A 57,671-nucleotide genomic window follows, 5' to 3' on the forward strand; every position below is an offset into this window, starting at 1 on the left:
GGGATGCCTGCCCAGGTCGAGGGAGGAGCGGACGTGCTCGTACCGACTGATCCAGCTTCCGGAGGAGTCTGTGTTCATTGCTCCGATACGGGGGACCGCCATGGCGACGGACGGGTCGGCGAAGTGCCGCAGCAGTGCGGGCACGGTTTCACGCGGCAGCACGATGTCGGAGTCCACGAAGGCGACATGCGGGGTGGTCACCTGGCGCAGACCGGCGTTGCGCGCGGCGGCCGGGCCGACGTTGACCGGCAACTGCAGCAGCCGGGCACCGTGTTCGGCGGCCACGGTGGCTACCCGTTCCGGGGCCAGGGAGGCGTCGTCGACGACGATGACCGGGCTGCCGGACGGTAGGCAGGCGAGCAGTCGCGCCAGTTGCCTGCACCGGTCCCGCACCGGGATGACGTAGGTGCACGAGGACTCGCCTTCCGCCGTGACGGCGGGGTCGGACAGTGCGGTGAGGAGTGGATGGGCCATGCCGTTCGCCAGCAGTCGGTCCGCCAGAAGCGCACTCGCCGCGTCCCGCACCCGCAGGCTGCGGCCGGACAGCAGCGCTCTGGCCCGGGGAGTGAGTCGCAGCAGCCGGGTGGGCTGTCCGCCCAGCAGCGCCCGGCCGTCGTCGAGCACCCGGGTGCCGCGGTCGAGAGTGACGGTGAAGCCGTTGGGGAGGGTCATGTGGAGGCCGTTCTCAAGCGGAGGAGTTCGTGGCGGCACGGGTTTGCGTGACAGCGCGCGTTGCGGGCTGCCGTGCTGTCTCCGCCAAGTGGTGACGAGAAGGAGCGGCGGCGTCCGGCGATGCGGTGGGGCGGCGCGTCAGGGGCATGCGTCGGGGTCCGTCGGCGCTCTGTGGTTCGCAACCGTCCGCCGGGCCGCCGTCGGTGGCGCGGAGGGCTCGCCGAGCCGCCCGCGCGGATCCGGCCGCCATGCCTGAACGCGCCGGACGGCGGTGTCCACCAGACTGCGCAGCAGAACGCGGCCCTCCTGCGCGCTGGCCCCGTTGGGATCGCCGAGGACGCCGTTCGGCGCGACGGCCCGGACGCCACGCGCCGCCAACTCCGGCATGAGTTGAGCGATCGGGCGTGTGTCGCCGGCCGCGGCGGCATCGAGCCGCACGTCATCGGGGGCCAGGTGAAGCATGAGCGACGTCTCGGTGCGCCCGGCGTGGGCGTCTCCGCCGTGGACAGCGCAGCCGAGCCAGGCGGTGTCGTGCCCCTCGGCGCGCAGCTGTGCCACAGCCCCGTCGAGGGTGGCCACGTTGCCGCCGTGGCCGTTGACGAACACGCACCGTCCGGCCCAGAGCGACAGCGACCGCACCGTCTCGATCAGCACCATGCGCAGGGCGTCGTGGCCGATGGACACGGTGCCGGGAAAGTGGGCGTGCTCACCGCTCGCGCCGAAGGCGAGCGCGGGTGCGAGGAGCGCCCGCGCATCGGGACACCCCTCCGCGTGGTCCCTGTCCGCCAGCCGCTGGACGGCCTCACGCGCCACCGCGGTGGCCACGACGGTGTCGGTGTCCAGCGGGAGGTGCGGACCGTGCTGCTCGGTCGCCCCGACCGGGACGAGTACCAGCGGCCGGCCGGTGATCCCCGGCCACACGGCCCGCCCCAACTCGGTTGCGCCGCCGGCGCGCTGGGGTGTCACGTCAGCCGGTCGCACCGAGGGTGCGGGTGAATCCCTCGGGGATGACCAGGTCGTCGGGGCAGAGCTCGTGGACCGAGGACCGCCCCAGTCCCAGGACGGCGGCATCGAGCCCGCCACGCAGCAGGTCCAGCACGTTCTCCACACCGGCCTGGCCGTTGGCACCGAGGCCCCACAGATAGGCGCGGCCGATCAGGACGGCCCGAGCGCCAAGTGCCAGCGCCTTGGCCACGTCGCCGCCGCGGCGGACGCCGCCGTCGAGGAGGACTTCGATGTCACTGCCGACGGCCTCCGCGATGGAGGGCAGGACCCGGATGGTCGCGGGGGTGGTGTCAAGGTTGTTGCCGCCGTGGTTGGAGACCGAGATGGCGGAGACGCCGGCGTCCACGGCACGTTTGGCGTCATCGACGCGGGTGACGCCCTTGAGGAGGAACGGGCCACCCCACTCCTCACGCATCCACTTGACGTCGTCCCAGGTGGGCGGAGGGGTCTGCATCCACTCGTAGTAGGCGGCGAAGAACGTGGGGGCCTTGCCACCGGGCGGTTGGAGGTTGGGGGCCGTCAGGTCAGGTATCCGGCCGGATTTGGCGAAGGACCACAGCCAGCGCGGGCGCGTGATCACGTTGGGCGCGAGCTTCATCGCCGTCCTGAAGGTGATCGCCTCTGGGATCTCGGGGCTGCCCCAATCACGGCCGACGGAGAAGGACCAGTCGAGAGTGGCGATCAGTGCCTTAGCACCGGCGGCGCGGGCCCGTTCCATGCGTTGGGCCATTCCCTCGCGGGTGCCGGTCCAGTACATCTGGTAGAAGGTGTTCGGGTTGGCTGCGGTGACCTCCTCCACCGGCTTGGAGGCGAAGGAGCTCAGCCCCATGATCACGCCGCGGTTCGCCGCCGCGCGGGCCACGGCCACCTCACCGTCGGGGTGGACTGCCTGGACGCCGGTCGGGGAAATCACCACCGGCATCGACGTCTCCACGCCCAGGACACTGGTCGCCAGATCGCGCTCGGCGTGGTGGCCCACGACTCGGGGTGCGAAGCCCAGGTCGGCGAAGGCCCCCAGATTGTCGTCAATGGTCCGGCCCCGTTCCGAGCCGGCCACGAGAGCGTCGTAGACGGTGCTCGGAAGGTGCTTCTTGGCACGGCGCTGGGCCTCAGCGACCGTCTCGAACCAGGGGTTCCTGCCCATACGGCGGCTCTCCATCGGAAGGACTGTGACAAGGACGGGATGTGCTGAACAACAAGCTCTGATTCCACGGCCACCGTGGTCGCCGAGTCACATGAGCCTCAGCCCGGCGAGCGGGTCCTCGGCGCAGGCGCTGACAGGCGGTCGGTCCAGGTCCGGGCGGCGCTTCAGCACCACGTCGACCGGTCCTTGGCGTCGCGCTGGGGCGGTGCGACGGGAGTGGTCACCCGAAGGCTTGGGGAGGTGGCCGCGCCCCTCGGGACGCTGCGCCAGCAACTGCTCCCCATAGCCCTGGACGCACTCGGGGTCGGGGCCGTCCAACGGCAGACCGGTGAAGAACTTGGCGGCCATGCAACCGCCCTTGCACGTGTCGTAGAAGGAGCAGGAGGCACACGCCCCGCCGCTCTGCGGCTCACGCAGCCCCAGGAACAGCTCGGACTCGCGCCACACGCGGGCGAAGCCACCCTCCTGGCGCACGTTGCCGGCAAGGAAGTCGTCATGAATCGCGAAGGGGCAGGCATAGACGTCGCCGACCGGGTCGATCAGGCAGACCACCCGCCCGGCCCCGCACAGGTTCAGTCCTGGCAGGGCCTTGCCGTAGGCGGACAGGTGAAAGAACGAGTCACCGGTCAGAACCTGGTCACCGTGGGCCACCAGCCAGTCGTACAGCTCGCGCTGCTGGGCCGGGGTGGGGTGCAGCTCGTCCCACACATCCGCGCCGCGCCCGGAGGGGCGCAGCCGGGTGAGCCGCAGCTGCGCTCCGTAGCGATCGGCGATGACCTTGAACTCGTCCAGCTGCGGGATGTTGTGGCGGGTACAGACCACGGACAGCTTGAAGTTCTTCATCCCGGCGTCGGCGAGGTTGCCCATGGCGCGCAGCGCGGTGTCGTACGAACCCTCCCCGCGCACCGCGTCGTTGACGTCGGGAGTGGCGCCGTCAAGGGAGATCTGGACGTCCACGTAGTCGTTGGCGGCCAGGCGGCCGGCGACCTCGGGGGTGATGCGCACTCCGTTGGTGGAGAACTTGACACCGACGTGGTGGGCGGTGGCGTAGTCGAGGAGCTCGAAGAAGTCGGCGCGCACGGTGGGTTCGCCGCCACCGATGTTGACGTAGAAGACCTGCATGGCCTCCAGCTCATCGATGACGGCCTTGGCCTCGGCGGTGGTCAGCTCGCGCGGGTCGCGCCGCCCCGAGCTGGACAGGCAGTGCGCGCAGGTCAGGTTGCAGGCGTAGGTGAGCTCCCAGGTCAGGCAGATGGGGGCGTCCAAGCCGTACTCGAAGAGGTCGACCAGGCGGCCCCCGGTCGCCGGCCGCAGTGCCTGGGCCACTGTTGGTCGGGACACCTGCGCCGCTGTCGGCCGGGTCGCTTGGGGGGTCATGAGGCGCTCCTTTCGACAACCATCGATGAGCGGACGAGGTCGGCCAACGCCCTTCCGAAGCGGGGCAGTTCGCCGTCCGTGACCTCGGCTGCCGAGCAGGCGGCCCGCGCGGTGGGCACCGTGGCCAGTGCCTGGATGGTGGCGAGCAGACGAGGGTCCTTGAGGAAGGTGAGCTTGCGCGTACCGAAGTGGTAGAGCAGTGCACCGAAGGGCTCCGGCCGCACCGAGACCTGCGGGTGCAGGTCCCAGGCGCGGTCCAGGTCGAACGGGGAATCGATCGGAATCATGGGGCGTCCCGGCGGTCTAGTAGACGCCGCACATGCCGTCGATCGAGACCTCCTCGATCAGCGCGTCGGCCTCGATGAGGTGGTCGACGGGACCCTCGGGCGCGTTCTCTTCGGCGGGGACGGTGTCGAACTCGTTCATGCGGTCCTCCCGGGCTGGACTCCAGCAGACTCGTACCAGAGCGGATTGTGTGCGGAAGCGGATCGGAGGGGCAGGCACCGGCCAGATCGGCGGGCTTGAACTGGCGTTTCTCACAGTCCCGTTCACGCGGTGGGCTGAGTGGCCTGCGCCTCACCGATAGCCAGGAGACTAACGGCACACGGTGCCAAAAGGAAGGCGTCGGCATGCACCTACGACCCGCGCCGCCGGCTCGTACACCGTGTCGCTCCTCTGACGTGCATCATTTCCTCAGGGCCCAACTCAAAATCCGAGCACCGGGACCCCCTCGCTCGGAGGGCGGAGTGGGGCTTGCGCCCACGCCGAGACTCGGCTTTGATCCCTGAGCCATGACAGAGATCCGACTGCGCATATGTGCAAGGACTCCCCGGTGAGTTCGGTGCCCACGCGAACCGATGTGCTCGTGGTCGGCGCCGGCGCCGCCGGAGCGGTACTCGCTGCCCGCTTGAGCGAGGACCCCGACCGCACCATCATGCTGCTGGAGGCGGGGCCCTCCCCCGCGACCGAGGAGGAATTCGGCCCCCACCTGCTCGACGCACGGCTGATCCCCGGCGCCCGCCCTGATCATCCCGGCACCTGCACCTTCCCTGTCCACCTCACTCCCGACCGTCCATGGACGGTGCCTCGCGGCCGTGTGCTCGGCGGATCCACCACCGTCAACGGCGGGTACTTCGTGCGCGCCCGCCGCCAGGACTTCGACCGCTGGTCCGCCGCGGGCAACCCCGCCTGGGCCTACGAACGTGTCCTGCCCTTCCTGTCCGCCCTGGAGAACGACCTCGACCTCGGCGCCGGGCCCGTGCACGGCGACCGCGGCCCCGTGCAAGTGCGGCGCGCAGGGACAGACCACCCCGCAGCAGCAGCCTTCCGAGACGCAGCACGGATCCACGGGTACCCGGCGGAGCCGGACAAGAACGACCTCGACGCGGCGCCCGGCTTCGGGCCCGTACCGTCCAACTCCGTGGACGGCGTACGCCGCAACACCGCCCTCAACTACCTTCCGCCGGAGGTCCGCAGCCGCCCCAACCTCAGCGTGCGTGGCGGGAGTACGGTGGTCCGGGTGGCCGTGGAACGCGGCCGGGCCGTCGGAGCAGTTCTCGCCGACGGCGAAGTCGTCCGAGCGGGCGAGGTCGTGCTGAGTGCCGGAGCCATAGGCTCCGCCCATTTGCTGTTGCTGTCGGGCATCGGTCCACGCGCCGACCTGGAGCGGCTGGGTATCCCCGTGCTTCGTGACGCGCCCGCTGTCGGTGCGCATCTGAGTGACCATCCCCAGGTGATTCTCAACTGGAATTTGCAGCACGACCCACCCACCCCGGAGAAGACATGGCTCGGTGGGTGCCTGCATCTGGCTTCAGGTGTCGGCGAGTTCGGCGCGCCGGGCGGTCCCGGTGACCTGGAGATACTCCAATCCCTCGTCCCGATGAGCGGGTTGACCAGCGGCCGGACCGCTGTGCCGGGGGAACCACTGCCGTTCATGGTCGCTGCACAGGCTCCGGGCCGGACCGGTCGGCTACGCCTGGTCCACGCCGCCCCTTCCGAGGCGCCACGCATCGACTACGGGTTTCTCAGCACACCGGAAGACTGGCAGCGGCTACGCGAAGGTGTGCGCGCCACGGCGGCACTACTTGCCTCACCTCCCATGGCGGACCTCACCGCCGGGCACCTCGGCCCTGCCCCCGACGTTCTCGCAGCAGACGACGCGCTCGACCAGTGGATCGCCGGCAACCTGGGCACCGCGCAACATACCTGTGGCACCGTACCGATGGGCCCCGCCGACGAACCCCTTCATGCCGCTGTCGACCAGCACGGACGCCTCCACGGCGTTCCCGCGCTGCGCGTCGCCGACACCTCGATCCTTCCGGATGCGCCCCTGCGCGGTCCCGCAGCAACGGCCGTACTGGTGGGCGAGGTCATCGCGGACGCCATGCGCCACGATGTGCACTGACGGTCCCCCTCTGCCCCCGCCAACAGACGGCGAGCACACCGTGCAGCAGAGCGACCGCAGGCGAGCGCCGGATCAGCCTTGGAGAGGCGTCACCGATTCCCATCCGCCGGCCAGTTGGCGGAACGTGGCATCGATCAGCGCCGCAAGCGGTCGCCGATCGTCGGCAAGCCAGTGCTCGTAAGCGGCGATGGCAGCGGACAGCGACGCATACCCGACGAGTCGCGGCAACAGATCGGACTGCGGCAGTCCGGTGCGCGCCGCAACGAACTCGGTCACGATGGCGCGCCACGCGTTGTACCGCAGCGTGGCGTCCGCCTGGAGCGTCGGTACGGTGAGGATGAGCTGCATCCGCTGCCGGTGCCACGGCACTTCCTCGGGGTCGAACCGGTTGAACGCGACGACCGCCTCACGCAGCGCGTCAGCGAGCGGGACGTCGGGGGCAGTGTCTTCGAGCAGCTTGCGCAGGCCCGCCAGCTGGTTCTCGAAGTCGCCCCAGACCAGGTCGTTCTTCGAGCCGTAGTAACGGAAGAAGGTACGGCGCCCGATGCCGGCAGCGCCGGCGATGTCGTCCACCGTCGTGCTGTCGAAGCCCTGGGACGCGAACAGCTCGAAGCCGATCCGTTCCAGGTCGCTGCGCGAGGTGGCGCGGGGCCGCCCGATTCTGCCAGGTGTGTCCGCCGGCGTGCTGGTGACCTGCTCCACAGGCTCCCCCTCCCCAGGCGGGGCTCCGGTTTCGGCCCAGGGCATCACCTTATACGTGTGCTGCCGTTGCCAAGCGGCTGCTCCCGGTCGGTACCTGTTGGCCATCTCAAGGCGACGTGGGCGGTACATGGACGGAGGCCGATCTGTTTCATTGTGAGGCCGGTACACCACACGCGAAGCACGAGTACTCCCTGTGTGCGAACAGATCGCACCAGGCAAGATGCCGCCGGATCCGTGCTCCTGCCGCTCCCCAGTGGTCGCACCGTGCGGGGCGCGGCGGCCGGACCTCCTGCGGCCTTGCCGCTCACGCCGCCGCTGGTACCGGCAACCGGCGTGCGTCTCTGCGCGACGAAACTGACGTCGCCTACCCGCTCGCCGGGGTCGGCGCGGGCAGGACTTGTTCGGCCCAGATGGTCTTCCCGGAACGGTGACTGTAGCGGCAGCCCCAGCGGCTGGTGAGTTGGGCAACCAGAAACAGTCCCCGGCCCCCCTCGTCGGTGGTCTGCGCACGGCGCATCCGCGGCTGGGTGTTGCTGGGGTCGGAGACCTCGCACAGCAGCACGGTGGCGTCGCGCAGCAACCGCAGCCCGATGGGGCCGCCGGCGTAGCGCAACGCATTGGTGACCAGTTCACTGACCGTCAGCTCGGTGGTGAAGGCCAGCTCGTCCAGGCCCCAGGCGGTGAGCTGACCGGCAGCCGCCTCTCGGGCGGTGGCGACCGCGGCGGCTTCGGCGGCGAAGGTCCATTCGGCCACGGCATCGGGTGGCAAGGGCTTGGGGCGGGCCAGGAGCAGCACCTCGTCGTCGCGGGGTGTCAGGTCGTCGGTGTCGGCCAGCAGGGCAGAGCCGATGTCGGCCAGGGAGCGGCCGGCCAGCTCCGCAAGGCGGGCGGCCAGCTGGTCCGGGTCGCGGCGGCCGTGGTGCAGCAGCCCGTCACTGTAAAGGGCGAGGACAGAGCCGGGCTCCAGGGTGATGGTGGTGGTCTCGAAGGGCAGGCCGCCCACTCCCAGCGGCGGGCCGGGGGTCAGGGCGGCGGGTGCGGCGGTACCGTCCGAATGGACCACGATGAGCGGCGGGCTGCCGGCACTGGCCAGGGTGCAGCTGCTGCTGACCGGGTCGTAGACGGCGTACAGACACACGCCGCCCACGGTGTCCCGATGAACGGGATCGCTCTCGGCTGCCAGCTTGACGACCAGGTCGTCGAGGTGAGTGAGCAGCTCCGCGGGGTCCAGCTCCAGATCGGCCAGGGTCTGCACGGCGGTGCGCAACCGACCCATGGTGGCCGACGCCTTCAGGCCGTGGCCGATGACGTCGCCGACGACGAGTGCGGTGCGCAGTGAGGGCAGGGGCAGGACGTCGAACCAGTCGCCGCCGATCTCGGCGCCGCCGCCGGCCGGCCTGTAGAACCCGACGCTCTGCACCGCGGTGGTGTCCGTGGTGGCGCGGGGCAGCAGTTGTTGCTGAAGGGTGATGGCGGCGCGGTGTTCGCGAGTGTAGCGGCGGGCGTTGTCCACGCTCAGCGCCGCCCGAGAGGCGATCTCGGCAAGCAGGTCCATGTCCTGCCGGTCGAAGGGCTCGGGCCGCTCGGTTCGCCAGACCGTGACTCCGCCCAGTACAAATCCGCGCGCCCACAGGGGCGCACCTATCAGGGTATGCCCGTGTTCTGGGACGTACAGCTCGGCTGTCTGAGGATCCCCCAACGCACGGCTCAGCTGCTCACGGTCGGCGATGATGGTCTTGCCGCGCTGCCAACTGCGGAGGTTGGGCATATCCGGATAGCGGGGAATCGCCTCGCCGGGCTGAATGAGCGCGGTCGGCCAAGGGACCCCGGCGGCGGTCTTCACCGCGGCCCGGCGCAGGTGCAGTTCTCCTCCGCCGAGGATCTTGGAGGGCTCGTCCCCCTCGAGCACTGCCTCGGCAAGATCCACCCAAGCCACGTCCCCGAGGGCCGGGACGAGGACGTCCAGGAGTGCCTGGGCAGTGCCTTGGACATCGAGGCCGGCACCGATGCGGACCGAGGCGTGGTAGAGCAACTCCAGGTCTCTGCGCGCCCGTTGCTGTTCGGTGGCACCGGTGCAGATCGCGGCCACCCCGGCCGGACGCCCCTGGGCATCCTCGAGTCGAAGCGCGGACAGCGAGAAGGCCCGCTGCCGCCCGGGATCGCGCGGCGAGTACATCTGCTGGTCGTGTCCGACCAGCGGCACGCCCGTGTCGAGCACCCGGCGCAGTGCCGCCTCGGCGTTCTGCGGGAACGTCACCTTCGTCGGCGGGCTGCCAGGGGGCGGAGCCGGGCCGCCGAACATCTCGGGTGTGAGGTTCGTCCGTACGACATTCAGGTCCGCATCGTAGATGCCGATCCCTATCCGGTCCTGGGTGATCAGCGCACGCAGCAAGGCGGTGCTCTGATCCCAGTCGGTCACACAGCGGGCGGGGGCGGCCAGGATGAGGAACGAGGAACCCAGGGGCAGCGCCCGGAAAGCCACATCGATCGTCTGTCCGCAGCAGTGCCGCAGCGCGGCCCGCCCCGCCGCCGGCGTCCCGGCCTCCACGAAAGCGGACCAGCACGGCTTCCCGTGGGCATCGGTGAGCAGGTCCCCCACCGGCCGGCCGCACACTTCTGCCGCCGGCCGCCCCAGCAGTTCGGCGGCCGGGTGGGACCACTGCTGTACCACGCCCTCCTCGTCGAGCACGGCCGCCGCGATCTCGTCGAACGAGAACAGCTGGGGGCTCATACGATCGGCAGGCGTGAACATCTCACTCCTTGTCCTTCGCCCTCACTTTTTGTCAGACATCGCGATACACACCCAACAAGGATATGTCCCATTATGGGCATTCTGGGCCTCGCGGCATCTGAGCCAGGAGCGTCCTGCGGGACCGACACCATGCGCCTGGAAAGAATCGAGCGGGGCAGGGAGCGCAATCCGCTCCCTGATGACGACGCGCTCACTGTTGCAGGGCATTCCGTTTCCACACGCTCCGGCTTCGCACTGACTCTCGGCGAACGGTGGAGGGCAAGCTCAGCCTCTGCGAGTCTTGATCTCCTCGGTGAGCTGGGGAACGACCTGGAACAGGTCACCCATGACGCCGTAGTCGCACAGGTCGAAGATCGGCGCCTCGGAGTCGGTGTTGACGGCGACGATCGTCTTGGAGGTCTGCATGCCCGCCCGGTGCTGGATCGCGCCGGAGATGCCGTTGGCGATGTACAGCTGCGGCGAGACGGACTTCCCGGTCTGGCCGACCTGGTGCGAGTGCGGGTACCAGCCCGCATCTACCGCGGCACGCGATGCGCCCACGGCAGCGCCGAGGGAATCGGCCAGCGTCTCGATCAGGGAAAAATTCTCCGCGGCGCCCACGCCACGCCCGCCGGCGACCACAATGGCGGCCTCGGCCAGCTCCGGGCGACCAGTGGACTCGCGGGTGGTGCGTGAGACGACCTTGGTGCCGCGTGCTCGGTCCCCGAAGGCAACCTCGAGCGTCTCGACGGAGCCGGCAGCGGGAGCCTCCTCCACCGGCGCGGAGTTGGCCTTGACGGTGATGACCGAGATGCCGCGGGTGATGCGTGACCTTGTGGTGAACGCTGCCGCGAAGACCGACTGGGTGGCTACCGGGCCCTGCTCCCCCGCCTCGACGTCGACCGCGTCGGTGATGATGCCTGAGCCGAGCCGCAGCGCGAGCCGGGCTGCGATCTCCTTGCCCTCACCGGATGACGACAGGAGTACCGCGGCCGGCTGAATCGCCCTGGCCGCCGCCTCCAGGGCGTCCACTTCGGGTACGACGAGGTAGTCAGCGAACTCTGGTGCGTCTGCGGCCAGGACACGGAGTGCTCCGTGCTGGGCCAGCACTGGGGCGGCCTCCTCGACTCCGGAGCCGAGGTGGACCGCTACGGGCTCGCCGATCCGACGGGCCAGCGTGAGCAGTTCGAGTGTCTGCTTGCGAACGGATCCGTCGACGTGATCGACGAGAACAAGGACTTCAGACATGATATGGGCTCCTGCGGAGTCGGGGCGGCATGGGTGATGCGTGCGGCCATGGTCTGGGAGGGACGTCACTGTGGCCGGGCCGCGTCCTAGATGAACTTCTGCTCCGCCAGAAAGGCCGCCAGTTGCCGACCGCCCGCCCCGTCGTCCTCGACGATCGTGCCCGCGGTACGCGCAGGGCGTGCCGCGGCCTCGTCGACCGCGGTCCAGGCGCCGTCGAGACCAACTTCCTTCTCGTCGAGTTCCAGGTCCGACAGGTCCAGGGACTTCAACGGCTTCTTCTTCGCCGCCATGATCCCCTTGAACGAGGGGTAGCGGGCCTCGCCCGACTGGTCAGTGACCGAGATCAGAGCCGGCAGGGACGCTTCCAGCTCCTGGCTCGCGGCATCCCCGTCCCGTCGGCCGGTCACCTTGCCTTCTGCAACGGCGACCTGGGACAGAAGCGTGACCTGCGGGACGCCCAGGCGCTCCGCGAGCAGCGCGGGGACGACACCGGCCGAGCCGTCGGTGGACGCCATCCCGCACACGATCAAGTCGAACCCCGTGTACTCAATCGCCTTGGCGAGCACCAGCGAGGTGCCGACGACGTCGGTGCCGTGCAGCCCGTCGTCCACGACGTGCACCGCCTTGTCAGCGCCCATGGCAAGCGCCTTGCGCAGTGCCTCCTTGGCATCGTCCGGTCCCATGGTCAGCGCCGTCACCTCAGCGTCACCGACAGCCTCGGCGATCTGGAGCGCCTGTTCAACGGCGTACTCGTCGAGTTCGGACATCAGTCCGTCCACCGCGTCGCGGTCGGTGGTCAGATCCTCGGCGAAGTGCCGGTCTCCGGTCGCATCGGGCACGTACTTCACTGTGGCCACGATTCTCAATGTCACGTCGTGCTCCTCTCGCGGATGGGAGAAAACCCCTCATCTCATGGGATGTACCCGAGCTGCGGTCCCGTCCTGGGCTCAGCTGTGTGGGATTGCCTGCACGTACGAGGCCTCAGCGGAAGCGTGCGGCGCTCTCCGCGGTACCGTCGCTCGCCAGCTTGTGGGCACCGTTGCTTCGCAGATGACTCGCCGATCTGGTCCTGCACAGAACTCAAGTCGCGCATCTCCGTGGGAGGGCAGTCACCACGGAGATGCGCGACTTGAGACCTACGTCAAGCGAGCCGTTGAGCGGCGCCCTGCGCTGTCCGGAGCCCTTGGGCCCGGCAACATTACGTACGACTGCACCGGGCCCCACCTCGCCCCTGGGAAGACTGGGGCAAGCTCAGCGGGAGCTCTTGATGAGGTCGATGATCTGCGCGGTGGTACCCGTTTCACCCAGCTTCGGAAAGACGCGCGCGACCGTGTTGGTGTGCGCCGCGGGGTCGAGGTCGGTGATCGCGTCGGTTGCCAGGGTCACGTTGTATCCGAGCGCGTACGCCGTTCGAGCGGTGGACTCAACTCCGATGCTCGTTGCGATTCCGGCCAGGACGACTTGAGTCACCTTCTGCGACTGCAGATAGTCGTGCAAGTCGGTGGCTGGGAATGCGTCCCACGTCCGCTTGGTCACGCGGTGGTCGCCGGCCTCGGCCTTCAGCTGCGGAACGAGATCTGCCCAGTTCGGCGCGGGAGCCTTGTTGGACTTGGGCAGCTCATTGCGACCCGGGGCGCCACCTGCGACGTTGATCAGCACTACCGGCAGCTCGGCCGACCGGAAGACGGTGGCCAGCTCAGCGGCGCGGTCAACAATCTCCCCGGCGGGATGCACAGTCGGCAGCCCCACGGTGCCTTCCTGGAGGTCAACAACGAGAAGCGCGGTACGCGCGTCGACGGTGGTCAAAGACATGTCATAACCCTTCGTAGTTTGGTTACGGTTGCGCTGATGCCCGTTCGGTCCGAGCGAGAGCGCCGGGCCTCGTCGCCTCGCTGCCGGCCGCGGCGGCGGAGTCGACGTCGAGCCGTTGAAAAATCGCAGGAGCGGAAGTCCAGGACTTCGGGCAGTCTGTGGCCAGTTGGCCGCTCACTGTGCTGACGCGGCGGCGAGCATTCTGTCGCGCTCATGCAGCTTGACCCGTCCTCGGCCGAGTGGCTGCCCTTCCATCTCCTCTGCAGCATCAATGCGCTGCCACGCAGACCAATCCACGACAGCGACACGGCGTGCCCTCAGGAGGAGGACGGGGTCCTCGTAAGCCTGGCGAAGAGGCTTCGCAGCCCGCGCCAGGTCTTCCGCGATCGTGGCGACCGTCGCGGCGGCGTCCTGTTTGTTCGTGCCGATGACGCCGCTCGGCCCACGCTTGATCCAGCCCACGACGTACACGCCGGCGAGCTGTTCGGTACGGGCCACGACCCGTCCCTCGGTGTGTGGGATGGTGCCGGTGGCCTGGGAGAAGGGGAGGCCCGGCACGGCCGAACCCCGGTAGCCCACCGAGCGGACGAAGAACTGCGCGGGGAGCAATTCTTCGGCCTCCGCGTGATCTGGTCCTCGGTGAGCCACCTTCAGGCCGCCGGCGGAGTTCTCGCCAACGAACGCGACCGGGGTGCGGGAGAAGGCGAAGCGCACGGTCCGGCGGTGCGTCCGCGTAGCGGTGTTGGAGGCGTACCTGCGCAACGTGGCCAGCATCCGTCGGGTGAGCGGATGCTGCTCCGCGCCTGCTTGGTCGTCCGTCAGGTCGTCAGGATCGACCAGGACGTTCGTGTCGGACAACCCGCTGAGTTCGCCGAGTTCCTTGTTGCTGAACTTGGCGTGCGCCGGGCCTCGGCGGCCCAGGATGACGATCTCGCGGACCGTGCTTGCCGCCAGTACGTCGATGACGTGCTGGGGCACATCGGTGTGGCGCAGCTCGTCGGGTGTCCGGCAGAGCATCCGGGCCACGTCCAGGGCCACATTGCCCAGGCCGATGACCACGGCGGTCTCGGCTGTCAGCGCGAACCGGTCCACGGCGGTGTCGGGGTGTCCGCTGTACCAGGCGACGAAGTCCGTCGCCGAGCAGACTCCCGGCAGGTCCTCACCCGGGATGGACAGACGGCGGTCCGCACTCGCCCCGCAGGCGACCACGACAGCGTCGTAGTGCTCTCGCAGTTCGTCGAGCGTGATGTCCGTTCCCACGTGCACATTGCCGAGGAATCGAACGCGCGGATCGGTGAAGATCTCCGCGAGCGAGCCGACGATCGACTTGATTCGCTGGTGATCCGGGGCGACGCCATAGCGCACGAGCCCGAACGGCACGGGAAGCTTCTCGTAGACGTCCACGACGACGTCGAAGCCGACCTGTTCGGTCAGTTCCTGGGCCACGTATGCGCCTGAGGGTCCGGAACCGACGATGGCCACGCGAACGAGAGTTCGGCTCATCAGTCGCCGTCCTGGGCCGCGGTCCGGGCGACTATGTCCGCGTCGTGGGTCGAGGCGCCGAACTTCTTCGCGCCCTTGGGTGAGCCGATCTGGTCGAAGAACGACGCGTTCGCCGTGAGGAATTCGCGATTGTCGTCGCCCATCTCCTCCGAGTACCAAATCGCGGACACGGGGCACGCGTCCTCGCAGGCGCCGCACTCGATGCACTCGGTGGGGTGGATGTACATCATCCGTCCGCCCTCGTAGATGCAGTCGACCGGACACACCGCGACGCAGCTCTTGTCCTTCACGTCGACACAAGGTGACGTCACGACGTACGTCATCGGGTCTCCTTCCGTTGGGTTGATCAGGCCGTGCGTGTTCGCGCGGCGGGACGCCGGCCTGATCCGGCGTTTTGTTCTCATTCCTGCGTCGTCGCGTGCTGCTCAGTCAGCTGCTGCCCGACCGGCCGACCTGCAGCTGGTCAGGAGCCCCAGCCCGGCGGCCAGCCCGACCGCAACCGCGCAGCCCGCCCAGGCGAGGCCTTCAAGGTGCCAGCCGATCGCCCGGTCCACGGACAAGGCGCCCGGGCCGACAGCCGCCAGCGCCGCCGCCATGAGCCCGACGAGGCTCACGTACTCCCATCCGCCCTTGAAGACGAAGAAGCCCTTGCCGCGGTGGTCGGTGAAGCCCGCCACCAGCATCAGGCCGACAAAGCCGGCGCCGGCAGCGGGGAACAGGAAGCCGACCGCCATGAGCAGGCCGGCTCCGATCTCGAAGGTGGCCGCAAGACGGGCGTGCAACCACGCCGGGCGCAGCCCCACGGACTCGAACCATCGGGCGGTTCCCGCGAGTCCACCTGGGCCGAACACCTTGTTGGTTCCGTGGAGGAGCAACATCACGCCAAGACCGGCGCGCATCACCAGCAGGCCCAGGTCCGCAGCATGCATCGGGAGGTTCCTCTCTGCGCGTTCACTCGGCGTCCGGGCGGCACACCGTGCTCATCGGAAGGTCAACGGCAGTTCGTGCCAGCCGTTCCGCAGCAGCTGACGGATCTCACGGGGCTTGCCGGCCTTTTCGATCCCCGAGAAGCGGGAGAGCAGTGCCTTGTAGAACAGGCGGGTCTCGAGCCGGGCCAGGTGGGCGGCGATGCACAGGTGCGGGCCGTAGCCGAACGACAGATGGGCGGCTGCATTCGACCGCCGTATGTCGTAGGTCCAGGGGTTCTCGAACACCTCCGGGTCGCGGTTCCCGGCGTCGAACAGCAGGTACACCCGCTGGCCTTCCTTGATGGTGACGCCGCGCACCTCGGTGTCGTGCATCACAGTGCGCAGGAAGCCGCGGGCCGGTGTCGTCCAGCGCAGCGACTCCTCGATCGCGCCGTCCAGCAGCTGGGGGTCGGCACGCAACTGCCCGAGTTGTTCGGGATGTTCGGCGAGCGCCAGGGCCATACCGGCCAGCAGCGAGCGCGTTGTGTCACTACCGCCGGCGAGGAAAAGGCTGCAGTAGATGAGCAGAGTGCTCTCAGTGAGCGGCTGGCCGTCCAGCTTCGCAGCGAGCAGGGACGAGATCAGGTCCTCGCCGGGTTGGGCCCGCTTGACCTCGAACTGAGCCCGGAAGAATTCGTTCATCTCCTGGAACTGACGTACAGCGTTGCGTATGTTGTCCGCTCCGTGGATGAGCTTGAGGGACTCGAGTGCGTCGCTCCACCCCCGGATCTCTTCGTCGTGGCCGGCCGGCAGCCCAATGAAGTGCTCGGCGACCTTGATCGGCAGGGTCGCTGCGACGGTCTCGACGAAGTCGAACGGCTTGCCCGGGACAATGCCGCCGACGGTCGCGTCGACCTGCTTCTGCACGTGGTCCCGCATGGAGGCGAGCGCCCGGGGCGCGAAACTGCGGGAGGCAACGCTGCGCAGCTGGCCGTGGCGAGGCGGGTCGGCGTAGGCGAACTGCTCTCCGGGGCCGTACAGGGTGGCGTACGCCTCGGTCTCCTCAGGCTTCAGCCGGAGTTGATGCAGGTGCAACCCGCGGCTTGAGCTGAAGGTCTCGGGGGTCCGGGCGGCCTCCCGGATGTCTTCGTGCTTCGACAGGACGAAGAGGTCGAGCGGCTCGTAGTAGAACACCGGGTGTTCGGCATGAAGCCGCGCATAGACCTCCTGCCGGTCCTCGAAATAGAAGTCCGGGTTTTCGATCTGAACGTCGTCGCTGGTCAGTGTCGTCATCTGCTTACTCGCCGATCTCTCGAAGGCGCTGATTGTTCGGGGCGAGTCCCACAGGGACCGTGGTGCATCAGGACTTCCAGGACGCTCTGGGGCCGAGCAACTGCCCGCCGTCGACGACGAGCTGTGTGCCGGTGATGTAGCTGGAGTCGTCGGATGCCAGGAACAGTGCCGCCGCGGCGATTTCGTCCGGTCGGCCGATACGCGGGATCGTCATCCGTCCGAACCAGGAGTCCTTGTCCAATGCGGCGAAGTCGGGCCCCGTGTTCATCGGTGTCTCGACCCCACCCGGGTGCAGGGAGTTGACCCGAATGCCGTGCTCCCCCACCTCGCGGGCTGCCGCCCGCGCATACGCGGCATTGCCGGCCTTGCTGACCGCATAAGGGATGAATCCCGGTCCCACGGACATCGAGGCGATGGATGACATGATCACCACCGATCCGCCTCCGGCTTCGATCATCCCCGGCAGACACGCCTGGGTGCCGAGGATCGGGCCGAGCACGTTGATGCCGACGGCCACGCCCAGCGAATCCGCGTCGGTGGAAGCGACAGTGCCCTGCGTCATGACACCGGCGTTATGGATCAACGCCGTCGGCCAGTGCCCGAATTCCTCCCGGCACAGCGAGACAGCGCTGTCCCAGTCGTTCCTCTCACGGACGTCCACGTGGAGGTACCGGGCCGACTCCCCTAGTTCGGCGGCCAGTTCGGCCCCCTCGGTGTCCAGGATGTCCGCGATCAGGACGCGCGCGCCGGCGTCGACGAAGCAGCGCGCCATGGCCGCACCGATGCCACGAGCACCGCCCGTGATGATGGCAGCTCGACCGAGAAGTCGGCCCGAGTCGCTCCCTCTACTCATGAAGTCCACTCGCCTCAGTGTGGGAAACCTACCGATCACCACTCCATCGGAAGAACCTTGCTCATCCGCGGAGTGTTCATTTTTGCATACATTAAAGCTATGGTGGCTTCAGATCAACGTCAAGTGGTCCTGCCGCACTCCAGGGGCAGAACTCCACATTGGCCGGCTCTGAACGTCTCACTCGGTGCTATGTATGCAGAAGTACGTTCACAAGAGAGGTGTCTCGTGCGGGACAACCGAACCAAGATGCGGATGTCATCGGGCCGACCGGCCCTGGGTGTGTCGCTCACCATCCCCGACGCCTTCGTCGCGGAAGCCATCGGCGCGGGCGACTTCGACTTCGTCCTGATCGACATGGAGCACGCCCCCATCTCGATCGACGCGCTCCAGACCATGCTCGTCGCACTTCGGGCTTCTGCGTCGACGGTGCTCGTCCGCCCCAGCGCCAACGACACTGCGCTGATAGGCCAGATACTCGATCTGGGCGCCGAGGGGGTGGTCGTACCAGGCGTACATGACGCCGAACAGTGCACCGCGGCCGTCAGCGCTACGCACTACCCCCCGACCGGGACGCGCGGCTTCGGACCGCGCCGAGCGGCCCGCCTCGACGGCGGTCGCTCGGAGTACATAGCGCGAGCCGACAAGGAGATTGCCGCGTTCGTCATGATCGAGCACGCGAAGGCTGTCTCCCACATCGACGCCATCCTGGATACGCCCGGGCTCGACGGGATCATGGTTGGACCCGCCGATCTCGCCGTGTCGATGGGACACCTGCACGATCTCAACCACCCGGCGGTCAAGGCCGCCATCGACAAAGTGGCGGCGGCGTGTGAACGGCACTCGGTCCCGTTCGGCATCTTCGCCCCGGCCGAGGCATCGGCCCGCATGTGGACGCGGCGGGGCGCCCGGTTTGTCGCGGTCGGCGCCGACACCCAGTTCATCGACCAGGGCGTCGCGCGCACCAAGTCACTGATCGGGGAACTGAGTCCGACCGACTGAGTCCGACCGATGCAGCCGGACGCAGCTTCCAGGCGGCCGGCAGGACCGCGCAGATCTGCCCCCGGGGGGGGCGAGAGCGGCCCGCAGCCCACACTTGTCATGTGGGCCGCGGGCCGCTCTCGCGGTATGACAGGCCCTCAGGAAACCGCGGCCGGAGCAGGCAAGGGCAGGCCGAACACAACTGCGCGTGCGTTCGCGGTGCCCGCGAGTGCTGATGTCTCCCCGAACTCGGAGAAGATGACGGTCTGCGGCTCGTAGACGGCCCCGTCGAGGGTCAGCTGACCGTCAATGATCCACAGCAGCTGCGTCCGCTCAGCAGTCAGATCCAGGACCCCGTCGGCCACATCCCACCGGTAGTTGGCGACGTACACGTCGTCCTCGGTGAAGCGGCCGAGCGTCTTGGCCGAGACGCCGTGGCCCTGCGATCGCCAGACGAATCCCTCCGGCTCCATGATCACCGGTTGCGGGTAGCGAGGTGTGGGATAGACGAGCTTCCGCTGGTTGAAGGTCTCCCAGACCGCGTTGCGACCGTCGGCGCGATGTTCCGTGCCTTCCGCGTCGACGGTGATGTAGTAGCCGTCCCGGAACTCGCCGCGCTTCTGCATCTCGGTGTAGGTCTCGTCGTGCTGAGCCCGGGTAACCCAGTTCTCGCCCCACTGGATCAGCAGAAGCTCAGCTTCCTCGATCGTCTCCGGCCCGTACGCGGCGCCGGCCGGGAAGAACACCGACTGCCCCTCGGATGACACCTGGTAGTGGCCGAAGTCGGGCGTACCGCTGACGGTGTACCGGATCTGGTCGAAGTTGTGCTTGTGCCGCGGGGCACTGAACGTGCCGTGCCCGCCCTCGTAGCGCACGAGGTCCGCGGTGTACCCGAACCCCGGCGACACCTCTCCCTCATGCACGAGCTTGCGGTGTACGCGGCCTGGCCGGTTGGACTTGCTGACGAGGCTCCACGGAATCTTCGCCGTCTCGATCACATGCATATCGACTCCCATCGGTGCCGACGCGCCGTCGGTTGCGCGCCAGTTGCTTACATACGAGGAGCGTGCGCGGACTGCCGAAAGCCGTGCGCGGCGGTGGCGAACGCAGGTGGAGGGCACATCGGCCGAGAGGGTCGCTGACGAGGTGTCAGCGCCCCTCGGTCAGGACGGTGCCGTCATGCGGCATCCGTCGGTTCGCGGTCCAGGATGATCGCCTTGGGCTCCAGATAGGGCATGAGGCCTTCACGGCCGCCCTCGCGGCCGATGCCTGACTGCTTGAAGCCGCCGAAGGAGAAGGCATGGGAGTTGCGGTGCGCGTTGTGGCCCACGGTGCCCGAACGGATGCGCCGGGCGACCTGCCAGGCGCGGTTGTCGTCATTGGTGAACACCGCGCTGTTCAGACCGTACGGGCTGTCGTTGGCGACACGGATCTGGTCCGCCTCGTTCTCCGCCGGGATGACGCTCAGGACGGGGCCGAACGCCTCGGTGCAAGCAAGGGAGGAGTGGTTGTCCACATTGCCGAAGAGGGTCGGCTCGATGAACCAGCCCTTGTCGAGCCCGGCCGGCCGGTGACCGCCCGCCGCCAGCTGGGCGCCCTCCTCGACCCCCTGCCCGATGAGCCGCTCGATGGTGTCCCGCTGCCTCTGTGCGGCCACGGGTCCCATGTCGCTGGCGGAGTCGAACTGATCACCGACCTTGACCTTGGCGAACTCGGCGCTGAGCGCCTCGACAAGGTCGTCGTGCCGGTGCCTGCTGACGATGACCCGGGTCAGGGCGGAGCACACCTGGCCGGTCAGCTCCATGGTCGAGTCCGCGAGGGAGGCGGCTGCCTTTTCCACGTCATAGTCGTCCAGGACCAGTGCAGCCGACTTACCGCCGAGCTCCAGGTTGACCCGGGCGACGCGGTCGGCGCACAGCGCGGCGATCCGCTTGCCGGCCGCGGTCGAGCCGGTGAAGCTCACCTTGTCGACACCCGGGTTGGTCACCAGCGCCTCGGATGCGGGCCGATGTGCCGTCACCACGTTGACGACCCCGGCAGGCAGTCCGACCTCCTCGGCGATCTCGGCCAGGAGGTAGCCGGCCGAGGGCGACTCGGGCGAGGACTTCAGTACGACCGAGCAGCCCGCGATGAGCGCCGGAGCGAGCTTGAACGACAGCGCGACGATCGCGGCGTTCCACGGCACGATCGCCCCGACGACGCCAACCGGCTCACGCGCGAGCCAGCCGTAGCCACCCCCCGCCGGGGTGTGCCGCTCGACCCATTCGAAGTCGTCGGCCAGGCTCGCGTAGAAGTCGTAGATGCCCGAAATTCGGGCCGAACGGACCTCGGCGTCGCCGTGGAGAATGCCCATCTCCGACGCCCAGGTGTACGCGACCTCGTCCTGTCGCTTGCGCAGCCCTTCGGCGATGGCGCGGATGTACTCGGCTCGCTCGGCCGGGGTCATGAAGGGCCAGGGGCCCTCATCGAACGCGTGCCGGGCCGCGGCCACGGCACGGCTGACGTCGTCGGGCTTGGCCTCTGCGACCTGAAGGTAGACCTCCTCGGTGGCCGGCTGAATGACGTCGATGAGATCGCTGGTCGACGGCTTCACCCACTGGCCGCCGATGTAGAAGCGGTCAGGGTGCTTGATGGGAGCGGCTGCAAACTTCGGTGCGGTCACTGCGGTCTTCTCCAGAGTGTTGAAGCTGGAAAGAAATGGGGTCCCCGTCCCGGGTCATGGCAGGGGTCAGGGGACATCGGGCCCTGCCCCGGCGTCGAGCACCAGGTCGATCAGCAGGGGACGGTCGTGGGTGCGGATGGCGTGCACCACGGCCTCGCGGTCGTCCTCGGTTGTCAAGGTGACGCCGGAACCACCGAGCGGCTTCGCCGCGGCGGCGGGATCAGGCGATGTCTGCGCGATGTGTGTTCATTTTCGCATACAAAAGTATCGCTCGGTTGCCCCGGGCGCTGTCAACAGGTTGGGGCCACGAGCAGCTCGAGCACCACTACTGTTGTAGGTAGGGAATGACGTCTACCCACGGAGTTCGACCGCCAGGAGGGCGATACAGCCGCTCTGGTCCAGCACAACAGGGCGCACCCGGGCAGTACAGGGGTCTGTCCGGGCCGATGCCTAATACCCCCTACCTAAGGCGGGGGTATACTCGCGGGCGCAGGCGGAGCAAAAGGTCCACACCACAGCGAGCCGCGCCCCAGCCCCCGTGTGAAGGGATCCCATTTCATGGCCCGGAAGGTCGCGAACTACGGCAACGCTCCCCGGCTCGATGCCCGCGTGATCAGCGCTTTGACGGAGCTCGGGTTCTCGCAGTACGAGGCGCGCACCTACGCAGGCCTGATCGGGCGCGAGCCGCTGACCGGTTATGGCGTCTCCAAGGAGACGAACGTCCCGCAGCCCAAGGTCTACGAGACGCTGACCCGACTCGTGGAACGCGGCGCGGTGGTACAAGTCAGCGATTCCCCCGCGAAGTTCATCGCCGTACCGCCGTCGCGCGTACTCAACGAGTTGGAGTCCACGTTCCGCCAGCGGCTGGCCACGGTGGAACTGGAGATCTCCCGACTGCGGCCGGCCAAGGCCGACGTACAGGCACTGCGGCCGTTCCAGGAGGCGACGTCCTGGGTGGACATCGCGAGCACGGCCCGGCAGCTCATCGCCGGGGCCACCGAGCGGGTGTACGTCTCCGGCCACAGCTCCCACCTGGAGGCGCTCACCGATGCCATTGCCGACGCCGACCGGCGCGGCGTCCGCGCCACGGTGCTGTGCTTCGGCGAGCCGCCCTTGACCCTGAAGAACGGCACGGTGATCAGGCACAGCAGCACCGACGGCACGGTGTACCGACATCACCAGGCGCGGCACCTCGCACTCACCTGCGACGTGGGCGCCTCGCTGTGGGCCCTGGCCCCCGAAGGCGACGCCTGGGAGGCCATCCTGTCTCCCGACGACACGTTGCTCGCCGCGCTGGTGAAGGGCTTCATCCGGCACGACGTCTTCATGCAGCGCACATACCGCGACTTCGGCGAGGAGATGCGCGCCCGCTACGGCAGTGGACTCGAGGGGCTGTTCGACTCGGTGGCGAACGCGTCCGGCAGCGGGGGCACTGGGGAATCGCTGCCCGGCTCAGAGCCGGACGAGGACGGCTTGCGTTCACTGGCCTGAGTCGACGGCCGCACCCGTCGACTCCCTCTCCTGTCACTCAGCGGGCGAGGAGCACCGCATCGAGGGTCACGCACTCGGTCCCGGACTCACTGACGACCATCCTCAGCGGGTTGACCTCGACCTCGGCGATGCGCTCGGTCTCCGCAAGGAACATCGTCGCGAACGCCTGTACCACCCGGGTGAGTTCGGCCAGGTCGGCCGGCCGGCCACCGCGGACACCCTTCATGCGCTGCCACAGTCGCAGCGGCCGCAGCGCACGTACGAACTGCTCGTCCGTGAAGGGCATCGCGAGGTGCAGAACGTCCTTCTCTATCTCGGTCTCGACACCGCCGGTGCCGACGGTCAGCACGGAGCCGAACACCTCGTCGTGGTGCGCGCCGACCAGCACATCGAGCCCGTCGCCCACCATCTCTTGCACGTAGACCCCGGTGGCCACGAATCCGTGGGCGGCGAGCCGGTCGGAGTCGGTCATCGTCGCGTAGGCACGCGCCGCCTCGTCCGGTGAGCCGATGCCCAGGGCGACACCGCCGACCTCGGTCTTGTGCACCAAGCCCTCGGCGGCCAGCTTCATCGCCACGGGCCGCCCGATGCCGCGCTGCGCGTCGGCCGCCGCCTGCCCGGACGTCACGAACGTCTCGGCCGGGAAGCGCAGGCCATAGCGGCGCAGCAGTTCGCCGGCCTCGTCGTAGCTCAGCGCGGCCGGGGTGGCGCCCGGCGAGTGGTCCGCGACGCCGACCGGTTCGGCGCCGGAATCCGATTCCGGTCCCCGGCCCACGGCCGCCCACTCCACGACACGGGTCAGCGCCGTCACGGCGCGCTTGAGACCGTCGAAGGGCGCGAAGCCGGCGCCGGATAGCACCGCATGGCCCCCGCCGTGCTTGGGTGACATCCACACCGGGATGAGCAGGGTGTCGTGCGTGGCCGCGATCTCCAGCGCGTCCGTGGTCACCGACACGGTGCTGTCGCCGTAGTCCGCAGGCATCGCGAAGAGGATCGAGCCGACGTTCGGGTCGTCACAGATCAACTGGAAGACCGCCCGGTTCAGTTCGGAGTCGGTGAACACCTTCGTGGTGAGATCGACCGGGTTGTCGACGAAGCCGAAACTGGGCGCCCGCTCCGCCAGGGCCCGGGCGGTATCGGGGGCGAACTCGGCCAGTCGGAGCCCCGCGGCGCCGATCATGTCAGCGCCCAGTGACGCCGTGCCGCCGGAGAAGGAGTAGACGCACACCTGACCGGCTCGGCGGATGTCCGTGTCGAGGGCCTTCACCAACAGCAGTAGTGTCTCGGCCAGTTCGTCGACGTCGTCGACGCGGATGACACCGTACTGCCGGAACACCGCGTCGGCGACGTCGTCGTTCCCGGCTATCGACGCGGTGTGCGACGCCGCGGTCTGCTGCCCGTACTCGGAACGACCGATCTTGAGCACGACCAGCGGCTTGCCCGCCTCCTGGGCGCGTCGCGCCGCCGCAATGAACTTCGCGCCGTCGCTGAATCCCTCCACCACGGCCCCGATCACCCGGAGCCGGTCGTCGTCGACCATGTGATGGATGAAGTCGCTGACATCGAGGTCCGCCTCGTTGCCGGGCGAGGCCCACAGCCCGATGCCGAGGCCACGGTCGCGCCACTGCATGATCGCGCGGCCCAGCCCGCCGCCTTGCGTGACCAGCCCCACCGGGCCGAGGCTGACGTCGTCCCCCGCGACCGGTGACATGGTCAGCAGTACCTTGTCCGCGTTGTTCGTCAGTCCCGGCGAGTTGGGTCCGTACACCCTCATTCCGGCCGCGTGTGCGACCTCGACCACCTGCCGCTGCAGGTCGTCCCCCGAGTCGTCGGTCTCGGAGAATCCCGAGCTGAACACCATGACGTGCTTGACCCCCGCCGAGGCGCAGTCCTTGACGACGTCGAGCACCATGCCGGCCGCGACCAGGACGATCGCAACATCGACCGGCTCTCCGGGGATGGCGCTCACGGTCGGGTAGGCCGGGTCCCCGAGGACGGTCTCGTACGCCGGGTTCACCGGAAAGGTGCCGCCGGGGATGTCGGAGTTGTTACGGACGTTGTTGTAGGTCGAGTGCCCGAAGGAGCCCGGCCGATCGGACGCGCCGATGACGGCCACGCGGTTCGGGCGGACCAGCCGGGAGATGTCCGCGAAGGACGACATCGAGATCACCTGTTCCGTGGGTTGCTGAGCGAGCTTGTGCTGTGCACCGGTTCACGAGCTGGGCTACTCACCGGGCGGACCTGGCTTGGTGCCGACAATGCAGATGAAGCAGACGCAGTCGCCGGGCGCCCCGCCGAGATTCTGGGTAAGGCCCAGGCCACGATCGGCGGTGGCCACCTGCCGGTCACCGGCTTCACCGCGTAGTTGCAGCCAGCACTCGTAGACCATGCGCAAGCCGCTGGCGCCCACCGGGTGCCCGAAGCTCTTCAGGCCGCCGTCGGGGTTCACCGGCAGGTCACCTGTGCGGTCGAAGCGGCCGTCCAGGACGTCCTGCCACGCCTTGCCCCGCTCGGCGAAACCGAGATCCTCCATCAGCACGATCTCGGTGACGGTGAAGCAGTCGTGCACCTCGGCCAGTGCCAGCTCCCGTCGCGGATCGGTGATCCCGGCCTGCTCGTAGGCACCCCGTGCGCACTCCACGACTTCCGGGAAGTGCGTGAAGTCGTAGTCCTCGTCGGCAGCACCGGACCCGCTGCCGGTGACCAACGACAGTGCCTTGATGTAGAGCGGCTTGTCGGTGTAGAGATGCGCGTCCTCGGCCCGTACGACGATCGCGGCGGCGGCGCCGTCGGCGACGCCCGAGCAGTCCAGCACGCCCAGGGTTCCGGCGACCAGCGGTGAGCCGGCGATCGTCTCCTTCGAGATTGCCTTGCGGAACTGGGCCCGTGGATTCAGAGCCCCGTTGGCGTGGTTCTTCCACGCGACATGGGTCATGGCCGCCCGGAAGTCCTCCGGTGCGACGCCATGGCGCTCCTGGTATGCGGGAGCCAGCAGGCTGAAGTTCGCCGGAGCCGAGGTGTTCACCCGGGTCCCGTCGTCCTGGATCTTCGGCGAGATGAGCCCGGCGTAGCCGGTGTCCTTGAGCTTCTCGACCCCCACCGCCATCGCCACGTCGACCGCGCCCGAGGCGACGGCGTACACGGCCGCGCGCAGGGCTTCCGAACCGGTGGCGCACATGTTCTCCACCCGTGTCACCGGCTTGCCCTCCAGGCGCAGCGGGCGGGTGAGCGCCATGCCGCTGATCCCGGAGACGTAGGTGCCCAGCCAGTATGCGTCGATGTCGTCGAGCGCCATGTCCGCCGCGCCAAGGGCGTCGGTGACGGCATCGACGGCGAGCTGGTTGGCGCTGCGGTCGAAGTGCTCGGTGAACCGGGTACAGCTCATCGAGACGATGGCCACCCGGTCACTGAGGCTGTGCTGTGCCACTGTCGCCTCCTAACTCTCGTTCTGCGCGGCCGCGTTGCGCGGGCGCATCTTCCAGACGTAGTTGTGGATCCCGTCGACGGTCGCTCCCCGGCGGAAGGTGGGGACGACCTCGTCTCCGACGTCGAGCGGGCCCCGCACGTCGGTCAGCTCGCACTGCAGTCGTCCGCCGTCCTCGAAGGCGACGATCGCGCTGACGAGCGGAGGGCTGGGCGAGAACGCGAGCCGGTCGACGGTGAAGGTGACGATGCGGGCGGCCCTGTCTCCGGCCGGGACGGGGTCGAACCCGTCGACGGTTCGGCACCGGTAGCAGACTTCGGGCAGCGGGTACTGCACGGCGCCACACGTGCGGCATCGGCCACCGATCATGGAGAGCTTGTACCGCCGGTTGCGCCAGGCGAACGGCGCGGAGGGCCGGTCCGGGTCGGGCCGGCGCGGCCGCTCCCCCACGATCCGCCGCCGCCAGAGCAGATACTGCGGGTAGTTGATCACCGCTCCGACGCCGAGAGCGTCGCGCAGTGGCCGCGGGCGAGCGTCGACGATGGTGTCGGCGGCTCGCAGAATGATCGCGTCGGCGCCGTCGGCAAGCGACACCAGCAGCAACTTCTCGCCGGGTTCGGCCACGTCGAGCAGGTCGGCGAGCACCAGGCCGATCTGCGCCGTGCCCGCGTTTCCGATGAGGTCGGCGAGATCGACACCGTGCTGCTGCGCGCCTGTCCTGCGCCGGACGGCGTTGCCGACGGTGCGCACGGCCCGCGCATTGATGCCGGCGACGGCGAAGCGGGCGACGCCGGCCAGATCGACTCCCTGCTCGGTCAGCGCGGCCAGTACCTGTTCCGCCAGCTCCGCGTACCGCTGCTCGCCGAACCGCTCCTCCCACGTCCCGGCGTCCGTGGTACCGGGCGCGCGCCAGCGGTCGATGAACTCGGCTGTGACCGCGGCGGTGTTCGTGATCCGGGCGACTGTCGCGTCGTCGCCGAACAGGAATGCCGCGGCCGCGTCCCCGCCGGTGCGTTCGTCGGCGCCGCCGACGGCTCCGCCCCTCCGATCGGCCAAGACAGCGAGGCCGCCGTCACGTGCCGCCGCGAGCAGCGCCGCTGCACCGGAGCGCAGACTGGCACCGAGGTCCACGGCCGCGGTGTCCGAGCTCAGGTCCAGCGCGGCGTGCACGGTCGTCGCGTTCGTCTTGTCGACGTACACCGGATCAGAGGTAGCGAACCAGAGACTGCGCGCGTCCGTCTCTCGGCCGTGCACCACGGGGAGCGCGGCCGCCACACCGAGGGTCGTGGAGTCCTCGTCGTAGCTGGCGACGGCGCGCTCACCGTGGGCGTCCGCGCCCAGCGCGGCCGCAATGTCCGACCTTCGCAGTCTGTACTGCGGAACATAGCTGTGGTATCCGACGATGCCGGTCACGCGTCGCCCCTCCTTGGTCGTCTGTACACGTGAGGTGTGCTGTACACGTGAGGTTCGTCTAGCGCAGGGCCGAGACGCCGAGAAGCGCCTTGCCGATCTGCAGGACCTGGATCTGCGACGTCCCTTCGGGGATGGTCGCTTCGCGGGCGTCCCGGAACAGCCGCTCGGCCACGTTGCCTTCCATGAGTCCCGCGGCACCGAAGACCTGCACCGCCCTGGTGGCGGCTTCGTTGGCAGCCTCCGAGCAGAAGTACTTCGCCATGGAGCACTCGACGCGGGCGTCGATGCCCGCGTCCAGCAGGCGTGCGGCCGACTGGTAGACGTGGCGAGCGGCGTTGGCCCGCGTGGCGATGTCGACGACGAGCTGCTGCACGAGCTGGAAGCCGGCAAGCTGACGGCCGAACTGGTGGCGCGTTCTCGCGTGGTCGGTCGTCGCCTCGAGTGCCGCCTGGGCGATGCCGGTGCAGCCGGCGCTGACGTTCAGGCGACCGCCGTTGACCGCGCGCATGGCCAGCGACAGGCCTCGCCCGACCTCGCCGAGCACGTTCTCCGCGGGGACCACCACGCCGTCGAATTCGATGTCGCAGCAGGTCACGGCACGTACCGGCAGGTGTGGCCGGTCGGTCGTGCGATATCCGTCCCCACGTTCGACGAGGAACGCGGTGACGCCGTGGGAGCCGAGATCCGGGTCGACGGTCGCCAGCACGACGCCGAAGTCGCCGTGGCTCGCGTTGGTGATGTAGGCCTTGCGGCCGGTCAGCCGGTACGCCCCGCCGGGCAGGCGCTCGGCGCGTGTCGACAACGCTGTGGCGTCCGAGCCGGCGCCCGGCTCGGTCATGGCGAACCAGCCCAGCCGCTCGCCCGCGAGCAGCGGCCGCAGGAACCGGTCCTTCTGCTCTTCCGTGCCCGCTGCCGAGAGGAGTTCGGCCACGAGGGTAAGGATGTTGGTCGTGGTGCGGATGCTGCCCCAACAGCGGCCGGCCTCCTCCATGAGGAGTGCGCTCTGCAGATGCGACAGGCCGAGTCCGCCGTCACTCGCCGGGATCGCGCCGCGCACGAACCCGATGTCGAGCAGATCGGGCACGATCTCCATCGGGAAGGTGCGGTCGCGTTCGGCATCCGGGATGAGCGGCGCGACGCCGTCCAGGTAGGTGCGGGCGCGTTGCACGAGTTCGACGGTCACCTCATCGAGCAGGGCCCAGTGGCTGGGCCCTGCCGAGGGGGCCGCGATGGGCGCTGTCAGCTGAATCGCCCCCCGGAAACGTGCAGGACCTCGCCGGTGAGGAACCCCGCCTCCTTGGAGGCCAGGTAGAGGATGGCTGCCGCGATATCGCTGGGCTCACCCAGGCGCTTGATGCTGTTGGCCTTGACGGCACGCTCGGCGATCGCTTCGAAGGTCTCCAGGTTGCGCAGCGACTCCGTCTCGATCAGACCGGGGGCGATCACGTTGGCCGTGACTCCCTTACGTCCCAGCTCCTTGGCGACCGACTTGGTCAGGCCGACCACCCCGGCCTTGGCTGCCGAATAGTTCGCCTGGCCGGGGTTGCCCTGCCAGGCACGGGAGGCAAGCGTGACAATGCGGCCGTACCCCTGATGGGTCATCAGCCGTGCCGCCTCCCGAACGCAGAAGAAGGTCCCGGTGAGGCAGACGGCGATGACGTCGGACCATTCCTCGTCACTCAGGTCGGTCAGACGGCGATCGCGCGGAAAGCCATGGCTGGTGACCAGGATGTCCAGGCGGCCGTGGCGGCGTTCGATGTCGGCGAAGGCCGCTCCGACGGCCCCGGAGTCCGTGACGTCGAGCGTCACGGACTCGACGGGCTTGGCGTCCGCGACGGCGTCGGCGCAGTCGGCCGCCGCTCGTGCGAGCGCTTCGGAGTTGACGTCGGCGATGACGACCTGTGCGCCGGCTGCCGCGAGCCACGTCGCGGCTTCCCGGCCGAGGCCGCCGGCGCCGCCGGTAATCAGCGCGACCTGACCGCGCAGGTCGCTGAGGCCATGAGACATCGCGTTTCCTCTCACGTGGATGGGATCGATCCGTCGACTCGATGTGGACGGGATCCGTCAGTGGGTGCTCGACCGGAGATTGCGGCTAGAGGGTGCGCGCGATGATCTCTTTCATGATCTCGTTCGCTCCGCCGTACACCTTCTGGACCCGGGCGTCGGCGTACATCCGCGCGATCGGGTACTCCTCCATGTAGCCGTAGCCGCCGAACATCTGCACACACTCGTCGAGGACCTTGCACTGGACGTCGGACAGCCACCACTTGGCCATCGCCGCGGTCTCGTTGTCGAGTCGGTCCTCGCCGATCGCGACGATGCAGTGGTCGACGAACAGCCGGGCGGCCTTGGCTAGCGTGGCGCACTCGGCGAGCACGAAGCGGGTGTTCTGCTGCTCGTACAGCGGCTTGCCGAACACCTTGCGTTCCTTGGTGTATTCGAGTGTGAGCTGCACAGCCTTCTCCGTCTGTACGACGGCGTTCACCCCGAGGATCAGCCGCTCCTGCGGCATCTGGGTCATCAGGGCCGGGAAGCCCGCGCCCTCGGCGCCGATACGGTTGGTGACGGGCACACGGCAGTTGTCGAAGAACAGCTCGGAAGTATCGGCGGCATGCTGGCCGATCTTTCGCAGCGGCGCGCCCCGGGAGAAGCCCTCCGCCTGATCGGCCTCGACAGCGATGAGCGTGATCGCCTTGGGATCCTCGCTGTCCTCCAGCTTGACGGCGACGATGACGAGGTCGGCGGTCTGGCCGTTGGTGATGAAGGTCTTCGTCGCGTTGATGACGTAGTCGTCGCCCTCGCGACGGGCCTTGCCCGTCATGGCGCGCACATCGCTGCCGGCGCCCGGCTCGGTCATGGCGATCGCGCCGATCGTCCTGCCCTCGACCATCGCCGGCAGCCATCGCCGCCGCTGCTCCTCCGTGCCGTACTTGAGGATGTAGTCGGTGACCACACCACTGTGCACGTTGTTGCCCCAGCCCTTCTCGACCGCCCGGGACTGCTCCTCGGTGATCACGACCTGGTGCAGGACGTTGCCTCCGGGGCCGCCGTACTCCTCCGGGACGGTGGGACACAGCAGGCCCAGCTTGCCGGCCTGCTGCCAGAATTCGCGGTCGACATAACGCTGTTCGGACCACGCGGCCATCCTCGGGGCAGCCTCGCGCTCGAAGAAGCGGCGCGCGAGGTCACGCAGGGCCTTCAGGTCGTCAGTCATCCAAGGGGACACGTACTCGCTCATCGCTCAACCTCGGTCGTCGTGGGGTCAGTTCCGAATTCCGCGGATCCGCGCAGCGTGGGAGTGCCGTCGGCGAGGCGGGCTTCCACATCGAGGACGACGGTGCGCCCACCGGCGTGGTCGTCGACCTCTCGCACCGTGCCCCGGCACGTGACGGCCGCGTGGACCGGCGTCTTGGCCACGAACCGCACGGTCCACGAGCGCAGCTGCGCCTGCGGTAGATGCGCTGTGAGCAGAGTCCCGAGGTAGGCCATCGACAGCATCCCGTGGGCGAACACATCCGGCTCACCCGCGGCGCGGGCGGCGTCGATGTCGATGTGGATGGGGTTGTGGTCGCCCGAGGCACCCGCGAACAGCGCGAGCGTGGCACGGGTGATCGGGGGCAGGACCAGTGGAGCCAGCTCGTCGCCCACTGCCAGTGTCCGCAGGTCACTCATGCTGCACCGTCCCACTTGACGGCGAGGACGTTGGTCAGCTCGGCGACCGGTTCGCCGAGCCGGGTCACCGTCGCCGTGCGCTGGAGAAGCCCTAGCTTGCCCTCGCGCTTCTCGGTGTAGTCGGTGATCTTGAGATCGAAGTCGAGTCGGTCGCCCGCGAAGCACTGGCGGTGGTAGGTGAACGTCTCGCCGGCATGGAGGGCGCTGCGCAGGTTCGCACCCAGGAGGTCAAGTGCGCGGTACGCATCCGGCCGGCGCATCTCAAGGCTGAACAGGTACGTGGGCGGGACGAGCAGGTCCGGATAGCCGGCCGCATGTGCGGCCGCTGGTTCGTGACACACGGGCCGCAGGTCGCCGATGGTCCGGGCGAAGAAACGAAGCGGGTCACGCTCGACAACGACCGAGAAGCCCGGCAGTTGGTAGCCCACGATTTCCTTCCGCGGCACTGATCCCTCCTTCACAGAATTCATCCACTAATGCATACACTATGGGCAGCCAGACGAACAAGGCTTGGGGGCTGGACGCACGGCAACGAGGAACAGAGGAGGGCCGGACGCTGAAGCAACGGGCATCGCGACCACGGACGACTATTGCTACCTACCATCGTAGTAAGTAACATCCGTGTGCGATCACGGTAAGCCGTCCCGGCCTTGCAGCCGCCCTCCGGCGAACACAACCACCAGGGTGTCCCAGCGCCGGGTCCACGGGCGGGCGCTGAGGCCGGGACGGCCCGAACCAAATCGAGAAACCTACGGAGGCAACCAGTGGGAGAAGCGGTACTCGCCGGTGTCCGGATCGTCGACCTGTCGGAGCAGGTGCCGGGCCCCTACGCCACCCGCTTGCTCGCCGGCCTGGGGGCCGACGTCATCAAGGTGGAGCGGCCCGACTCCGGAGATCGACTGCGACACCGCCCGGTCATGTTCGACGCGGAGAACCGTGGCAAGCGCGATCTTTCGATCGACCTCAAGGCGCCCGAGGGCCGAGCTGCTCTGCTGCGCCTGATTGCCTCGGCCGACGTCCTCGTCGAAGGCTTCCGACCCGGTGTCATGGAGCGGCTCGGCCTCGGCTTCGAAGCACTGACCGAGACGAACCCGAAACTGATCTACCTCTCGATATCGGGATACGGCGCGGACGGGCCGTACCGTGACCTGCCCGGCCACGACTTCCAGTACCTCGCCTTCGCCGGCGCCATCCCTTGCCCCCAGACGTACTTCGCGGCCGACTACGTCCCCACCACACTGCCGGTGGCGGACATGGGCACCTCCGTGTACTCAGTGCTCGCGGTCGTACTCGCGCTGCTCGAGAAGCAGCGCGACCCCGACACGTTCACCGCACGCCACCTGGACATCGGCATGTCCGACTGCACACTGGCGCTGATGGAGCCGCGCATCGCCGAAGCTCTCAGTGAGCCGTCGTCCGCGGCGGCACTGGTGCGCCCCGGCTACGGCGTCTATGCCACAGCGGACGGCCGCTACGTCAGCATCGGTGCGCTGGAAGACCACTTCTGGAAGCGTCTCGTCGATGCCCTCGGTCTCGACGAACTCGCGCACGAACGGTTCGCCGCCTACCAGGACCGGCGCCGGTTGATCGACCAGATCGAGAAGCCGCTTCGCGAGCGGGTAGCCGGATTTACGCGGGACGCCCTCATCGAGCTGCTCGTACGCCACGACGTGCCGGTTGCGCCGGTCAATGACCTGCACGAGGCGGCCGAGGATCCCCATTTCCGCGCCCGCGGCATGGTCTACCAGGTTCCGGGGGACGAGCGGCCGCGGGTCGCCGAATGGCCGGTAGCCCTGGACCACTTCGCCGACCGCGGCCGCCTCACCCCCACACCGCAACTCGGCCAGCACAGCCGCGACGTACTGACCGAGTACGGCTTCGGCAACAACGAGATCAACGACCTCATCGCCTCCGGTGTCGTCCGCCAGGCCGACACCACACCCGACCACTGACCATCGCCGTAACCGCACCGGACTACGACGCGTCACCGAGCCCCGAGGAGCCACCATGGATTGGTCTTCGTACCGCCACCTCACCTTCGACTACCCCGCCGACGGCGTACTGCTGATCAAGATCAACCGGCCGGAACGGCTGAACGCGATGAACCCGGTTCTGCACACCGAACTCAGCACCGTATGGCTCGACGTCGACAAGGACGAGAGCTGCCGGGCGGTGGTCATCACCGGGGAGGGCAAGGCGTTCTCGGCCGGTGGTGACTTCGACATGGTCGAAGCGACGCTGGGCAGCTACAAGGTCGTCACCCAGCTGTTCAAGGAAGCGGCCGACATAGTCCACAACATCACCGACATCAGCAAGCCGGTGATCTCCGCGATCAACGGCACCGCCGTCGGTGCGGGTCTTGCCGTCGCGCTCACCGCGGACATCAGCGTCATGTCCGAGACCGCCCGTTTCACCGACGGCCACCACAAGCTCGGCGTGGCCGCCGGCGACCACGCGGCCTTCATCTGGCCGCTGCTGTGCGGAATGGCGAAGGCCCGTTACTACCTGCTGACCAACGACTTCATCGACGGCCGCGAGGCAGAGCGCATCGGCCTGGTCAGCAAGTGCGTCCCGACCGACGAGGTGCTCCCGGAGGCCCTGCGGATCGCCTCTCAGCTCGCTGCCGGACCCCGGCGGGCCACGGCCGCCACCAAGCGCACCCTCAACCACTGGGTCCGGCAGGCGACGCCGATCTTCGAGAACGCGCTGGCAATGGAGATGCTGCAGTTCTTCGGCGATGACGCACGCGAGGGCTACCAGGCGATGCGGGAGAAGCGCGCGCCGAAGTTCCCCTCCAGCCTCGGGACGGAGTCCTGACGATGAGTCACAGCGTCGTCCCTCTCGACGACGGGCGTCTTTACTTCGAGGACGTGCCGCTGGACCGCCCGTTCGTCACGTCCGGCCGGACCATCACCGAGGCCGACATCGTCGGCTTCGCCGGGTTGTCCGGCGACTGGAACTCCTTGCACGTCGACGCCCATGCGGCCGCGGCGACTCGGTTCGGCGAGCGCATCGCACACGGCCTGCTCGTGCTGTCGATCGCGTCGGGCATGACGACAAGGCTGCCCATCCTGCACGGCCTCCAGCCCTCGCTGCTCGGTATGACAGGCATGTCGTGCAGCTGGCCGGCACCAGCCCGCATCGGTGACACCGTCCGCATCGAGCTGACCTTCACCCAGGCCGAGTTGACCCGCAGCGGCACCCGTGGCCTGGTCACCGAACGGCGGCGGGCACTCAACCAGAACGACGAAGTGGTGCTCGACAGCGAGTGGTCGCTGCTCGTCGCAGCGCGGCCGAAGGACGCCTCGTGAACGACGTCCGTCTGGAGACCGCCGACGGGGTGGCGGTGCTGACCCTCGACCGCGCCCCGGTCAACGCCTTGTCCTCCGCTTTCTACGACGAGATCAGCACGGCGTTGGATCGGGTGGCGCTCGACGACTCGGCGCACGTGCTGGTCCTGCAATCGTCAAGCAGCAGGGCCTTCTGCGCCGGAGCGGACATCACCGAGCTGGCCGGGCTCACGGGCCCGGAGGCTGAGCAAGCGGACGTACAGCGCCAGGAACTGGCCCACCGGGTCTTCGGTCGCCTACTCGAGCTGCCCCAGCCGAGCATTGCCGTGGTCGACGGCCCGGCGATCGGCGCGGGAGCGGTCATCGCGTCGTGCTGCGACATGCGGATGGGGTCGCCCCGGGCCAGTTTTGTCCTGCCCGAGGTGAACCTCGGTCGGTGCGGCGGCGGACGACACCTGATGCGCCACCTGCCCCAAGGCGTCGTACGCCAGATGTACTTCACCGGTGCCCCGCTGGCCGGCGAGGAAGCCCGGCGCTTCGGCTTCCTCGACTCCTTGTACGACAGCGCGGCGCTGGCCGAGGCTGCTCTCGAGCGGGCGCGCGGCATCGCGGCCAAGAGTCCGATCGCTCTGAGGCTGGGCAAGGCCGCTCTCAACGAGAGCGAGCCGCTGTCGGTCCAGGACGGCTATGCCGTCGAGCAGCAGTACACGCTTCGACTCGCCCGCACCGACGACGCCCGCGAGGCGTTGGCCGCCCGCCGGGAGAAGCGGGCACCGGTGTTCACCGGCCAGTGAGACCGATGTTCGCTGGACCTGTACTTGCACCATCGGCCTTTGCACCGTGCTCGAGGCTGGCTCTGGCGCGACCGTGTACGGTCCGCCAGGCGGCCACGAGGTTGGTCCCCAGCCGTTCCTGAACTGTGTGCAGGAGTGAGGCCATCACACGCGTGGTCCAGCGCCCGGGCCCACGCGTGCGCGCACCTGTGGGGCATGAAGAACGAGACATGGGTGCATCAGGTGACCGCCCCCGATTCGCGCAGTGTGCGGATCTTCTCGGCGTCATAGCCGAGTTCGGTGAGCACTTCGTCGTTGTGCTCGCCGACGGCGGGTGGATAACCCCATGGACGAGCCGGCGTGCGGGAGAGGTGGATGGGGTTGTTCACGGTGACGATGTCGCCATGGACCGGATGCTCAAGCACCAACTTCATGCTGTTGTTCACCACCTGGGGATCCTCGAACACCTCCTCCAGCCGGTTCACCGGGCTGCACGGTACGTCGCTCGCCTCGAGCGCCTCCACCCACCTGCTGGTCGGCCGCTCGGCGAAGAGCCGCTCCAGCTCGGGCACCAGGTCATGCCGGTTGCGCACCCTGTCGGCGTTGGTCGCATACCGCGGGTCGGCCAGCAGGTCCTCGCGCTCGGTCGCATGGCAGAGGTTGACCCAGAACTTCTCGGTGAGGCAAGCGACCACCATCCACCCGTCGGCCGTCGCGAACACCTGATAGGGCACGATGTTCGTCTGAGCCCCGCCCATCGGCCGGTAGGGCACACCGGTGCGGTGGTAGGCCACCGAGAGGTTGGCGAGCAGCGACACCTGCCCGTCGAGCAGGTTGACGCTGACCTGCTGGCCGGTGCCGTCCCTGTCGCGTACCCGCAGGGCCAGCAGGATCGCGTTGATGGCCAGGTAGGAGCACAGGAAGTCGCCGATGGCGGGCCCTACCTTCACCGGGGTGCGCCCCGGTTCGCCACTGGTTCCCATGACTCCGCCGCGGGCCTGGGCTATGAGGTCCATGCCAGGCCGTTCGACCAACGGGCCGTCCTCGCCGTAGCCGGTGATCGAGCAGTACACCAGCCGCGGAAAGCGTTCGGCGAGTGAGCGGTAGTCGATGCCTAGCTTGGCCGCCGCGGCGGGGCGCATCGACACTGTGAGTACGTCCGCTGTCTGGAGCATCCGTTCCAGGACCGCGAATCCGGAAGGGGTCTTGAGATCGATGCCGACGGCGCGCTTGCTGCGGTTGACGCTGTAGGAGTACGCGCTCTCCCCCACTCCGAACGTGTTGTCGATGCGGCGCAGCGGATCGCCGGTCGGTGGCTCGACCTTGATGACGTCCGCGCCGAAGTCACCGAGTAGCGACGTCGCGTAGGGTCCGGAAGCGATCTGTGTCAGGTCGACGATCCTGATGCCGTCCAACGGTCGCGCCATGGGTGACTCTCCTGCCTGGGGATGGTGTGGGACCCGCTGTTGCGGGAGCAGGCCGACCCGACGCCCGCCGTCGGGTCGGCCTGTCGCGAGCCGTGCTGACGTCTGGTCAGGTGTGCAGGTGGTAGCCGCCCGACACACACAGGACCTCGCCGGTGATGAAGCTCGCCCGGTCGCCGGCCAGGAAAGCGACGGCGTTGGCAATGTCCTGGGGCTGCCCGACCCGCCCCAGCGGAGTCCGCTGCGCCATCTCCTCGACGTACTTCTCTCCGTAGATCTTTCCGAGGAACGGGTTCCAGGCCAGTCCCGGGGCGACCGCGTTTACCCGGATCTTGTGCGGAGCGGCCTCCATCGCCGCGGCGCGGGTGAAGCCCATGATGCCCGCCTTCGCCGCGGCGTAGTGCGACTCCCCTTCCGCGGTGCGCATCCAGCCGGCGATCGAGGACATGTTGACCACTGCGCCGCCGGTTCCCTGCTCGCGCATGATGCTCAGAGCGCGGCGGGTGACGAGGAACGGCCCGGTGAGGGTCACGTCCATCACCGTCTGCCAGGTCTCGGTCGGCATTTCGTGGAGCGGCGCCAGCATGTTGATGCCGCTGTTGTTGACGACGATGTCGAGCCTGCCGTGCTGCTCGACGACGCCGTTGATGACCTCGTCGATACGGGCTTCGTCCCGTACGTCGAGCGGAACGCCGGTAACGTCGGCGCCGGTGTCCTTGGCGATCTCGGTGGCGACCGATTCGGTGCGGGCGGCGTGCTGGTCGCTGATCACGACCGTTGCACCCTGGCTCGCGAACGTCCGGGCCACGGCCTGGCCGATGCCGGCGCCGGCGGCAGCCGTGACGAAGACGATCTTGTCGGAGAATTCCATGGGGTTCGTGCTCCTGTTCGTCGGGGTGTGCGGGGTGTGCGGGACGGTGGAGGGTCAGATCCCGGTAATCAGCTCCCAGGCCGCGAAATCGCCGGAGACCACCTGGGCGCCGAGGTGGCCGGCCCAGTGGACCGATGTGCCATCGGCGGCAGCCCATTCCCACAGCCGGCGGGTGTAGCGCTGCAGCGGGTACTCCATGGTCACGCCGATCGCACCGTGCACTTGATGCGCGGTCCGGCCGGCCACCATGGCTGCGTTGCCGCTGAGGATGCGCGCGGCCGCGACGAGGGCTGACCCGAGTGCCGGGTCACCGTCCTTGCCCAGTGCGGCATGCGCGGCGTCCACCAGGACGGCAGCGCGCTGGGCCTCCGAAGCCAGCCGCGTGAGGTGTGCCTGCACCGCCTGGAACCGGTTGATCGGCTGGCCGAACTGACTGCGCTGGGCGGCGTACTCGATCGCGATCTCGGCGGTGCGCTGCAGAGCGCGGGACAGCGCAACCGCCCGTGCCAGCGCACCCCGCCGAGCCAGGGTTTCCTGCCCTGTCGCGAAGTCCAGCTCCGTCGGCTCCAGCCTGCGCACCGCAATGCCATCGAGCCGCACGGCCCGGGCCACAGGCTCGCCCGCCGTGTTCGCTCCGGCGTCCAGTGGGCCGACGTCGGCGAGCGCCACGGTGGCGACGTGAAGGTGCCCGTCCCGTTCGACCGGCACCACCACGGTCGTGGCCTGTTCCGGCCAGCGAATCTCGTCGAGCGTCCCCGTGAGCGTGGCTCCGGCGTCGTCGAGCTGGACGGATCCGCTGCCGGCGACCGCCAGTTCACCACTCCCCCAGGGGAAGTCGATGCCGGCCTGGGCCAGCAGCCACCCGGCTTGGATCGGCCCCTCGATCAGCGGTGTGCTCACCCCGGCGTACGCGACTGCGCGCACGATCTCCAGCGCGTCAGCGAGCGTCCCGCCGCTTCCTCCGAACTCTTCAGGCACGGAGACGCCCAGGTAGCCGGCCTGCAGCAGCTCGCCGAACACCCGGACGGACACAGCGTCGGCTCGGTTGCGTGGCACCGAACGCAGGGCTGGGTCGGGATCGGCCGCGATCCGACTCGCTTGCTCGAACACCGTCTCCGCCAGGGGCGTTCCCAGTGCGCGTGTCCGGCCCGAGCGGGCCCAGGAGCCGAGCTGCCGGCTCACCAGCAGCCGCAGCACCTCGTTGGTGCCGCCGGCGGTGGTGAACACCGGCGAGCGCAGCCGGTTGATCTCGAGGAACTCGTGGAATCGCTCGGCGGCGGCTCCAGGGTCGATCGGCTCGTAGCGATAGCTCCACAGCTCGTCGACGAGGAGTTGCTCAAGCTCGGTCCCGAGATCCTTGGCCATCGCCGCCTCGGCAACGGGAGAGCCGCCGTTGTCAACCATCCGCGCGATCGACAGCGACATCAGGCGCAGGCCCATCTGCTGGGCGATGACTGAGCCGATCAGCTCGTGGCTGCGCTCGGGTGCGCTCACATGGCGCCGCGACTGCACGAAGGCCTCGAACAGCGGGAAGGTCGACAGGTACCGCTCCGGGCCGGCACGCTCCAGCGCCAGTTCGGCGGTCAACTGCTCCCAGCCAGAACCCTCGTTGCCGATCAACCAGTCGTCGGGGGCGAAGACGTTGTCGATGACGACCTCGTTGAAGTGCCGTTCCCCGTCCATGCCTTCGATCGGCTGGACGGTCAGTCCCTCGGCGTCCATCGGCACCACGATGAGGCTGAGCCCTCGGTGCTTGGTCTCCGAGTCACTCGTCCGGCACAGGATTTCGATGTAGTCGGCCTTGTCGGCGTCGGTGGTCCAGATCTTGCGGCCGGTGATCCTCCATCCGCCGTCAACCTTCCGGGCACGGGTGCGAACCGACGCGAGGTCGGAACCTGATTCCGGCTCGCTGAACCCTCCGGCGATGAGGCAGCGTCCTGCGGCGATGCGGGGTAGCAGCTCACGGCGCAGGGTCTCGGGCCCATTGATCATGAGGCTGGGGGCGGTCTGCCGGTCGGCGGTCCAGTGGGCACCGAGCGGCGCACCGGCTGCGAGCAGCTCGGAGATCACCAGACAGCGCTCGACGCCGGTGCGGGCCGACCCGCCGTAGTCAGCCGGGATTGTCATCCCCACCCAGCCGCGGTCGGCCAGCTCCTGGCTGTACGTGCGCGAGAGACCGCCCCGTGTGGGGCTTTCTGCTGAGGGCGGGAAAGGCGTGGCCCGGGCGAATGCGCGCACCTCGGTTACGAGGGCGTTCTCGGGGTCGGTAAGCGCGATCGGCTCAAAACCGAGGGACTTGCCGTGCTTACTCATGGTGTCGTGGCTCCCTGCAGGCGGTGAGGTCGTAGCGGGTGGGGGCAAGCGGTGCCCGTCCCGTCGGGTCAGTAGCCCCCGGAGAGCAGTCCGCCGGGATCGATCGATCCGCGCAGCAGCGCAATCTCCTCGGCGGCCGGAGTGAACGTCTCCGGCGGTGCGTCGGGCAACAGCCATCCGGTGCGCCGCCTGACGTCGTCCCAGTCAAGGCGGTGAAGTGCCTGATGCGGCGTCAATGTCCCGTCATCCCCCGGCCTGAACAGCAGATCGGGGGTGAACAGTGCCGTGGGCCCTTCGTTCGGCAGGCCGAGCTCCGCCCGGCTGCGGCCTCGGTGGCGGTGCCCGACGACCGAGGCGAAGTCGACCTGCTCGACGAGCGTCCGGCGCTCGTGACGCTCGGTATAGAGGATGGTGCTGCGGGCGGTGTGGCCCAGGGCGGTGTTCGCGAGACCCGGTCCACGCAGGCGACCTGACGGGGTCTGGATCCAGTGCAGGTTCACGCTGCCGTACTGGTCGATCTGCATCCCGCCGTAGAACATGACGTCGATGCCCAGTTCCGTGATGGCGAAGACGTCTGTCATGTCGCCCACCGCAACCGGCTTGCAGTCCCACCCCGCAGTGAACTCGGGAACGAGCCGGCGCGGGTTGATGTACACACCGGCCCCCAGGACGGTGAGGTTCGGTGCGTGGGTGGCCTGGGCGAGCAGGCAGGCAGCAAGCGGTACAGAGGACGCAGCACCGGTGAGGACGGTCGTGGAGTCCTTGAGTTCGCGGGAGATCGCGATACTGATCCGCTCCCGCGGTGACAGTTCCGTGGTCGCGGTCATCTCAGCAACCCGCCATTTCGAGTTCCCGAAGCCGTGCCGCGGGCAGACCGGCCACGTAAGCATCGTGATCGACGTGGCAGCGCTGTGCCAGATAGTCAGCGAAACCACCGGCCTTGACCTGCGCCTGATAGTCCGCCAGGTGCTCGAGGTCGGCCGCGTAGGATCCGACACTTCCCAACGGGTGTGCTCCGAAGGGGGTTTCCACAACGTCGTCGACGAGGTATCCGGGGATGGACACGCCGAGCCGTGCCGCCTCCGCGGTACTGACCACGCGGTCGACCTGCGCGATGACGTGTCGGGCCGAACGGGCCATCAGCACGTCGGCCCAGCGGCTGCCGAAGTGAACCAGGTTGCCCTTCTCGTCTCCGAGGGGGGCGTGGAGAAGCGCTACGTCTATCCGCAGTGGTGCGACACCCACGAGGCCGCCGGCTGTCACCCTCAGGGGGTTGTCGTCGACCAGGTCATTGGTTCCGAGGTTGTCGAGGACCTGGAACCAGGCGTTGTTGCTGGCCGCGAGGTAACCGCCGAGGAGCATCGCTTCGTCGCAGTCCTCAAAGACGACTGAGCCGTCCTCGGCGGCGCCGCGGACATGCGGAGCCAAGCCCAGCCCGGCCATCGAAATGTGCGGGATGCGAACGCGTGAGACAAGACCGGCGCCGATCAGGACATCGGCGTCCCAGGAGGCAGCCGGGGCGGAACACAGGAAGAGGTCCCTGGCGCCGGAACGTATCAACGCCCGCACCAGGGTGCTCGGACGGTTCTCCAGGAGCATCCCGCCGAGCGCGACGCTGCCTACGCCACGCAGGCGGTCCTCCACATCGAGCAAGCTGATGATCGGCATGGGTTGAGGTGAGGTCCTTCGATCAGAGCCCGGGTCATCGCTGACCTGCGGCTTTCGGCCAGGCCGGACGACCGGACCCTGCGGCGCCATGCGACGAGCACTCCTTCGCGCTCGCCTACATGCGGCTACAGGCTCAAGGCGTCGGCAATTATGTATGCATTATAGGCGACACTTTGATGCCCGGGAAGAGCTTCGCCATAGCGCGCAGGAGCACCGTGCATCTGAGCGGAGCGAGCCGCACTGCGTGGTGACGTCAGCCTGCTGCCGCATGGCACCGGATCCGGTGGAGAGCAGCAGCCCGAACAGCAAAGTGCCCGCCGTCCGAGCGGCTCGTCGAGCGAGCCGCGCGGACGGCGGGCACTTGTCACGGACTCGCCGCAGCAGTCAGGGGACTATCGACCTCGCGAGACCTGCAGGCGCGAAACGCCTCGCACTCCCCCATGTGACACGGGAGCGATCACGGCAGGGACGAGCCCAACCGGAAACGTCGGAGCACGACAGGTTTCAGCGGGCGATCACGAGCGGCCGAACGGGGGCAGAACACTCTCATGGCCGCTGACACGGTGCTCGTTGAACAACCCGACGAGGGCCTCGCGATCGTGCTTACGCAGCGCCTTGATGATTTGCTGGTGCTCCTGGCTGATCCGGGTGGTCACGTGCGGCAGGCGCCACCACCATGCGAGGTATCCCTCGGACAGCTGCCACAACCGCCGGACCTCGCGCTTGAACTGGTTCATCGGCGACAGCTCGAAGATCGTGAAGTGGAAGTCGCGGTTCGCCCGGAGAACTGCTGCGATCTCGCCACGCCCGACAGCCGAGATCATCTCATCGTTGTATCGAACGAGAGCATCCAGCGTCGCCTTGTCAGGCTTGACGATGGAGCGCAACAGTTCACTCTCGAGCAGCTCGCGCATCCGGTAGATCTCGGCGAGGTCCGACGGTTCGAGACGGGCCACGACGTAGCCGCGGTTGGTCTCGTAGGTGACGACGCCCTCGGATTCGAGCGTGCGGAGCGCCTCGCGGAGTGGACTGCGGGACACCCCGATCTGCTCGGCGAGATCGACCTGTCGGATCTTCTGCCCCGGCAACAGGACACCCTCAATGATCAAGCCCCGAATTTGAGCGGCCGCCTGCAGAGTCAGCTGCATCGGCTCCGAAACGGAGCGGACTGGTTCAGCAGCAACCGCCTTCCCCCGCCCAGAACTCGGCTTCCCGACCGGAGCGTCACCGCCAGCCTTCACTGCACTGCCCATCTGTTCGTGTCACCGTCATTAGTGCGGGCAAAGATACACGCAGAAGTCGCCGCACGCCGAAAGTTGCAGGCTAGCGGGTTGACTTGGCGAGGCACACCATGACTACGCTCCTCGCACCTACTCACGTAGTGACTGCGAGGCGGAACTGCTGTGGCTGACGAATGGACGGACCCTTCCCCCACCCTGGCAAGCGAGCCGCCCTTGGCCGGCCTGCGCGTCATCGACATGACAATCTGGATGGCCGGACCGGTGACCGGCATGCTCCTCGCCGACCTGGGCGCCGACGTCGTCAAGATCGAGAGCGCCAATGGAGACCCCACCCGGTCCCATGTCGCCCCCACGGCCGGCGGTGTAACCGCTGGCACCAGCATCTCGTACTCGACATTCAACAGGAACAAGCGTTCAATCGCCCTGGATCTCAGTTCCTCTGCCGACCGGCAGACCTTTGACCGGCTGATCGAACGGGCCGACGTCTTCATCACCAATCTGAGCCCCACCACCGTCGACAAGCTGGGCATCGACGCGGAATCCCTGCACGCCGCGAACCCGCGGCTGGTGTACGCCCGCGGTTCCGGGCTCGGCCCCACGGGACCACGGGCCAACGACCTCACACAGGACATGACCGGCATGGCATACGCCGGAATGCTGTTCGCTCTGTCTCCCGACGCGGAACAGCCCTACGCTCCGCCCGGAGCCCTGAACGACGTCATCACCGGCACCTACTTGTTCAGCGGTGTCATGGCCGCGCTGCTGCGCCGCGCCCGGACCGACCGCGGCGAGACCGTGACCGGCTCCCTTCTGCAGAGCGCGCTGTGGACTCAGATGGGGCTGATCGGGTCGGTGGCCAACACCCAGGGCGCCTCGACCACGGGCCGGCCCCGCACCGATCCGCGCAACGCCCTCCTGAACCAGTACCGGGCCGGGGACGGCAACTGGATCGCTGTCGCCTCGGTCAACGCCAGGGCATGGGACGCGTTCGTGGCCGGTGCCCAGATCGAGTATCTGGTCGCCGACCCCCGTTTCGCCACGTTCGCCGACATGCTCGCCCACACCCACGCCATGCGCGTGGAGCTGGACCGGCATTTCGCCACTCAACCGGCGGACTACTGGCTCGAGCGCCTGCGCCGACACGGGGTGTGGTGCGGCCCCGTGAACCGCCTCCAGGACGTTCTGACCGACGATCAGATCGCGGCGAACCACTACCTCACCACGCTCACCGACGGCCTGCGGACGGTGTCGATGCCGTTCACGCTCGACAGCTTCGAACCTGCCGTGGCAGCCGGACCCGAGCTCGATGCCGACCGCGACGACATCCTGAGAGACTGGACGTGAACTCATCCCCACGTTGCTGACTTTGAGCAACTTGGTCGGGCGCGGACTCCTCTCTTCGGCTCCGTACATCCGTCGGTCGGCGCCGGTGATATAGGGCCGGTCGCCGATCAAGTGCCGACATGCGCCCTTGATAGCGTCCGCAGCGATCCGCCAGCGGGCTACCAGGGCAATGTCGTAAGGGAGTTGGCCGACGCGGCCGGGTTGGGCAACGGCAACCTCGGCGGGCGGCACGTCAGGCGCGTACAGGCCCACGCGGCGGGGCCTGAGCATCGCCGGCCGGTGCTTCCTCAGCGGGGCGGGAGTGATGGCCTGGCGCCCACTTCAAAAGCACCGCACCCAACTTGGTTTCACCGCGGCCGGCACGGGCGCGCGTCCCTGGCCAAGACGCGCGCTGTTCGCCGTGCTCTCCAGGCATGAGCCCTCGCGCCGGGGCTCACGCCTGGGCAGGCGTGTTCAGCAGGTTCTCGGCCTCGGCGGCCTTGGCACCCGCTGCGATCAGCCGCCGGCATTGGAGAAGCGCCTTCGGCCAGTTGAGTACCACCGCGGCACACAGTCGGCCCTCGGCGTCCGCATGGAGCAACGCCGCCCGTGGCCGTTCCGACTCCAGGTCGCCGAGCAGCGTTTCCGTGCCGCCGGCCTGGGGCCGGCCGACGATCTGCAGCTTCCAGTCGTACTGATCCGACCAGACGTAGTCGCTGGGCCGGTACGGCAGGCGAGCGTCCGGGTGCGCGATGTTGTGCGCGGCGCAGCGAGCCTGGTCGGCGGCATTGGTCCAGTGCTCGAATCGTACGAGGGTGCCCAGGTGCGGGTGGGGCCAGCGGGCCACGTCCCCGACCGCGTACACGCCGGGTGCGCCGACCGCCGCCAGGTACTCGTCGCACACCACGCCGTCGTCGACGGTCAGGCCACTGCCCGTCAGCCACTCGACATTGGGTTGCGCGCCGATACCGACAACGACGGTGGCCGCCCGCAGCCGGGTGCCGTCGTCCAGGGTGACGGTGAGATCGCCCTGGGCGCCGGTCACCGAGCGCACACCGACTCCGAAGCGGGTGCGTACACCGTGACGCGGGTGCACCTGCGAGAGCAGTTCACCGAGCACAGGGCCGGCGATGCGGGCCATGGGGACGGGAACGGGGTCGACGACGGTGACCTCACACCCGGCGGAGCGTGCGGCCGCGGCGGCCTCCGCCCCGATGAATCCGCCGCCGACCACGACGACGGGTGAGCCCGGCACGAGGTTTCGCCTCAACTCCGTGCTGTCACCCAGGGTGCGCAGCAGATGCACGCCCGACTCCGGCCGCCACGGTGAGGGGCGTGCGGCGACGCCGGTGGCCAGCACGAGCGTGTCGTAGCCGGCCTCGGTGCCGTCGGAGAGGCGCACTCGCCGGGCGGCGGTGTCCAGGCCCGTGGCCGCGACACCGAGGCGCAGGGTGATAGCCGCGGCGGCCGCTTCCTCCTTCGTGAGCAGCGCGATCCGGTCACGGTCCCAGGTGCCGGCGAGCAGCTGCTTGGACAGCGGCGGGCGGTCGTAGGGCCAGTCCTTCTCCTCGCCGATGACGGTGATCTCGGCATCCCCCTCGGCCCGCAGGGCCTGTGCGGTGCGGATACCAGCCACCGACGAGCCCACGACAACCACTCTGTGCGGCACAACAACCTCCCTGATCGACCGGCGGCCAGGCTGTTGACGCGACCTGGCCCGCCACCTAACGTAAGTCAACGAAAACATTTTTGTATACACAAAGGATGGGGTGCTGTGTCCTTCTCCGTTCGGATCAACAGCGATGTCTGCGAGGGCCACGGGCTGTGCATCCTCGACAACCCGGCCGTCTTCGAGGCCGACTCCGACGGCTACGGGACCGTCGTCGCGCAGGAGGTCCCTGACGCGTCGCGTGCCCAGGTCGAAGCATGTGTGCGGGGCTGCCCGGCCGGTGCGATCAGCATCGACGGCTGACCGACAGGCCGGGCGGCCCCGTGGTTCAGCTCTCCTGCACTGTGATCGACAGCGAGGGGCAGGACGACTCGGCCTCCCGTGCAGCGTCGGCCTGTGCCCCGACCGGCCGACGCTGCACCACATGAGCGATGCCGCTGGCGTCCAGGTCGAACACCTGCGGCGCGATCCGCCTGCAGTAGCCCGACCCGACGCATTGGTCTCCGGAAAGGCTGACCTGCACGGCGTCGGCCGCATCACCTTGAACGTTCTGGTCGGTGTGCACCTCAGGCCCTCTCCCCCACCGGCTCGATGCCCTCCGCTTCACGGTCCGCAGCTGCGACGTCCTCGGCCGCGCCGCCGAGGTAGTGCTCGAAGATGTCGCCCCTCGCATCCGTCGCGGCGCCGCTCCACACGAGCCGGCCGCGGCGCATGATGTGGCAGTCGTCGGCGAGTTGCAGCGCACGGTGGACGAACTGCTCGATGACGATGATGGAGACGTCCATGTCGATGGCCCGTCGCAAGCCCTCGAACACTTCGTCCACGACGAGCGGGGCGAGTCCGAGGGAGATCTCGTCGGCGACCACCAGGCGCGGGAGGTCGGCGAGAATGCGGGCCAGTGACAACATCTGCTGCTGGCCGCCGGACAGGGTGCCCGCGAGTTGGGTGCGCCGGTCGGCGAGCACCGGGAACATTTCCATCGCGCGGTCGATCGCCTCGGCCCGCTGCGGCTTCGGCGCTGTCTGGACCGCGATACGCAGGTTCTCCGCCACGGTCAGCGCGGGGAACACGCCCCGGCCCTCGGGCAGGTGGGCGAGTCCGAGCCGCCTGATGTGGTGGGCGGGCATCCTCGTGATGTCGACACCCTCGAAGAGAACCCGGCCCGAGCGCACGGGCACCAGCCCGGACAGCGCGCGGGCGATCGTGCTCTTGCCGGCCCCGTTGGCACCGAGCAAGGCCGTCACCGAACCCTTCGGCACCGACAGGGACACGTCGCGGATCGCCGTCGCGTTGCCGTAGTCGACGGTCAGGTCCTCGACGCTCAGGGTGATCTCCCGGCCTGCTGCAGGCCCCTCCCCCGTGGGCGCGGAGGCCGACGCCGCCACCCTCGTCGCCGCCCGAGGGCCGGGGACGGGATCGGCTTCGACCTCGCCCAGGTAGGCCGAGCGCACGGTGTCGTTCGCGCGGATCTCGGCGGGCGTGCCCTGGGCGATCAGCTTGCCGAAGTCGAGCACGTAGACGCGGCTGCACAGGCCGAAGACGAGCTCGACGTCGTGCTCGACCAGCAGCATCGAGATGCCGCGCGCGGCGACGATCCGGGTCAGGGCGTCGGCGAGCGTCTCCGACTCACCCGCGTTGAGCCCCGAGAAGGGCTCGTCGAGCAGCACGATCCGGGGTCCGGTGGCGATGGCCCGGCCGATCTCGACCAGTCGGCACATCCCCAGGGGCAGTCCGGCCGCGGGCAGGTCGGCGACGTCGTGGAGGCCGAGCAGTTCCAGGACCTCGTCGACGGCTGCCCGCTCGTCGGGGTCGTCGCGCAGGCAGCGGCCGGTGAAGGGGTCGCTCCAGGACCGGGAGGGCCGTTCGTCCAGGCGGTGGGCGAGCAGGAGATGGTCACGTACGGTCAGGTCGCCGAAGAGCTCCGGGTGCTGGAAGGTGCGGCCCAGGCCGCGGCGGACGCGACCCTGCGGCGTCATGCCGGAGACCGGCTCACCGCCGAGCAGGACGGTGCCTTCCTGGGCGTGCACGTTGCCCGACAGGACGCCGAGCAGGGTCGACTTTCCTGCGCCGTTGGGACCCAGCAGGCCCACGATCGTGCCGGCCGGAACATCGATTTCGGCATCCTGCAGGGCCTTGAGACCGCCGAACCGGACCGACACCCCCCGTGCGGCGAGTACGCTGCCCGGCTGGTCCCGCAGGTCCGCGGGCGCGGTGGTCAGGGGGTGCTCCCGCAGGGGGGCGCGCTCGCCGGGACGATCCGGAAGGTTCGCCACCACCTGCGCGTCGGCGGCCGTCTTCGCCGGGCGCAGTCGCCTCAGCAGCGCACGGCCCGCCGCCTGCAACTGCCGGCCGTTGAGCGTGATGACGCCTTCGGGGTTGCGCGCCAGCAGTACGGCGCCGAGGCCGAACAGCAGGTTGGGTACGGGCCCCCAGCGGTCCGGGACGTAGGAGCTGAAGATGTCCGGCAGAAAGACGAAGAACAGGCCCGACGCGAGGGCCGCGTTGTTGGACCGCGTGCCGTTGGTGACCAACACGGCGAACCACACCAGACCGATGATGGTGTCGTAGGAGCTCGGGAGCGCCGCCCCGTTGTAGATCGCGAGGAAGCCCCCTCCGAAGCCCGCCAGCATGGCCGACAGCGTGAAGATGCTGATCTTCATGCGCAGCACGCTCACTCCCGTGGCGCGGGCGCCGGTCTCCGACGAGCGCAGCGCGCCGAGCGCCAGGCCGGTCGTCGAGCGGCGGATCGCCGTGACGACCAGAGCGGCCACGACGAACACGGCGAGCATGAAGTAGGAGAAGGCCCGGTCGTCGGCGACGAACCCGGGCCGGTCGACGGTGACGCCGATGCCGGACTGCGCAAACCGCTCGGCATCGAAGACGACGGACGACAGCAGCAGGCCCAGGGTGAGCGTCACTAGCGCGACGTACAGGTTGCCCATCCGGACCGTCAGCGCGCCCACAACTACTCCCGCCACCCCGGCGAGCACACCGCCGGCGAGCACACCGAGCAGGACGGGAAGATGGAGGACCGTCGCCACCTGACCCGTGGCCAGTGCGCCGATTCCGGCGAAACTGATCTGGCACAGCGAGATCAGGCCGGCCTCGCCGGTGAGCAGTGTGTAGGAGAGGAAGACGATCCCCATGGCCAGCGCCTCCGCCACCAGGCCCGCTCGATAGCCGGTGAGGAGCAGGGGCAGCAGGGCGGCGACGACGAGGAAAAGGTTCCTCGGAACCAGTCCGGCCAGGCCGGTCGCCACGCGGACGCCGACCGGACGGCCGGCCCGGTGCCGACCGGTGTGCTGAAGCCCGACGGCCGCCTTCGGCTCCACATGGATGGCACGGTCCAGGGTGCTCCCCGCCCGTTCCCCGCCGACCGCCCCTCTCCACGAGTAGATCAGCAGGAAGACGAACACCATGGCGAAGGGGACGCTGGAGATGATGTCGGCGGTCCACTTGCCGGACACCGGCAGCAGCCACTGGAGCAAGGAGCCGACGACACCCATGAGCAGGCCGACGCCGACGGCGATCGGCAGGCTGCGCAACCGGGCAGCGACGACCGCCGCGAAAGCCGAGGCGGTGAGCAGCGTGTAGTTGTCGACGGAGTTCACGTTGAGGATCGGCGCCGCAAGGACGCCGGCGAGCCCGGCCAAGAACGTGCCGGCCGACCACACACCGACGGCGACCCTCGACGTGCTGACGCCGGACAACGAGGTCAGCGCCTCCGAGTCGACGGTGGAGCGCACCATGAGCCCTGTACTCGTCCGGCGCAGGATGTAGGTTCCGGCCGCCAGCACGACGACGACACATGCGTAGGCGATGATCTGGTCGAGTGTGATCGCCACACCGGCAAGGTGGTACACGGGCACCGGTTGTGGGGCCAGACCGGGTGACGTGAGGATGGCCTTGTCACCGAAGATCAGCTCCGACGCGGCAGGTATGGCCACCGATACACCGATGGTCGAGACGACCTTCGTCAGGGGGCCGGCCTGGCTCAGGAAGCGGAACAACAGGTAGTGGAGCGCCGCGCCGAGCGCGGGCCCGGCCACCGCGACGGCCACGAGCGCGGCAGTTGCGACCGGCCAGCCCAGTTGGACATGGAGGTAGTAGTAGAGGCGGGCGATGAAGAAGGCGATGGCGCCGAACGAGAAGTTCAGCACGCCCGCGGAGACGTATGTGACGACGATGCTGGCCGCCGAGATGGCGTAGATCCCCCCGAGGACCAGGCCAGCGAGTATGTAACCCAACATTGCATGCTCCTGTGCCGAACGCGGCGCCGACGGCAGCCTGCGGCGTCGTTAGTGGTGAAACGAGAGCGGCAGGGTGGCCCAGCCGTTCAGTTGCACGTGCTTGTAGCGGGTGGCCGTACCGCTCCGGCGGATTTCGCTGAACCGGGCGAGCAGGTGACCGAAGAGCGCCTGGGCCTCCATCCGGGCCAGGGCGGCGCCGAGGCAGAAGTGGGAACCCAGGCCGAACGAGGCATGGTTGACGGTCTGCCGGCGCGTGACGTCGAACCGGTTCGGGTCGGGGAAGGAGGCCGGGTCCCGGTTGGCGGCGGGGTAGAGCATGTAGACGCGGTCGCCCGTCCGCAGCCGGGTCCCGGCGAGGTCCGTGTCCGTCGTCACCGTGCGGACGAATCCGCGTGCGGGCGGCGCCAGTCGCAGACACTCCTCCATGGCGCCCTCCAGCCGGGCCGGGTCCTCCTTGACGGCCTTCGTCTCCTCCGGGCGGTCGGCGAGATACGCGACCAGGGAGGCGAGGAACAGGCGGGTGGTGCCGCCGTTCGACATGAGCGTCGAGACATGTGCCAGCACCACGGCGTCCGACACGTCGGCGCCGTCCAGCCGGGAGCTCAGGAACTTCGAGATCATGTCGTCGCCGGGGTGCCGGCGTTTTTCCGCGATCTGGTCGCGCAGGAACGCCTTGAGTTCGTCGAAGCGCCGGCCCGGCTCCTCCAGATCGGCCACGTCCTCGACGTAGGTGAGCTCCTCCAGGGCCGCCACCCAGGTCTTCATCCGCTCGATGTCGGTGTCGGTCGCGCCGAGAATCGCGGCGGCGACGTACAGGGGAAGCCGGCCCGCGATCCGGTCGACGAAGTCGAACGTCTCGCCGGGCACGATGGTGTCCAGCAGCTGCCGGCAGAACCGGTCGAGGGCTTCCTGGAACCCTTTGAGGTATCGGGGCGTGAGTGTCGGCGACATCAACGCCCGCAGCTGCCGCTGCCGCGGCGGGTCTTTGGTGATCACCAACTCGCCGTCGGGCTCGTTGAAGCGCTCGAACGCGGCGGTGGCGCCGTTCCGCGTCATCCGCAGCTGGTTCAGGGTCAGGCCGCCGGTGTTGGAGAACAACTCCGGATGCGTGGAGACGTACCGCACGTCGTCCATCCGCGTCAGCAGGTGGACATCCAGTGGTTCGTAGCGGAACGCGGGCGCCTCCACGCGCATCCGGTCGTACACGTCGAACTGGTTGTCGTCGTAGAAGGCAGGGTCCTCGACCCGGACGATCTCCTTCAAGGCGGTGCTCATACCAGGGAACCTCCCGCGTCGAGCATGAACGTGCTGCCGGTGATGAAGCGCCCGGCGTCGGCGGCGAGATGCAGGACGGCCGCCGAGACGTCCTCCGGGTCCAGGGCGAAGATCCCCATCGCGTTGTGCGTGCGGGCGGACTCTTCGAAGTCCTCGCGCTTCGGGTCCGCCAGATCCGGGCGGAAGAGCCGGTACATCGGCTCGTTGAGGATCATCGGGGTCTTCACGCCGGCCGGGTGCACGGTGTTGACCCGGATGCGGTGCGGCGCAAGCTCCTTGGCCAGTACCTTCATCAGGCCGATCAGGCCGTACTTGGACGCCGTGTAGTGGGCGATGTTGCCCGAGATGATCTCGGTGGCCGCCGAGCTGGTGATGATGACCGACCCGCCCCGGCCCCCGGCGATGATGTGCGGGACGGTCGCCGTGCAGGTCTTCCACACGCCGGTCAGGTTGACGTCGATGGTGTCCTGCCAGACCTGCTCGTCCATCGTCAGTGTCGGCGACGGGGTGCTGATGCCGGCGTTGGCGCAGACGATGTCGAGTCGGCCGAGCCGGTCCACCGCGTCACCGATGGCCTTGGTGAGCCCGGCCTGGTCGCGCACGTCGGCGACCACGGCGACCGCCGTGCCGCCGACAGCCTCGACTGCCTCGACCGTCCGCCGTAGATCGGCCTCTGTCGGCATCGGGTACGGCACAGTGGCGATCTTGGTGCACGCATCGACCGCGATGACCCGCGCGCCCTCGCGCGCGAGAGCGACGGCGTGGCTTCTGCCCTGGCCACGTGCGGCTCCGGTGACACAGACGACCTTGTCTTCCAATACACCCACGGTCCTGCCTTTCCGAGTTGTTCCGGGACGAGTCCCCTCACCGGGGCTTGGCCCGGCGAGGGCGAGCGGCCACTTCTCACTCGTTCGTGGTGTCGGCGATCGCCCTGCTCCGGGTCACCCGTTCTTGGTGCCGGCAATGGCCTTGATCCCGATCGCGTCCTTTCCTGTGAGGGACACGAATTTCTTGCCGACGACCTTGACCATGTAGGTGCAGTTGCCGGGGAACTGCTGTTGCGTGTCCCCGAAAGTGGCGTAGTTGACCGGGCACGTCAGGCCGCCATGGTCGTCGCTCGTCACCTTGCGAAGTGCCTTGACGAACCCCTCGCCCGAGACGTCCTTGGCCGCGGCCGCGGCCTTGAGGCCGGTGATCGCAGTGTCAGCGGTGAACCAACCCCACTCGTGGCTGGCCGACGGGTATGGCTTGGTCCACTTGGCATAGGTCTTGAGCGCGTTCATCATCCGCTCGACGCCCGGAGTCTTCAGCGAAGACGGCGTGTATCCGGCCGCAATGTCGATGCCCTGTGCGGCGGCGACGCTCGCGGCGCTGTCCATCAACTCCTGGCCGTATCCGCCCTGCACGAAGGACGCCTTCAGCGTGACACCCGCGTTCTTCAGCGCGGCGAACAGCGCCAGGCTGTCTCCGACCTGCATCTGCGTGCCGACGACGTCGCAGCCCGCGTTCTTGATCGACAGCGCGATCGCGCTGAAGTTGGCCTGTCCCGGCTTCAAGGTGAAGTCGGTGTACGGCACCGGCATGCCTGCGGCCTTCACCGACCCGGCCATGGCCTTGCCGTTGGACACCGTTGACGGGGAGTCATAGCCGATCCCGCAGTACCGCGTGCCGCCCTGCTTCTTGAAGAAGGCCGGGATTCCTGTGTAGTTGGGGAAATTGTTGTCCGAGCTTCCGAACGTGGCGAAGATGTTCGTGTTCTTCGGATCGGCGCACTCCGGCCCGTCGATACAGTCACCGACCACCGGAATGCGCTTCTGCACGGCGTAGCGGTAAGAGCCGAAGAAGAAGGCGCCGGCCGCCAGAACTATGTCGGCGTGGTCCTTCTCCGACAGACGCTGCAACGCCGCCAGTGAGGTCTGCGGGCTTGATCCCTCATCCTCGCTCACGAGCTTGAGGGTGACACCCGGGATCTCGTGCTCGGCGTTGGCGAGATCTATGCGTGCCTTGGCCGCGTCCACGGTCTCCTGACCGAACGAGGAGGCGGCCGGACCGTTCAGCGGCGTCATGATGCCGATCGTCACGGTGTTGGAGTCCGATCCGCCGCCGGCGACGGAGGACCCGCAGGCGGTGGCGGTGAGCGAGCCCGCGAGCAGCAAGCCGACGACGGGGAGTGTGCGGTTGAACCTCATGCCTTGATCGCCCTTCTCTGAGGGAGCGCGCTGCGGGCGCGGATTGGGCTCGCCCAGCGCAGGAGAGCTCCCCCGTGGGGTGGGGTGGTCTACGCGGGGATCCCCGGGGCGAGGTAGCAGAGTGCCCGCGTTCCACAGGTGTCCACCTCGCGACTGCGCGGCCAGGGGGGTCGGCTCCGATTGCCCTGGGCGCCGTAGGAGTAACTACTTCAGTAGGTACGGCCACGGACGCTAGCACCGGGCCTTACCAGCGTCAACGAATCGGAAACATGCTTGCGGCGAAAGCAGGTCGGGAAGCCAGTGCCGACCTGATCAGCGCGACGCCGGGGAGCGGACCGCGCCCGAGCCAGGCAGCGGATCCGCCGGGCGGGGCGCCGAGTGGCATGGGAGCGGCGGCGGTGGGTACACCAGCCACCTGAGCTCGCCAGGCAACCCGGGGGCGACTCACGGGAAGCCATCAGCCCTGCGCGTATGTACGTCCGCCTCTGCATCCGGCAATGGGCGCGAGATCAGTGCTCGTGCGGCGGGGACGGCGCGTGGGGAATGTGCGGGCCGCGAAGACGGAACTCCGCGAGGACGCGCGACACTCCGCCCCCGTCTCACAGAAGAGGACGGGCCCGGCCGCAGGCGCCCCGGCCCTGCACATGGATCGCGCGAAGCGGGAGCGGCTACCGTCCGGGCACGGGGCGGCGCGGCACCCGGACGGCTCCCTTCCAAAGCGTGATGACGACGGGTCCCCGAAGGCGTGACTACAAGGTGGCGTTCCGGCTCAGTCGACGGTGTCGAACTCGATCGGCAGGTACTCGTGCGTGAGCACGACGCCGGTGGCGGACCTGACCTGCTCGCCGGCGGGCACCCGTATGTTGGTGATCCGCTTGAACAGTTCCTGGAAACCGACCTCGATCTGCAGCCGGGCGAAGTGCAGTCCGATACAGCGGTGCGGCCCGAGACCGAACGCCGCATGGGGGTTGCGCTTTCGGTCGAAGCGCAGTTCCGCCGCGTTCTCGAAGCGGGTCTCGTCGCGATTGGCCGAGGCGTAGTGGGTGGCGACCCGGTCGCCGGGGCGCAGGGGGCAGCCGGCGATCTCGGTGTCCCGGGTGACGGTCCTGGCCATGAAGGCGATGGGTGATGCGTGCCGGAGGAACTCGTCCAGGTCGCCCTTGATCCAGCCCGGGTCACGGAGGCGGCTTTCGAGGCTCGGATCGTCGGCGAGGTGCTTGACGATGCCGCCAAGAGCCGCCTTGGTGGTGTCGAGACCACCGGTGAACAGAATGGTGGTGGCGCCGACCTGCTCCTGGATGGTGAGCGGCCGCCCTTGCACGGTGGCCCGGATGATCGCCGACAGGATGTCGTCCCGCCGGCTGCCTGACTCGGCGCGTTCGCGCAGCAGCTCCTCGGCGAGGTCGGCGAGCTCGAAGAACGCCTCGTGCCGGCCGGCACTGCTGATCTCCGTGGCCAGCTCGATCGCCCGCGCGAGGCGCTCCTTGTTGTGGTCGTCGAGGATGACCCGTGCCAGATTGCCGGACGTGAACGGCACGGCGAAGTCGGTCATGAACTCGAAGCGTCCGCGGGGAACGAGATCGTCGAGCAGCTCACGCGCGTGCCGACGGATGTCGTCCTCGTAGCGCGCGAGGAATGATCGCGACAGGTACGGGTTCAGCGCCCGGCGGTACTCGAGGTGGTTCGGCGGGTCCTCGGTGAGCGGGGGCTGCGCAATGGGCACCCCGCGCAGTCCCGCCTGCTCCGAGCTGAAGGTGGCGGCATCCTCGAGCACCGCGCGCACGTCGTCGTAGCGGGTGACGATGTAGTAGCCGTCATCGGCGTCGGTCTTGACGACAGGGCAGGACGATCGCGCGTAGGACATGACCTCCCACAGTCGTTCACCGTGCGCCGGATCGAACAGATCGAAGTGTGGGGCGAGTTCGCCGACTGGCGTTGTCTTCTCATTGTCCAGGCTGGTCATACCGACCTCCGTTGTAACTGCCCGGCCGCCGTTGGACCGTGTGGCCGCTGACGGCGTGCTGGAAAGGGACCCCCGTCACGTGGACCGGGCGAGACATACGCATTCGCCCGGATGCTACAAATCGATTACTACCTACACAAGTAGTGAGGCGCAGCCAGTCGCTCCCGCGCGTCACACTTCCCCGAGCACACGTCAGCCGACGGGGTGCTCGGAGTAGCTGATCGCCATCTCGGGGCAGTTGTCGATCGCCCGGGTGAGGTCGGCCGCGTGTTCCGGCGCGGGCCTCGGGACCAGGACGACGCCGAGGCCCTCGTCGCTGACGTCGAACAGGTCTGGACTGATCAACGCGCACCGGCCGTGCCCCTGGCAGCGTTGCGAATCGATGGACAAGGCCATGGCAGCCTCCTGAAGGAAGTAGGCGGCGCCGAGCAAGCGCCCGGTTGGCTGGACACACCGGGGACACACCCTCGGGCGTCGCCGAATACGTTGGGATTTGGGCCCGGTCATGCTCCACGCGGTCCGGGCGGAAGGGATGTGCTCTCGGACCGGCGACGCGTGACCGGACCCCCGGTCCGGGGCCACGCTACGCACATCCCGGCCTCAAGCACCACGTCCGCGACGTAAAGATCATTTTTTCCTGCACCCTTCTTGACGCATCCGCGCACCTCGTCCTAGCTTTCGTAGGAGTGCAAAAATGCACACACTTTATGATGCGCGTGTCGACGTTCATCGCGACCGGCACCCGCGGGCATGTGAGGAGCTAACCCGTGACAATGCGCGTCGAGGTCGCGGCTGTGCCGCTGCCCGGTTTCATCGCCACCTCGGAAGCCAAACCGATGCTGATCGACGGCACATGGACCGGAGCGGCGTCGGGCCAGACTTTCGAGACCACCAATCCGGCGAACGGTACGGTGCTCGCCTCCGTCGCCTCGGGCGGTCCCGACGACGTCGACCGGGCCGTCGCCGCCGCCGGCCGGGCCTTCGAGGACGGGGCCTGGACCGGTATGAACCCCCACGAGCGGACCATGGTGCTGCTGCGCATCGCCGACGCGATCGACGCCCATGCCGAGGAACTGGCCACCCTTGAGTCGCTCGACGGCGGGATCCCGATCACGTTGACCCGCGGCATGGTGGCCGACGCGGCGAAGACCTTCCGGTACTACGCCGGATGGCCGACGAAGATGACGGGCACGGTCAACCCGGTCGACGCCTCGGTGCACTGCTACAGCGTGCGGGAACCCGTCGGCGTCTGCGCGGGCATCATCCCGTGGAACGGTCCGATCACCATGGCGGCCTGGAAGATCGCACCCGCGCTCGCGTGCGGCAACACGGTCATCCTGAAGCCGGCCGAACAGACACCGCTGAGCGCGCTGCGGCTCGCGGAAATCATCACGGAGACGGGTCTGCCACGCGGAGTCCTCAACGTCGTCACCGGCTTCGGTCACACCGCCGGCGCCGCAATCGCCGCCCATCCGGGCGTCGACAAGGTGTCGTTCACCGGCTCGACGGCCACCGGAAAGGCAATCCTTCAGGCCTCACAGGGCAACCTCAAGCGGGTCACGCTGGAGCTGGGCGGCAAGTCGCCGCACATCATCATGCCCGACGCGGACATCGCGGCGGCAGCACGTGCCGCGGCCGCCGGGTTCGCCATGCTCACGGGGCAGGTCTGCGTCGCGGGCACGCGCATCCTCGTCCATGAGGCCGTGCACGACGAATTCGCCGATGAACTGGCCAAGGCCCTCGCGCAGTTCAGGGTCGGCGATCCGTTCGCGGAGGACACGGTGCTCGGCCCCGTCGTCTCCGCCGAGCAGTTCGACCGGGTCAACTCCTACGTCGCCATCGGCCGCGCGGAGGGCGCCGAGGTCGCGATCGGCGGCGGCGAGTACGACAGCCCCGGCTATTTCGTGCAGCCGACGGTCTTCACCGGCGTCGACAACAGCATGCGCCTGGCCCGAGAGGAGATCTTCGGCCCGGTCGCCGCACTCATCCCCTTCCGGGACGTGGACGAGGCCGTCCGCATCGCGAACGACACCGACTACGGGCTGGCCGCCGCAATCGCCACGTCCAACGTGTCCACCGCACACAGCCTGGCCCGCCGACTGCGGGCAGGCGTGGTCTGGGTGAACACGT

General features: G+C 68.5%; 50 protein-coding genes (2 of these 50 running past the window's edge). 10 read left to right on the plus strand and 40 right to left on the minus strand.

The features are described from left to right. The 6 genes from mftF to mftA form a co-directional block, all read right to left on the minus strand. Positions 1-672: the 5' portion of a mycofactocin biosynthesis glycosyltransferase MftF gene (gene mftF / locus ACWFR4_RS15020; RefSeq protein WP_453468008.1), read on the minus strand. 750 nt of this gene lie to the left of the window's left edge; the window shows 672 of its 1,422 coding nt (coding positions 1-672); it begins with the start codon at positions 670-672; its stop codon lies off the left edge, out of view. Positions 673-810: 138 nt separating this feature from the next. Then, on the minus strand, positions 811-1,638 hold the full coding sequence (gene mftE, locus ACWFR4_RS15025) for a mycofactocin biosynthesis peptidyl-dipeptidase MftE (protein ID WP_453468006.1): 828 nt from the start codon (positions 1,636-1,638) through the stop codon (positions 811-813). Between the two features lies 1 nt (position 1,639). Further along, positions 1,640-2,821: a pre-mycofactocin synthase MftD gene (gene mftD / locus ACWFR4_RS15030; RefSeq protein WP_453468004.1), complete on the minus strand. Its 1,182-nt coding sequence runs from the start codon at positions 2,819-2,821 to the stop codon at positions 1,640-1,642. A gap of 87 nt (positions 2,822-2,908) precedes the next feature. Next, positions 2,909-4,198 (minus strand): mycofactocin radical SAM maturase, encoded by a 1,290-nt coding sequence (mftC, locus tag ACWFR4_RS15035; RefSeq protein ID WP_453468002.1) that lies wholly within the window; start codon positions 4,196-4,198, stop codon positions 2,909-2,911. Beyond that, positions 4,195-4,485, minus strand: a complete 291-nt coding sequence (mftB, locus tag ACWFR4_RS15040; protein ID WP_382708265.1) for a mycofactocin biosynthesis chaperone MftB — start codon at positions 4,483-4,485, stop codon at positions 4,195-4,197. Before mftB ends, mftC begins: the two co-directional genes overlap by 4 nt. 16 nt (positions 4,486-4,501) lie before the next feature. Then, complete coding sequence (gene mftA / locus ACWFR4_RS15045) at positions 4,502-4,624, minus strand: mycofactocin precursor MftA (protein WP_382708268.1); 123 nt, start codon at positions 4,622-4,624, stop codon at positions 4,502-4,504. A 415-nt stretch (positions 4,625-5,039) separates the two neighbouring features. Here mftA and mftG point away from each other — a divergent pair, with 415 nt between their 5' ends. Further along, positions 5,040-6,602 (plus strand): mycofactocin dehydrogenase MftG, encoded by a 1,563-nt coding sequence (mftG, locus tag ACWFR4_RS15050; protein ID WP_453652768.1) that lies wholly within the window; start codon positions 5,040-5,042, stop codon positions 6,600-6,602. A gap of 72 nt (positions 6,603-6,674) precedes the next feature. Here the strand turns inward: mftG and mftR are convergent, their stop codons facing one another. The 10 genes from mftR to ACWFR4_RS15100 form a co-directional block, all read right to left on the minus strand. After that, complete coding sequence (gene mftR, locus ACWFR4_RS15055) at positions 6,675-7,304, minus strand: mycofactocin system transcriptional regulator (RefSeq protein ID WP_453467999.1); 630 nt, start codon at positions 7,302-7,304, stop codon at positions 6,675-6,677. A gap of 364 nt (positions 7,305-7,668) precedes the next feature. Further along, positions 7,669-10,056 (minus strand): SpoIIE family protein phosphatase, encoded by a 2,388-nt coding sequence (locus ACWFR4_RS15060; RefSeq protein WP_453652770.1) that lies wholly within the window; start codon positions 10,054-10,056, stop codon positions 7,669-7,671. 264 nt (positions 10,057-10,320) lie between these two features. Then, positions 10,321-11,283, minus strand: a complete 963-nt coding sequence (locus ACWFR4_RS15065; protein WP_453652772.1) for an electron transfer flavoprotein subunit alpha/FixB family protein — start codon at positions 11,281-11,283, stop codon at positions 10,321-10,323. Positions 11,284-11,369: 86 nt separating this feature from the next. Then, positions 11,370-12,155 carry an electron transfer flavoprotein subunit beta/FixA family protein gene (locus tag ACWFR4_RS15070; RefSeq protein WP_382708279.1) on the minus strand — a complete coding sequence of 262 codons (786 nt, stop codon included), beginning with the start codon at positions 12,153-12,155 and terminating at the stop codon, positions 11,370-11,372. Positions 12,156-12,534: 379 nt separating this feature from the next. Continuing rightward, positions 12,535-13,095, minus strand: a complete 561-nt coding sequence (locus tag ACWFR4_RS15075; protein ID WP_382708281.1) for a cysteine hydrolase family protein — start codon at positions 13,093-13,095, stop codon at positions 12,535-12,537. Between the two features lie 174 nt (positions 13,096-13,269). After that, the gene (locus tag ACWFR4_RS15080) at positions 13,270-14,598 is read right to left on the minus strand and encodes an FAD-dependent oxidoreductase (protein ID WP_453468776.1); all 1,329 of its coding nucleotides are present in this window, start codon (positions 14,596-14,598) and stop codon (positions 13,270-13,272) included. After that, the gene (fdxA, locus tag ACWFR4_RS15085; protein ID WP_382708284.1) at positions 14,598-14,921 is read right to left on the minus strand and encodes a ferredoxin; all 324 of its coding nucleotides are present in this window, start codon (positions 14,919-14,921) and stop codon (positions 14,598-14,600) included. The genes ACWFR4_RS15080 and fdxA overlap by 1 nt, the downstream gene beginning before the upstream one ends. A 102-nt stretch (positions 14,922-15,023) precedes the next feature. Continuing rightward, positions 15,024-15,527, minus strand: coding sequence for a DoxX family protein (locus ACWFR4_RS15090; RefSeq protein ID WP_453652775.1), 504 nt, complete (start codon positions 15,525-15,527; stop codon positions 15,024-15,026). 51 nt (positions 15,528-15,578) lie between these two features. Beyond that, positions 15,579-16,799 (minus strand): cytochrome P450, encoded by a 1,221-nt coding sequence (locus ACWFR4_RS15095; protein ID WP_453652777.1) that lies wholly within the window; start codon positions 16,797-16,799, stop codon positions 15,579-15,581. A 67-nt stretch (positions 16,800-16,866) separates the two neighbouring features. Beyond that, positions 16,867-17,652 carry an SDR family NAD(P)-dependent oxidoreductase gene (locus ACWFR4_RS15100; RefSeq protein ID WP_382708293.1) on the minus strand — a complete coding sequence of 262 codons (786 nt, stop codon included), beginning with the start codon at positions 17,650-17,652 and terminating at the stop codon, positions 16,867-16,869. A 225-nt stretch (positions 17,653-17,877) separates the two neighbouring features. Here ACWFR4_RS15100 and ACWFR4_RS15105 point away from each other — a divergent pair, with 225 nt between their 5' ends. Further along, the gene (locus ACWFR4_RS15105) at positions 17,878-18,651 is read left to right on the plus strand and encodes an HpcH/HpaI aldolase family protein (RefSeq protein WP_382708296.1); all 774 of its coding nucleotides are present in this window, start codon (positions 17,878-17,880) and stop codon (positions 18,649-18,651) included. A gap of 137 nt (positions 18,652-18,788) precedes the next feature. Here ACWFR4_RS15105 and ACWFR4_RS15110 read toward each other — a convergent pair whose 3' ends face one another. Both ACWFR4_RS15110 and ACWFR4_RS15115 read right to left on the minus strand, forming a co-directional pair. Next, positions 18,789-19,634, minus strand: coding sequence for a cupin domain-containing protein (locus ACWFR4_RS15110; RefSeq protein ID WP_382708299.1), 846 nt, complete (start codon positions 19,632-19,634; stop codon positions 18,789-18,791). Between the two features lie 173 nt (positions 19,635-19,807). Continuing rightward, a complete protein-coding gene (locus tag ACWFR4_RS15115; RefSeq protein WP_453652779.1) occupies positions 19,808-21,292 on the minus strand; it encodes an aldehyde dehydrogenase in 1,485 nt (494 codons plus the stop codon). A 558-nt stretch (positions 21,293-21,850) separates the two neighbouring features. Between ACWFR4_RS15115 and ACWFR4_RS15120 the strand changes: the two genes are divergently transcribed. Further along, on the plus strand, positions 21,851-22,783 hold the full coding sequence (locus ACWFR4_RS15120) for a TrmB family transcriptional regulator (protein ID WP_453466269.1): 933 nt from the start codon (positions 21,851-21,853) through the stop codon (positions 22,781-22,783). Positions 22,784-22,820: 37 nt separating this feature from the next. On the opposite strand, the gene ACWFR4_RS15125 is transcribed toward ACWFR4_RS15120, so the two are convergent. The 8 genes from ACWFR4_RS15125 to ACWFR4_RS15160 all read right to left on the minus strand — a co-directional run bounded on the left by ACWFR4_RS15125 (position 22,821) and on the right by ACWFR4_RS15160 (position 31,738). After that, positions 22,821-24,944 (minus strand): acetate--CoA ligase family protein, encoded by a 2,124-nt coding sequence (locus tag ACWFR4_RS15125; RefSeq protein WP_453466267.1) that lies wholly within the window; start codon positions 24,942-24,944, stop codon positions 22,821-22,823. Positions 24,945-25,007: 63 nt separating this feature from the next. Continuing rightward, positions 25,008-26,210 carry an acetyl-CoA acetyltransferase gene (locus ACWFR4_RS15130; RefSeq protein WP_453652781.1) on the minus strand — a complete coding sequence of 401 codons (1,203 nt, stop codon included), beginning with the start codon at positions 26,208-26,210 and terminating at the stop codon, positions 25,008-25,010. Positions 26,211-26,219: 9 nt separating this feature from the next. Then, on the minus strand, positions 26,220-27,620 hold the full coding sequence (locus tag ACWFR4_RS15135) for an OB-fold domain-containing protein (RefSeq protein ID WP_453652783.1): 1,401 nt from the start codon (positions 27,618-27,620) through the stop codon (positions 26,220-26,222). A gap of 58 nt (positions 27,621-27,678) precedes the next feature. Beyond that, positions 27,679-28,803 carry an acyl-CoA dehydrogenase family protein gene (locus ACWFR4_RS15140; protein WP_453466262.1) on the minus strand — a complete coding sequence of 375 codons (1,125 nt, stop codon included), beginning with the start codon at positions 28,801-28,803 and terminating at the stop codon, positions 27,679-27,681. 56 nt (positions 28,804-28,859) lie between these two features. Then, positions 28,860-29,627 carry an SDR family oxidoreductase gene (locus tag ACWFR4_RS15145; RefSeq protein ID WP_453466260.1) on the minus strand — a complete coding sequence of 256 codons (768 nt, stop codon included), beginning with the start codon at positions 29,625-29,627 and terminating at the stop codon, positions 28,860-28,862. An 85-nt stretch (positions 29,628-29,712) separates the two neighbouring features. After that, positions 29,713-30,858, minus strand: coding sequence for an acyl-CoA dehydrogenase family protein (locus ACWFR4_RS15150; RefSeq protein ID WP_453652785.1), 1,146 nt, complete (start codon positions 30,856-30,858; stop codon positions 29,713-29,715). Continuing rightward, the gene (locus tag ACWFR4_RS15155) at positions 30,855-31,292 is read right to left on the minus strand and encodes a MaoC/PaaZ C-terminal domain-containing protein (RefSeq protein ID WP_382708321.1); all 438 of its coding nucleotides are present in this window, start codon (positions 31,290-31,292) and stop codon (positions 30,855-30,857) included. Before ACWFR4_RS15155 ends, ACWFR4_RS15150 begins: the two co-directional genes overlap by 4 nt. Then, the gene (locus ACWFR4_RS15160; RefSeq protein WP_453652787.1) at positions 31,289-31,738 is read right to left on the minus strand and encodes a MaoC family dehydratase N-terminal domain-containing protein; all 450 of its coding nucleotides are present in this window, start codon (positions 31,736-31,738) and stop codon (positions 31,289-31,291) included. Before ACWFR4_RS15160 ends, ACWFR4_RS15155 begins: the two co-directional genes overlap by 4 nt. Positions 31,739-32,056: 318 nt before the next feature. On the opposite strand from ACWFR4_RS15160, the gene ACWFR4_RS15165 reads away from it, so the two are divergent. Genes ACWFR4_RS15165 through ACWFR4_RS15180 form a run of 4 tightly spaced genes read left to right on the plus strand, consistent with a single transcriptional unit; the run spans position 32,057 to position 35,376 of the window. Then, complete coding sequence (locus tag ACWFR4_RS15165) at positions 32,057-33,244, plus strand: CaiB/BaiF CoA transferase family protein (protein WP_453466254.1); 1,188 nt, start codon at positions 32,057-32,059, stop codon at positions 33,242-33,244. Positions 33,245-33,299: 55 nt separating this feature from the next. Next, the gene (locus ACWFR4_RS15170) at positions 33,300-34,109 is read left to right on the plus strand and encodes an enoyl-CoA hydratase/isomerase family protein (RefSeq protein ID WP_453466252.1); all 810 of its coding nucleotides are present in this window, start codon (positions 33,300-33,302) and stop codon (positions 34,107-34,109) included. Between the two features lie 2 nt (positions 34,110-34,111). Further along, positions 34,112-34,603 carry a MaoC/PaaZ C-terminal domain-containing protein gene (locus ACWFR4_RS15175; protein WP_453466250.1) on the plus strand — a complete coding sequence of 164 codons (492 nt, stop codon included), beginning with the start codon at positions 34,112-34,114 and terminating at the stop codon, positions 34,601-34,603. Continuing rightward, on the plus strand, positions 34,600-35,376 hold the full coding sequence (locus tag ACWFR4_RS15180; RefSeq protein WP_382708331.1) for an enoyl-CoA hydratase-related protein: 777 nt from the start codon (positions 34,600-34,602) through the stop codon (positions 35,374-35,376). The genes ACWFR4_RS15175 and ACWFR4_RS15180 overlap by 4 nt, the downstream gene beginning before the upstream one ends. Positions 35,377-35,594: 218 nt before the next feature. On the opposite strand, the gene ACWFR4_RS15185 is transcribed toward ACWFR4_RS15180, so the two are convergent. The 6 genes from ACWFR4_RS15185 to ACWFR4_RS15210 all read right to left on the minus strand — a co-directional run bounded on the left by ACWFR4_RS15185 (position 35,595) and on the right by ACWFR4_RS15210 (position 42,779). Next, the gene (locus ACWFR4_RS15185; protein WP_453652788.1) at positions 35,595-36,782 is read right to left on the minus strand and encodes a CaiB/BaiF CoA transferase family protein; all 1,188 of its coding nucleotides are present in this window, start codon (positions 36,780-36,782) and stop codon (positions 35,595-35,597) included. A 106-nt stretch (positions 36,783-36,888) separates the two neighbouring features. Beyond that, positions 36,889-37,650 (minus strand): SDR family NAD(P)-dependent oxidoreductase, encoded by a 762-nt coding sequence (locus tag ACWFR4_RS15190; protein ID WP_382708335.1) that lies wholly within the window; start codon positions 37,648-37,650, stop codon positions 36,889-36,891. Between the two features lie 54 nt (positions 37,651-37,704). Continuing rightward, positions 37,705-40,140 carry an acyl-CoA dehydrogenase family protein gene (locus ACWFR4_RS15195; protein WP_453652790.1) on the minus strand — a complete coding sequence of 812 codons (2,436 nt, stop codon included), beginning with the start codon at positions 40,138-40,140 and terminating at the stop codon, positions 37,705-37,707. Then, positions 40,032-40,790, minus strand: coding sequence for a CoA-transferase subunit beta (locus ACWFR4_RS15200; protein WP_453652792.1), 759 nt, complete (start codon positions 40,788-40,790; stop codon positions 40,032-40,034). Before ACWFR4_RS15200 ends, ACWFR4_RS15195 begins: the two co-directional genes overlap by 109 nt. Position 40,791: 1 nt before the next feature. Beyond that, entirely contained in the window at positions 40,792-41,631 is an 840-nt protein-coding gene (locus ACWFR4_RS15205; protein ID WP_453468944.1) for a CoA transferase subunit A, read from the minus strand. 515 nt (positions 41,632-42,146) lie between these two features. Then, entirely contained in the window at positions 42,147-42,779 is a 633-nt protein-coding gene (locus ACWFR4_RS15210) for a GntR family transcriptional regulator (RefSeq protein ID WP_382709240.1), read from the minus strand. Between the two features lie 255 nt (positions 42,780-43,034). Between ACWFR4_RS15210 and ACWFR4_RS15215 the strand changes: the two genes are divergently transcribed. After that, a complete protein-coding gene (locus tag ACWFR4_RS15215; RefSeq protein WP_453652794.1) occupies positions 43,035-44,216 on the plus strand; it encodes a CaiB/BaiF CoA transferase family protein in 1,182 nt (393 codons plus the stop codon). 433 nt (positions 44,217-44,649) lie between these two features. Here ACWFR4_RS15215 and ACWFR4_RS15220 read toward each other — a convergent pair whose 3' ends face one another. After that, complete coding sequence (locus ACWFR4_RS15220) at positions 44,650-45,864, minus strand: NAD(P)/FAD-dependent oxidoreductase (RefSeq protein ID WP_453465877.1); 1,215 nt, start codon at positions 45,862-45,864, stop codon at positions 44,650-44,652. Positions 45,865-45,969: 105 nt separating this feature from the next. Here ACWFR4_RS15220 and ACWFR4_RS15225 point away from each other — a divergent pair, with 105 nt between their 5' ends. After that, positions 45,970-46,167: a ferredoxin gene (locus ACWFR4_RS15225; protein WP_453465875.1), complete on the plus strand. Its 198-nt coding sequence runs from the start codon at positions 45,970-45,972 to the stop codon at positions 46,165-46,167. A 25-nt stretch (positions 46,168-46,192) separates the two neighbouring features. On the opposite strand, the gene ACWFR4_RS15230 is transcribed toward ACWFR4_RS15225, so the two are convergent. From ACWFR4_RS15230 to ACWFR4_RS15260, 7 genes are all read right to left on the minus strand, one after another. Further along, positions 46,193-46,429: a ferredoxin gene (locus tag ACWFR4_RS15230; protein ID WP_382709232.1), complete on the minus strand. Its 237-nt coding sequence runs from the start codon at positions 46,427-46,429 to the stop codon at positions 46,193-46,195. A 1-nt stretch (position 46,430) separates the two neighbouring features. Further along, positions 46,431-50,114 carry an ATP-binding cassette domain-containing protein gene (locus ACWFR4_RS15235; protein WP_453465873.1) on the minus strand — a complete coding sequence of 1,228 codons (3,684 nt, stop codon included), beginning with the start codon at positions 50,112-50,114 and terminating at the stop codon, positions 46,431-46,433. A 48-nt stretch (positions 50,115-50,162) separates the two neighbouring features. Further along, positions 50,163-51,389: a cytochrome P450 gene (locus ACWFR4_RS15240; RefSeq protein WP_453465871.1), complete on the minus strand. Its 1,227-nt coding sequence runs from the start codon at positions 51,387-51,389 to the stop codon at positions 50,163-50,165. Next, complete coding sequence (locus tag ACWFR4_RS15245) at positions 51,386-52,216, minus strand: mycofactocin-coupled SDR family oxidoreductase (RefSeq protein WP_453465869.1); 831 nt, start codon at positions 52,214-52,216, stop codon at positions 51,386-51,388. Before ACWFR4_RS15245 ends, ACWFR4_RS15240 begins: the two co-directional genes overlap by 4 nt. Positions 52,217-52,330: 114 nt before the next feature. Next, the gene (locus tag ACWFR4_RS15250; RefSeq protein ID WP_453652796.1) at positions 52,331-53,578 is read right to left on the minus strand and encodes an ABC transporter substrate-binding protein; all 1,248 of its coding nucleotides are present in this window, start codon (positions 53,576-53,578) and stop codon (positions 52,331-52,333) included. Positions 53,579-54,347: 769 nt separating this feature from the next. Then, on the minus strand, positions 54,348-55,541 hold the full coding sequence (locus tag ACWFR4_RS15255) for a cytochrome P450 (RefSeq protein ID WP_453652798.1): 1,194 nt from the start codon (positions 55,539-55,541) through the stop codon (positions 54,348-54,350). A 192-nt stretch (positions 55,542-55,733) separates the two neighbouring features. Further along, positions 55,734-55,937 (minus strand): ferredoxin, encoded by a 204-nt coding sequence (locus ACWFR4_RS15260; protein ID WP_384662992.1) that lies wholly within the window; start codon positions 55,935-55,937, stop codon positions 55,734-55,736. A 377-nt stretch (positions 55,938-56,314) separates the two neighbouring features. On the opposite strand from ACWFR4_RS15260, the gene ACWFR4_RS15265 reads away from it, so the two are divergent. Then, positions 56,315-57,671, plus strand: the 5' portion of a protein-coding gene (locus ACWFR4_RS15265) for an aldehyde dehydrogenase family protein (RefSeq protein ID WP_453652855.1). 122 nt of this gene lie beyond the right edge of the window; the window shows 1,357 of its 1,479 coding nt (coding positions 1-1,357); it begins with the start codon at positions 56,315-56,317; its stop codon lies beyond the right edge, outside the window.

This window comes from Streptomyces sp. NPDC055140, assembly GCF_053607285.1.

Bases quoted from the DNA above. Each gene is read 5' to 3' on its own strand.
- mftD (WP_453468004.1), bottom strand. From the start codon at position 2,821: ATGGGCAGGAACCCCTGGTTCGAGACGGTCGCTGAGGCCCAGCGCCGT.
- mftC (WP_453468002.1), bottom strand. From the start codon at position 4,198: ATGACCCCCCAAGCGACCCGGCCGACAGCGGCGCAGGTGTCCCGACCA.
- mftB (WP_382708265.1), bottom strand. From the start codon at position 4,485: ATGATTCCGATCGATTCCCCGTTCGACCTGGACCGCGCCTGGGACCTG.
- mftA (WP_382708268.1), bottom strand. From the start codon at position 4,624: ATGAACGAGTTCGACACCGTCCCCGCCGAAGAGAACGCGCCCGAGGGT.
- ACWFR4_RS15060 (WP_453652770.1), bottom strand. From the start codon at position 10,056: ATGTTCACGCCTGCCGATCGTATGAGCCCCCAGCTGTTCTCGTTCGAC.
- ACWFR4_RS15065 (WP_453652772.1), bottom strand. From the start codon at position 11,283: ATGTCTGAAGTCCTTGTTCTCGTCGATCACGTCGACGGATCCGTTCGC.
- ACWFR4_RS15075 (WP_382708281.1), bottom strand. From the start codon at position 13,095: ATGTCTTTGACCACCGTCGACGCGCGTACCGCGCTTCTCGTTGTTGAC.
- ACWFR4_RS15080 (WP_453468776.1), bottom strand. From the start codon at position 14,598: ATGAGCCGAACTCTCGTTCGCGTGGCCATCGTCGGTTCCGGACCCTCA.
- fdxA (WP_382708284.1), bottom strand. From the start codon at position 14,921: ATGACGTACGTCGTGACGTCACCTTGTGTCGACGTGAAGGACAAGAGC.
- ACWFR4_RS15090 (WP_453652775.1), bottom strand. From the start codon at position 15,527: ATGCATGCTGCGGACCTGGGCCTGCTGGTGATGCGCGCCGGTCTTGGC.
- ACWFR4_RS15095 (WP_453652777.1), bottom strand. From the start codon at position 16,799: ATGACGACACTGACCAGCGACGACGTTCAGATCGAAAACCCGGACTTC.
- ACWFR4_RS15100 (WP_382708293.1), bottom strand. From the start codon at position 17,652: ATGAGTAGAGGGAGCGACTCGGGCCGACTTCTCGGTCGAGCTGCCATC.
- ACWFR4_RS15110 (WP_382708299.1), bottom strand. From the start codon at position 19,634: ATGCATGTGATCGAGACGGCGAAGATTCCGTGGAGCCTCGTCAGCAAG.
- ACWFR4_RS15120 (WP_453466269.1), top strand. From the start codon at position 21,851: ATGGCCCGGAAGGTCGCGAACTACGGCAACGCTCCCCGGCTCGATGCC.
- ACWFR4_RS15125 (WP_453466267.1), bottom strand. From the start codon at position 24,944: ATGTCGTCCTTCGCGGACATCTCCCGGCTGGTCCGCCCGAACCGCGTG.
- ACWFR4_RS15145 (WP_453466260.1), bottom strand. From the start codon at position 29,627: ATGTCTCATGGCCTCAGCGACCTGCGCGGTCAGGTCGCGCTGATTACC.
- ACWFR4_RS15150 (WP_453652785.1), bottom strand. From the start codon at position 30,858: ATGAGCGAGTACGTGTCCCCTTGGATGACTGACGACCTGAAGGCCCTG.
- ACWFR4_RS15155 (WP_382708321.1), bottom strand. From the start codon at position 31,292: ATGAGTGACCTGCGGACACTGGCAGTGGGCGACGAGCTGGCTCCACTG.
- ACWFR4_RS15170 (WP_453466252.1), top strand. From the start codon at position 33,300: ATGGATTGGTCTTCGTACCGCCACCTCACCTTCGACTACCCCGCCGAC.
- ACWFR4_RS15175 (WP_453466250.1), top strand. From the start codon at position 34,112: ATGAGTCACAGCGTCGTCCCTCTCGACGACGGGCGTCTTTACTTCGAG.
- ACWFR4_RS15185 (WP_453652788.1), bottom strand. From the start codon at position 36,782: ATGGCGCGACCGTTGGACGGCATCAGGATCGTCGACCTGACACAGATC.
- ACWFR4_RS15190 (WP_382708335.1), bottom strand. From the start codon at position 37,650: ATGGAATTCTCCGACAAGATCGTCTTCGTCACGGCTGCCGCCGGCGCC.
- ACWFR4_RS15195 (WP_453652790.1), bottom strand. From the start codon at position 40,140: ATGGCTGTTGCCCGACGCACCGCCGGAGACGTTCACTCCGGCCGCCGA.
- ACWFR4_RS15200 (WP_453652792.1), bottom strand. From the start codon at position 40,790: ATGACCGCGACCACGGAACTGTCACCGCGGGAGCGGATCAGTATCGCG.
- ACWFR4_RS15205 (WP_453468944.1), bottom strand. From the start codon at position 41,631: ATGCCGATCATCAGCTTGCTCGATGTGGAGGACCGCCTGCGTGGCGTA.
- ACWFR4_RS15210 (WP_382709240.1), bottom strand. From the start codon at position 42,779: ATGCAGCTGACTCTGCAGGCGGCCGCTCAAATTCGGGGCTTGATCATT.
- ACWFR4_RS15235 (WP_453465873.1), bottom strand. From the start codon at position 50,114: ATGTTGGGTTACATACTCGCTGGCCTGGTCCTCGGGGGGATCTACGCC.
- ACWFR4_RS15240 (WP_453465871.1), bottom strand. From the start codon at position 51,389: ATGAGCACCGCCTTGAAGGAGATCGTCCGGGTCGAGGACCCTGCCTTC.
- ACWFR4_RS15250 (WP_453652796.1), bottom strand. From the start codon at position 53,578: ATGAGGTTCAACCGCACACTCCCCGTCGTCGGCTTGCTGCTCGCGGGC.
- ACWFR4_RS15255 (WP_453652798.1), bottom strand. From the start codon at position 55,541: ATGACCAGCCTGGACAATGAGAAGACAACGCCAGTCGGCGAACTCGCC.
- ACWFR4_RS15260 (WP_384662992.1), bottom strand. From the start codon at position 55,937: ATGGCCTTGTCCATCGATTCGCAACGCTGCCAGGGGCACGGCCGGTGC.